The 44,568-nt window shown below is 54.7% G+C and carries 37 protein-coding genes (1 of these 37 cut by a window edge); 17 read left to right on the top strand and 20 right to left on the bottom strand.

Going from position 1 to position 44,568, the window contains the following annotated elements; translation table 11 throughout:
* The 9 genes from ACUHMQ_RS05145 to ACUHMQ_RS05105 all read right to left on the bottom strand — a co-directional run.
* Positions 1-432: IS66 family transposase zinc-finger binding domain-containing protein (locus tag ACUHMQ_RS05145; RefSeq protein ID WP_445294375.1), on the bottom strand; the 432-nt coding region annotated here is incomplete at its 3' end.
* A gap of 69 nt (positions 433-501) precedes the next feature.
* Positions 502-837 carry an IS66 family insertion sequence element accessory protein TnpB gene (tnpB, locus tag ACUHMQ_RS05140; RefSeq protein ID WP_445294374.1) on the bottom strand — a complete coding sequence of 112 codons (336 nt, stop codon included), beginning with the start codon at positions 835-837 and terminating at the stop codon, positions 502-504.
* A 77-nt stretch (positions 838-914) separates the two neighbouring features.
* Positions 915-1,967, bottom strand: coding sequence for an acyltransferase family protein (locus ACUHMQ_RS05135; protein ID WP_445294373.1), 1,053 nt, complete (start codon positions 1,965-1,967; stop codon positions 915-917).
* 228 nt (positions 1,968-2,195) lie between these two features.
* On the bottom strand, positions 2,196-2,774 hold the full coding sequence (locus ACUHMQ_RS05130; RefSeq protein ID WP_445294372.1) for a DUF922 domain-containing protein: 579 nt from the start codon (positions 2,772-2,774) through the stop codon (positions 2,196-2,198).
* Positions 2,747-5,614 carry an aminomethyl-transferring glycine dehydrogenase gene (gcvP, locus tag ACUHMQ_RS05125; RefSeq protein ID WP_445294371.1) on the bottom strand — a complete coding sequence of 956 codons (2,868 nt, stop codon included), beginning with the start codon at positions 5,612-5,614 and terminating at the stop codon, positions 2,747-2,749. The genes ACUHMQ_RS05130 and gcvP overlap by 28 nt, the downstream gene beginning before the upstream one ends.
* Positions 5,615-5,773: 159 nt before the next feature.
* Complete coding sequence (gcvH, locus tag ACUHMQ_RS05120) at positions 5,774-6,160, bottom strand: glycine cleavage system protein GcvH (RefSeq protein ID WP_445294370.1); 387 nt, start codon at positions 6,158-6,160, stop codon at positions 5,774-5,776.
* A gap of 263 nt (positions 6,161-6,423) precedes the next feature.
* Positions 6,424-7,521, bottom strand: a complete 1,098-nt coding sequence (gene gcvT, locus ACUHMQ_RS05115; protein ID WP_445294369.1) for a glycine cleavage system aminomethyltransferase GcvT — start codon at positions 7,519-7,521, stop codon at positions 6,424-6,426.
* Positions 7,522-7,629: 108 nt separating this feature from the next.
* Positions 7,630-8,184, bottom strand: coding sequence for a hypothetical protein (locus ACUHMQ_RS05110; protein WP_445294368.1), 555 nt, complete (start codon positions 8,182-8,184; stop codon positions 7,630-7,632).
* A 14-nt stretch (positions 8,185-8,198) separates the two neighbouring features.
* Positions 8,199-10,166, bottom strand: a complete 1,968-nt coding sequence (locus ACUHMQ_RS05105) for a ribonuclease catalytic domain-containing protein (protein WP_445294367.1) — start codon at positions 10,164-10,166, stop codon at positions 8,199-8,201.
* A gap of 256 nt (positions 10,167-10,422) precedes the next feature.
* Between ACUHMQ_RS05105 and ACUHMQ_RS05100 the strand changes: the two genes are divergently transcribed.
* Positions 10,423-12,597, top strand: a complete 2,175-nt coding sequence (locus ACUHMQ_RS05100) for a UvrD-helicase domain-containing protein (protein ID WP_445294366.1) — start codon at positions 10,423-10,425, stop codon at positions 12,595-12,597.
* Between the two features lie 233 nt (positions 12,598-12,830).
* Positions 12,831-14,555, top strand: coding sequence for a response regulator (locus tag ACUHMQ_RS05095; protein ID WP_445294365.1), 1,725 nt, complete (start codon positions 12,831-12,833; stop codon positions 14,553-14,555).
* Between the two features lie 190 nt (positions 14,556-14,745).
* On the opposite strand, the gene rng is transcribed toward ACUHMQ_RS05095, so the two are convergent.
* The 4 genes from rng to leuS form a co-directional block, all read right to left on the bottom strand.
* The gene (gene rng / locus ACUHMQ_RS05090) at positions 14,746-16,203 is read right to left on the bottom strand and encodes a ribonuclease G (protein ID WP_445294364.1); all 1,458 of its coding nucleotides are present in this window, start codon (positions 16,201-16,203) and stop codon (positions 14,746-14,748) included.
* 78 nt (positions 16,204-16,281) lie between these two features.
* Positions 16,282-17,289, bottom strand: a complete 1,008-nt coding sequence (holA, locus tag ACUHMQ_RS05085; protein WP_445294363.1) for a DNA polymerase III subunit delta — start codon at positions 17,287-17,289, stop codon at positions 16,282-16,284.
* Positions 17,290-17,805 carry an LPS-assembly lipoprotein LptE gene (locus ACUHMQ_RS05080; RefSeq protein WP_445294362.1) on the bottom strand — a complete coding sequence of 172 codons (516 nt, stop codon included), beginning with the start codon at positions 17,803-17,805 and terminating at the stop codon, positions 17,290-17,292.
* A gap of 98 nt (positions 17,806-17,903) precedes the next feature.
* A complete protein-coding gene (gene leuS / locus ACUHMQ_RS05075) occupies positions 17,904-20,522 on the bottom strand; it encodes a leucine--tRNA ligase (RefSeq protein ID WP_445294361.1) in 2,619 nt (872 codons plus the stop codon).
* Positions 20,523-20,629: 107 nt separating this feature from the next.
* Here leuS and ACUHMQ_RS05070 point away from each other — a divergent pair, with 107 nt between their 5' ends.
* Positions 20,630-21,505, top strand: coding sequence for a FecR domain-containing protein (locus ACUHMQ_RS05070; RefSeq protein WP_445294360.1), 876 nt, complete (start codon positions 20,630-20,632; stop codon positions 21,503-21,505).
* 121 nt (positions 21,506-21,626) lie between these two features.
* Here ACUHMQ_RS05070 and ACUHMQ_RS05065 read toward each other — a convergent pair whose 3' ends face one another.
* The 6 genes from ACUHMQ_RS05065 to ACUHMQ_RS05040 all read right to left on the bottom strand — a co-directional run bounded on the left by ACUHMQ_RS05065 (position 21,627) and on the right by ACUHMQ_RS05040 (position 28,192).
* Positions 21,627-22,424 carry a septal ring lytic transglycosylase RlpA family protein gene (locus ACUHMQ_RS05065; protein ID WP_445294376.1) on the bottom strand — a complete coding sequence of 266 codons (798 nt, stop codon included), beginning with the start codon at positions 22,422-22,424 and terminating at the stop codon, positions 21,627-21,629.
* 182 nt (positions 22,425-22,606) lie between these two features.
* Entirely contained in the window at positions 22,607-23,704 is a 1,098-nt protein-coding gene (rodA, locus tag ACUHMQ_RS05060) for a rod shape-determining protein RodA (RefSeq protein WP_445294359.1), read from the bottom strand.
* A complete protein-coding gene (mrdA, locus tag ACUHMQ_RS05055) occupies positions 23,694-25,655 on the bottom strand; it encodes a penicillin-binding protein 2 (protein WP_445294358.1) in 1,962 nt (653 codons plus the stop codon). Before mrdA ends, rodA begins: the two co-directional genes overlap by 11 nt.
* Positions 25,652-26,164 carry a rod shape-determining protein MreD gene (mreD, locus tag ACUHMQ_RS05050; protein ID WP_445294357.1) on the bottom strand — a complete coding sequence of 171 codons (513 nt, stop codon included), beginning with the start codon at positions 26,162-26,164 and terminating at the stop codon, positions 25,652-25,654. The genes mrdA and mreD overlap by 4 nt, the downstream gene beginning before the upstream one ends.
* Positions 26,164-27,057, bottom strand: a complete 894-nt coding sequence (gene mreC / locus ACUHMQ_RS05045) for a rod shape-determining protein MreC (protein ID WP_445294356.1) — start codon at positions 27,055-27,057, stop codon at positions 26,164-26,166. The genes mreD and mreC overlap by 1 nt, the downstream gene beginning before the upstream one ends.
* A gap of 91 nt (positions 27,058-27,148) precedes the next feature.
* Positions 27,149-28,192 carry a rod shape-determining protein gene (locus ACUHMQ_RS05040; RefSeq protein WP_099405014.1) on the bottom strand — a complete coding sequence of 348 codons (1,044 nt, stop codon included), beginning with the start codon at positions 28,190-28,192 and terminating at the stop codon, positions 27,149-27,151.
* Between the two features lie 347 nt (positions 28,193-28,539).
* Between ACUHMQ_RS05040 and gatC the strand changes: the two genes are divergently transcribed.
* The 11 genes from gatC (at position 28,540) to lpxO (ending at position 40,014) form a co-directional block, all read left to right on the top strand.
* Positions 28,540-28,827 carry an Asp-tRNA(Asn)/Glu-tRNA(Gln) amidotransferase subunit GatC gene (gatC, locus tag ACUHMQ_RS05035; RefSeq protein ID WP_445294355.1) on the top strand — a complete coding sequence of 96 codons (288 nt, stop codon included), beginning with the start codon at positions 28,540-28,542 and terminating at the stop codon, positions 28,825-28,827.
* On the top strand, positions 28,824-29,417 hold the full coding sequence (gene lpcA / locus ACUHMQ_RS05030) for a D-sedoheptulose 7-phosphate isomerase (protein WP_445294354.1): 594 nt from the start codon (positions 28,824-28,826) through the stop codon (positions 29,415-29,417). The genes gatC and lpcA overlap by 4 nt, the downstream gene beginning before the upstream one ends.
* Positions 29,414-30,862: an Asp-tRNA(Asn)/Glu-tRNA(Gln) amidotransferase subunit GatA gene (gatA, locus tag ACUHMQ_RS05025; protein ID WP_445294353.1), complete on the top strand. Its 1,449-nt coding sequence runs from the start codon at positions 29,414-29,416 to the stop codon at positions 30,860-30,862. Before lpcA ends, gatA begins: the two co-directional genes overlap by 4 nt.
* 49 nt (positions 30,863-30,911) lie before the next feature.
* Positions 30,912-32,339 carry an Asp-tRNA(Asn)/Glu-tRNA(Gln) amidotransferase subunit GatB gene (gene gatB / locus ACUHMQ_RS05020; protein WP_445294352.1) on the top strand — a complete coding sequence of 476 codons (1,428 nt, stop codon included), beginning with the start codon at positions 30,912-30,914 and terminating at the stop codon, positions 32,337-32,339.
* Between the two features lie 3 nt (positions 32,340-32,342).
* Positions 32,343-32,879 (top strand): GNAT family N-acetyltransferase, encoded by a 537-nt coding sequence (locus ACUHMQ_RS05015; RefSeq protein WP_445294351.1) that lies wholly within the window; start codon positions 32,343-32,345, stop codon positions 32,877-32,879.
* A 20-nt stretch (positions 32,880-32,899) separates the two neighbouring features.
* Complete coding sequence (locus tag ACUHMQ_RS05010; RefSeq protein WP_445294350.1) at positions 32,900-34,789, top strand: DUF4178 domain-containing protein; 1,890 nt, start codon at positions 32,900-32,902, stop codon at positions 34,787-34,789.
* Positions 34,790-34,977: 188 nt separating this feature from the next.
* Positions 34,978-35,190 carry a DUF350 domain-containing protein gene (locus tag ACUHMQ_RS05005; protein WP_445294349.1) on the top strand — a complete coding sequence of 71 codons (213 nt, stop codon included), beginning with the start codon at positions 34,978-34,980 and terminating at the stop codon, positions 35,188-35,190.
* Positions 35,191-35,269: 79 nt separating this feature from the next.
* Positions 35,270-36,769 carry a polyamine aminopropyltransferase gene (locus tag ACUHMQ_RS05000; RefSeq protein ID WP_445294348.1) on the top strand — a complete coding sequence of 500 codons (1,500 nt, stop codon included), beginning with the start codon at positions 35,270-35,272 and terminating at the stop codon, positions 36,767-36,769.
* Positions 36,748-38,376, top strand: a complete 1,629-nt coding sequence (locus tag ACUHMQ_RS04995) for an NAD(P)-binding protein (protein ID WP_445294347.1) — start codon at positions 36,748-36,750, stop codon at positions 38,374-38,376. The genes ACUHMQ_RS05000 and ACUHMQ_RS04995 overlap by 22 nt, the downstream gene beginning before the upstream one ends.
* Positions 38,373-38,747 carry an adenosylmethionine decarboxylase gene (speD, locus tag ACUHMQ_RS04990; RefSeq protein WP_445294346.1) on the top strand — a complete coding sequence of 125 codons (375 nt, stop codon included), beginning with the start codon at positions 38,373-38,375 and terminating at the stop codon, positions 38,745-38,747. Before ACUHMQ_RS04995 ends, speD begins: the two co-directional genes overlap by 4 nt.
* A 358-nt stretch (positions 38,748-39,105) precedes the next feature.
* Entirely contained in the window at positions 39,106-40,014 is a 909-nt protein-coding gene (gene lpxO, locus ACUHMQ_RS04985; protein WP_445294345.1) for a lipid A hydroxylase LpxO, read from the top strand.
* A 57-nt stretch (positions 40,015-40,071) separates the two neighbouring features.
* Here lpxO and ACUHMQ_RS04980 read toward each other — a convergent pair whose 3' ends face one another.
* The gene (locus ACUHMQ_RS04980) at positions 40,072-42,219 is read right to left on the bottom strand and encodes a prolyl oligopeptidase family serine peptidase (protein WP_445294344.1); all 2,148 of its coding nucleotides are present in this window, start codon (positions 42,217-42,219) and stop codon (positions 40,072-40,074) included.
* Between the two features lie 499 nt (positions 42,220-42,718).
* Here ACUHMQ_RS04980 and dusB point away from each other — a divergent pair, with 499 nt between their 5' ends.
* The 3 genes from dusB to purH all read left to right on the top strand — a co-directional run.
* The gene (gene dusB / locus ACUHMQ_RS04975; RefSeq protein WP_445294343.1) at positions 42,719-43,744 is read left to right on the top strand and encodes a tRNA dihydrouridine synthase DusB; all 1,026 of its coding nucleotides are present in this window, start codon (positions 42,719-42,721) and stop codon (positions 43,742-43,744) included.
* A 134-nt stretch (positions 43,745-43,878) separates the two neighbouring features.
* The gene (locus tag ACUHMQ_RS04970; protein WP_445294342.1) at positions 43,879-44,115 is read left to right on the top strand and encodes a helix-turn-helix domain-containing protein; all 237 of its coding nucleotides are present in this window, start codon (positions 43,879-43,881) and stop codon (positions 44,113-44,115) included.
* A 224-nt stretch (positions 44,116-44,339) separates the two neighbouring features.
* Positions 44,340-44,568: the 5' portion of a bifunctional phosphoribosylaminoimidazolecarboxamide formyltransferase/IMP cyclohydrolase gene (gene purH, locus ACUHMQ_RS04965; protein ID WP_445294341.1), read on the top strand. It continues 1,334 nt past the right edge of the window; only the first 229 of its 1,563 coding nucleotides appear in the window; the start codon lies at positions 44,340-44,342; its stop codon lies off the right edge, out of view.

Genomic DNA, 44,568 nt, shown 5'->3' with positions numbered 1-44,568 from the left:
ACAGGCAGAACAGGCGTATTTGGGCCGGCGGTATTGCAGTACGCTCAATTGTGCCGGCACATAGTCGAGCTTTTCGCTGACGGCATCGCCGATGTGGTGCCGCTCACCCCCACAGCAGGGACAGGCTTTCTCGGCCTGGGTTAAATCAAGTGTGACGATCTCGCGCGGCAGATGGCCGGGGATGGGCTTGCGCGTGGGCTTTTGTCGGACATGATGCGGGATAGTCGTCACATCCGGTGCAGCGGCAGGCGTTGACGCCAACTGATCGAACAACGGCAATGTCATCGCACCGGCTAGGGTGTCGATGCGCTCGGCGCGATGGCCGTAAATGAGACGCTTGAGCTGCTCCAACTGGAATTGGAGGTGTTCATTATTGGCCTTGAGCGCGTCGATCTCGACGCGCGCGTGAGCCAGCTCTTGGGTCAGCGTCATGCCGCCGATTATACCGGTAACCCATGCGTAGCCCTGGTTCCGCGAACCTTGACGTGCACAGGTTCGCTGTTATGCCACACGTCCTGCAGCGACAGCTTTAAAGCGTCGCGTCTTAGGGTCGATGCCTTCCAGGATCAACAGCAAATCGGCCCAATTCATCGCGTCGGCAGGAACGGGCACCTTGAACCGACCGCGTTCCAGCCGCTTGTATGCCATCCAGAAACCATGGCGATCGAACCACAGCAGCTTGGCCTTGTCGCGCGATTTATTGAAAAACACAAACATCTCGCCCGACAGCGGTGAGCGGTCGAGCACCGCTTCAACCAGCAGCGCCAGCCCATCGATAGAACGGCGCATGTCGACGGGCTGGTTGGCAACAAAAGCGCGCTGGGGGACTGCAAGCATGACTGAACTCCGATAATAAGGAGTCAATCAGCTTGGACACTGTCCAGCGACGGCGATAGATGCTGGCCTCCGGGCATTTACTTTTCATCGCTATTCACCGAACGGATAGGGCCTGGTACTCCATCTGCGTTGTAAACGACACGGCCCACTGCAGCCACACTGACAATGAGCGTAATCAAACACAAACCGGGCCGCTTTACCCTGGCCTGAAAAAGCTTCTGGCTAGGTACTTCAATCAATCGATAAGAACATTCGCCCAAAAACACAGTAAGAAGCAGCCCGCTAACCACCCAGGCGATTTCATCCTGTTTCCCCATGTAAGACAGCAAAACCACGATAGGCCAGTGCCACAGGTATACCGAGTAGGAAATCATTCCTAAACGCTGCGCAAGCAAATTACCCATCAGTACAGACTGTGATCGTGCGGACCAGATCACCAACGCAGTACCCACCACGGGTACCGTCGCCAGCCAACCTGGCCACACATTTTCGCCATTCAATAAGCCGACACTCAAACAGATCAGCGCCACCCCACTCCACTCGAGATAGCGCTGCGTACTGGACGTTAAAACCAGGGGAAACAAATAGACCAAGCCCCCCACAAGCATTTCCCATGACCGCATTGGTAACAGATAAAACGCCGAGCCCGGGGAGTAGAAATAAGACGCCCAAATGCAAAGGGCCAGTGAAACTAATGCAAGGGACAACAGAACCCAACGAATAGCACCGAAACAGCGCTTAAACAACAGTAATATCAATGGGTAAAGCAAATAGAACTGCCACTCCACAGAAAGTGACCATGTGTGCAATAGCCACTTCTCGTGCGAGCTCACATCAAAGTAACCCGATTCCTTAAAGAACACCGTATTGGAGAAAAAACCCATGGCGCTTGCCACATGTTTTCCCAATATCTTGTAATCAACACTCAACAGTAGAAACCAGCCCAGAAGCAATACGGCCAGGCAAAGCAATGCTAGTGCAGGAACAATTCGAATGGCTCGGGCAAGGTAAAATGCCCTCAGTGAAAATCGGCCTGCAGTCAGCTTACTGAATACAATTGCCGTCATCAGATAACCGGAAATGACAAAGAAAACGTCTACACCGGAAAAGCCGCCTTGGAACCCTGCCATGTTGAAGTGAAACAGACAGCTGAGACCGCTAGAGCACGCAGTCCATTGATATCAGGTCGAAAATTCACAACATATCCCAGCGTAATTCGATGCTTGCATAGCAGGCTTAAAAGCCGATGTTTCCAGCAAGTTGGTTGAACAAAAAGAAGCCCGGCTAATGCCGGGCTACCAAAACACTCTGTTTTGCCTGGATGGCTACGCGGAATATGTGTAGCCATCTATTCCGTATCAGGGGAGTACCACACCTTCAGCTTCACCATGGCGCGTTCGTTTATCGTATTCGTCCTGTTCACGCTGGTTATTGGATTGGTACTCAGCAGCTAAACGACGTGCTTCTGCATAAAGTGCCTCACAACTTGGGTTGGGCGATATCTTTCTCAGCCCTGGGATCAGTTTATCCACCCATGACTGAGCGATCTTGGCATGACCCGCCTCATGCTGTTTCAGCGCCTTCATAAAACCGTTCCAACGCTGTTGTAACGCAACGGGCGCCTTGGCTTCATCCTGCCAACGTGGCAGCGTAGTTGTCGCCTTGCTCATCACCGAAACACGCGTAATGCGGCAACTGCCATTTTGTTGCCACCAACTTATATCCCAATCCAACCAGGTTTTCATCTCCCCGCGGAATACACCGCTGGCGCTACGAATAGGCGTGTTCTTATCCATGCTATGCCTCACTGCATCAGCAGTAAGGCCGTAGACATCGTAATAAATCGCTCGCTGATTCTGTTTCACTTCCGTGGCAGCAAACAGACTACTCGCTGCCACAGCAAGCACACTTACTTGTACGCGTCGATGCTTGGACATGAACAAACCACGTTCCGGTCGCCATAGGCATCGTCGATACGACCTACGCTTGGCCAAAACTTGTTTTCGCGTACCCATGCAAGCGGATAGGCTGCAACGTCACGGCTATATGGGCGTTCCCATTGACCGATCACCGCGAACTGGGTATGTGGTGCATGGCGCAACGGATTGTTGTCAGCCGGCCAGTCTCCAGCGCCTACCTTGCGAATTTCGGCACGGATGGTTCGCATGGCTTCGATGAACCGATCAAGCTCCGCTTTCGATTCCGACTCGGTCGGCTCGATCATGAATGTGCCAGGTACAGGGAAGCTCATGGTCGGCGCATGGAAGCCAAAGTCCATCAGTCGCTTGGCGATGTCCACTTCGGTAACACCTGTCTCGGCCTTCAATGGGCGCAGATCGATAATGCACTCATGCGCCACGCGGCCATTCTTACCGGTGTACAGCACTGGGTAGTCACTGGAGAGCTGCTTCGCCATGTAGTTCGCATTCAACAAGGCAGTTTGGGTGGCCTTCCTCAAACCATTGCCGCCCATCATGCGAATGTACATCCAGGAAATAACGAGAATGGATGCCGACCCGAATGGCGCAGCCGACACAGCCGATTGGCCGCGGTGCGGCCCATCCACCGGCGTAACAACATGGTTGGCCATGTACGGAGCCAGATGGGCTTTCAAGCCGATGGGACCCATACCAGGGCCGCCGCCACCATGTGGAATACAGAAGGTCTTGTGCAGGTTCATGTGCGAAACATCTGCACCAATCTCGGCTGGCTTCACCAGTGCCACCAAGGCATTCAGGTTGGCACCGTCCATATAGACCTGACCACCGTGGCTATGTATCACATCGCAAATCTCGCGAATCGCCTCTTCGAACACACCGTGAGTGGAGGGGTAGGTGATCATCAGGCAGGCAAGATTGGCACTGTGCTGCTCAGCCTTGGCCTTCAGGTCTGCAACATTGACGTTTCCGTTTTCATCGCAGGCTACCACCACCACCTGCATCGACATCATCTGCGCTGTCGCAGGGTTGGTACCATGTGCGGATTGCGGAATCAGGCAGATATTACGATGCCCTTCGCCACGCGCCTCGTGATAGCGGCGGATCGCCAACAGCCCCGCATACTCACCCTGAGCACCCGAGTTTGGCTGCATGCAGATTTCATCAAAACCGGTGATCGCTCTGAGCTGCTCGCTCAAGCCTTCGATCAATTCCAGGTAACCGCGCGTCTGAGTAACCGGTGCAAACGGGTGGATGCTACCCAGCTCTGGCCAGGTCACCGGAATCATCTCGGCAGTCGCATTGAGCTTCATCGTGCAGGAACCCAGCGAGATCATCGAGTGATCAAGCGCCAAGTCCTTATTCTGCAACTTCTTCAAAAAGCGCAGCATCTCGGTCTCAGTATGATGGGCATTGAATACCGGATGGCTGAGAATGGCATCGGTACGCAGCATACTGGCCGGCAAAGCTGCCACGCGTTCTTGATCCAACAATTCCACATCCAGCGCCTTGGCAGCTTCACCAAGCAGCACGTTCCACAATGCCTTCACATCTTCACGTGAAGCGGTTTCGCCGAAGCTTATGCCCAGCTGGCTGCTGGAAACATGGCGCAGGTTGTAGCCCGCCGCCAATGCAGCCTCATAGGCAGCATGCGTCTTGGCACCCAGTTCGACCACCACCGTATCGAAGAAGTAACGTGTCTGTACGGTAACACCGACACGCTTCAGACCCTCGGCGAAGATGGCGGCCAGGCGGTGGATTCGGTCAGCAATACGCTTCAGGCCGTTCGGTCCGTGGTATACGGCATAGAAGCCCGCCATATTTGCCAATAGTGCCTGGCTCGTACAGATATTGGAGTTGGCTTTCTCCCGACGAATGTGCTGCTCGCGAGTCTGCAACGCCATGCGCAGGGCAGGGTTGCCTGCACTGTCAACCGATACCCCGATGATACGGCCCGGCACCGAGCGCTTGTACTCGTCCTTGGTCGCAAAATACGCCGCGTGCGGACCACCAAAGCCCATTGGCACACCAAAGCGCTGTGCTGAGCCAAATGCCACATCAGCGCCAAGCGCAGCAGGCGACTTGAGTAATACGAGGGCCATTGGGTCGGTAGCGAGCGCTGTTAATCCACCCATGGCTTTGATCGCAGCAATCGCACCTTCCAGATCGGCGATTTCACCATTTACGTTCGGGTACTGGAACATCGCACCGAACACTTCATGATCTTTGGCTTCAGCAGCTGTACCAAAGATCAATTCCCAACCAAACGCCTTGGCACGCGTCTTCATTACATCGATGGTCTGCGGCAATGCTTCACGATCCACAAAGAACCGGTTCGATTTTGACTTGGACACCCGACGAGCCATTGCCATCGCTTCAGCGGCGGCCGTCGCTTCATCAAGCAACGATGCATTTGCCAGCTCCAGCCCAGTCAGGTCCAGCACCACCTGCTGGAAATTCAGCAGTGCTTGCAATCGACCTTGCGAAATTTCAGCCTGATACGGGGTGTAGGCGGTATACCAGCCTGGGTTTTCCATCACATTGCGCAGGATTACCTTCGGCGTGATGGTTTCCGAATAGCCCATGCCAATAAAGGAACGGGCAATCACGTTCTTGCTGGCAATCGCATGGATTTCAGCCAGCGCCGCTTCCTCGGTTACCGCATCGGGCAAAGTACATGGCGAACCACCCAGGATGGCAGCCGGCAACGTATCTTTTACCAGCTCATCCAGCGACTGGACACCAACCGCAGCCAGCATGCTGGCGGTTTCAGCCTCATCCGGACCGATATGGCGATGAATGAATTCGTTGTGATTTTCAAGCGAGGACAGCGGCGTCATGGTATGACCCTTCAACAATTGCCACAGCGGTACTGAAGCCCGAGCGGCGTTCACGAAAATGGCAAACCGGCCGCAGATAGCGGCCGGTAGGTGTTTCTAAAAACTTCTATGTCCGCATGGGGACGTAGGTGGGAGGATGCACCCTCAGAATCTGGGGTCTCAGGCCCCGATTTCCTCGGCGTAAGCAGTAGCACTCATCAAGCCTTCCAGGTCACCGGCATTCTTGGGCTTGATCTTGAAGAACCAGCCTTCGCCGTAAGGATCGGAATTGACCGTATCCGGCTCATCAGCGAGAGTCTCGTTCACTGCAACAATCTCACCAGCAATCGGCGCATACACATCGGAAGCAGATTTTACTGACTCAACCACGCCAGCACCCTCGTCCTCAGTCAGTACGTTACCCACTTTAGGGAGTTCAACGTACACCACATCACCCAACAAACTCTGGGCGTGATCGGTAATACCCACGGTCACACTACCGTCGGCTTCAAGGCGCAACCATTCATGACTGGCAACGTACTTCAGATCGCTAGGAATATTGCTCATGGTTTTCTCGTCGAGTGACAGCCCAATCAGGCTAGATTATTCGGTTACGAAAGTACTTCTTGAATAGAAGCCGCAAGCCAAGAAGAATTGGCGCGGATTCTACCAAATCTGTAGGGGGGTCTGCTTCAGTTACATATTGAATAAAGCAGGAGATGTTTGGTGCTCCGACCCGACCCGGCTCATGCATTTACTGCACAACAGCGATTAAAGCCCATCGCTGCGTGTGGTAGATCAGGAACCGGTTTCCTACACCCAAAGGATTACTATTCAAAGACCTTCTTGCCATTACGCACAAACGGCATCTTCACAACACGGGCTGGCTGCAACGTACCACGTACATCCACCTGCACAGCGTCTCCCACTTTCACCGCCAACGGTACTCGCGCCATGGCAATCGAGACCTGCAAGGTGGGGGAAAAGGTACCGGATGTGATCTCTCCGTCACCAGCGGGAGTAACAACCTTCATATGGCCGCGTAACACACCCTTGCCTTCGTAAACCAAGCCAACCTGCTTGAGCAACGCTGCGCCTGCTGTACGTTCGGCCTTTTCCTTTTCCAGAACTGCCCGGCCAACGAATGCACGGTTTGCAGGCTCCCATGAAATTGTCCAACCCATACCAGCTGCCAATGGCGAAACGGCATCATCCATTTCGTTGCCATAGAGATTCATACCGGCTTCAAGTCGCAGCGTATCTCGCGCACCTAAACCCGCCGGCGCGACACCCGCAGCAACCAACTTGTTCCAGAACGGAATAGCTTCAGCGGCAGGCATAGAGACTTCCAGGCCATCTTCACCTGTGTACCCGGTACGCGCAAAGAACCACTCGCCATGCGAAAGACCCTGGAAAACCTGCAGGCCATCGATAAGCGCTGCGGCATCCGGCTTGGCAGCCTTGGTCTTTGCAATCGCATTCGGGCCCTGGATGGCAATCATCGCGAGGTCCCGACGCGGTGTCAGCTCCACGTGGAACAACGCGGCAAGCGGCCGCATCCAGGCCAAATCTTTGTCTGTCGTTCCTGCATTCACAACAACCCGGTATCCCTTGCCAGTCCGATAGACAATCAGGTCGTCGATCACCCCACCGGTTTTGTTATACATACCGGAATAAAGCGCCTTGCCTTCAAACCCCAGCTTGGCAACATCGTTACCAATCAACTTCTGGAAAAACTCGGTAGCCCGCTCACCACTCACGTCCACCGCTGTCATATGCGATACATCGAACATACCGGCATCAGTTCGAACTGTTTCGTGCTCCTTGATTTGCGATCCATAGTTGATCGGCATTTCCCAACCTGCGAAGTCAACGATTTTGCCGTTGGCGGCCAAGTGGGCATCGAACAGGGGAGTGCGTTGAGGCATGTGGCTTCCTTGTGAGAAACGTTTGGGTGGCGTGGTTTTACAACCGATTCACGATCTTACTGCGCTTCACCCTGCTGACAGCTGCGCAGCAAGATCGTAAACAGGTTCTTACAACTGCACAGGTTTGTAGACAAAACAGCCATCAAGCAGATATTCGCCGGTATCCACACGACCATCTGCATCGATGCGATCAAACGGTATTTCCCGACCATCCACGACGATATAGGCGGGGATAGGCTTATCGGCATAACGGCCAATAATCGCATCGGCACGTGGATAGTCCACAGATTCGGCTCTATTGGCAGATGCCTGTTCCTTGGCGATATCCGCCAATGCCTGCTCGTGCGCAGCCAGTTCATCCGGATGCATAGCGATCGTTCGCAGGTAGAGCTTGAATAAAAAGAGAGGCAGCACAACGCGCCGTACCCGCTTTTCGTTGTCGATGACACAAGCCACACCAAACTGAGTGTGGCAGGCAGGGCAATGCGCAGTGGCAGCCATGGCCAGATGGTCTTCCAGCAGCCTCGCAATACCGTGCATATGCCGAGCTTGCAACATCTGCCCGCACTTCACACAGGGCTTGGAGAACTGCTTAACCACCGCACCATTCTTAAAACGGACAGGCAGGAAATGATCAATACGATTGGTGGGGCGCATACTCATCTGAACACCTAAAATCAAGACGCCACAGGTGCCAGAGGCGCCGCGCCTTCAGCTACCGGCTCCTCCACTTCCGCCTCTGCAACCTCGGCAATCTCTTCTTCCTCTTCGACCACCGTCACAGGCTCACCCGCCTCCAGGAGGCGACATTCAAGCGCCAAATCAAGGTAATCAGTGCGTATCAACTGCAGCTTGACTGGGGTGCCCCGGGCCAGATCCGGCAAGCCGGCAATCTTCAGCATCAATGGCAAGCCGTCGAAACGAACCAGATTTTCCTTGATCACCGTGGCACCAATATCGTTGATACCTTCCTGCGCCAACCAACGCAGGCACCAATAACGTTCCATGCGGCCTTGGAATTCTGCGTAAGCGTTATAGGTCTGGTCGAAATCACGCAAAGCGGCAAACAACATGGGATCGCGCGGCGTATACCGTGGCGATTCACCACGCAACATAGCCACCAGCTGCTGCTGGTTGATAAAGTCCGCAGCGCGCCGCAATGGCGATGATGCCCAGCTGTATTGCGCCACGCCCAAGCCTGCATGTGGCAAAGGCTGCGTTGTCATCTTCACCCGGCCCATGGCCTGGGCACGGTAAATTGCCGGGATACGCGCATCAGCGAGCTGCTTACCCCAGGTGCTGTTGCACAGAATCATCAGCTCAGCCACCAGCTTGTCCATAGGGCTGCCACGCTTGCGCGGGTAAATGCGTATACGCTTCTCACCCTGGTCGTCTTTGTCGATAGCAAAGCTGTAGTCGGGGCGTTCAACACGATTCGGATCGTGCTTGCCGCGGGCTTTCTCCAAGGCAATGGCAAATCGGTACAAATAGAGCAGCTCGCTCTTCCAAGGGTAATCCGGGCCACCATCGGGCAGGGTGACGGTCTCTTCGTTGAAGACCGGGTCCAGATCATGATGGCGAAGATTGGCTGCAATGTGCACCCTATCCAGTCGGCTTTCTGCCGATACAATCCCAAACTCGGGTGTCACGGTGACATACAGGCTCACCGCTGGGCAATCCTTCCCTTCGGCCAGAGTAAAGCTGTCGACCACGGCATCGGGCAGCATGGTGATCTTGTCGCCCGGAAAGTAGACAGTACTCAACCGGGCCAATACCACGCTTTCCATGGTGGAACCCGCAACCACACCCAGACTTGGCGCAGCAATATGGATACCGACACGGGTATTGCCATCGGGCAACTGGGTTACCGAGATTGCATCGTCAATTTCAGTTGTCGCTGCATCGTCAATCGAGAATGCACGCACGCCAGCCACCGGTAAATCGTCTGGCGCTACGGGCAGGTCGATCTCGGGAAAGCCGATTCCCTTAGGGAAATATTCCGTCAAGAAGCCGTCCAACAACCAAGCTTCAACATCAGGAATCGCCCCGCAACTTTCCATCAACCGCAACGGTGATTTCTGAACTGCTTCCGCCGCCGCTGCCAAGGCTTTCCATTCAATTGTGTTCTTGTCCGGCCGGTGCAGTAAGGTCTTCACATGCGTACGCAACGCATCGGGCAGCTTGCCTGCCAACAACTCAGCCTGCCACTCGGCCATCAGCGCGGCTTCTCTGGCTTTCTTTTCCTGGCCCGCCTTGGCGGCACGCAGGTTATCTTCCGGCGCTGCTTTGTAGCGGCCACGGCCCTTACGGTAGAAATACATGGGGTTGCCATGCAGCCGTACACACATGGCGGCCAGCTCAAGCGCACTGGGCTTTGGGCTGAAATACTCCACGGCCAGGTCGGTAAAGCCGAACTCTTCCCCGCCTGCAACTTCCCATAGGAAATCCAGGTCAAGCTCATCAGCTTGAGCAATGGCTTGCGGAATAAAATCAGCCAGGGCGATTTTGTCGAAACGCAGCCGTACATCCTGCGCCTTGATCTTACTGCGTTTACCGCGCGCATCCTCAACCTGCAGGGTGGCATCGGTTTCGCTCATGATGGCAGCAACCTTGAAGTCGCCGCTTTCTTCGTAAAAAACGTTCATGTCGCACCGCCTACATCGGCGGATAAATAGGAGGAGGAGGCCACGATTATACCCGAGCAACCCACGCTCGCCCTGTATCTCGGCTTGGTGGATTACATCTGCGCATAACTTACTGCGTGTGCAAACCACTATCGGAGCACTACATCCAGGCAACGGTTATCGATAAGAACCACCGTTCATTCGCTCCCTTTAGCAGTGCTAACCGTCGGGATAACAAGCTCCGGTAAACTATGCATCCCGTCGCTGGAAAATCATCATGTCGTCCTCTTTGCTTAATGGTCTGAACCCCGAACAACTTGCTGCCGTCACTTTGCCAGCTTCGCCGGCACTGATATTGGCCGGGGCGGGCTCAGGCAAAACACGCGTGCTGACTACCCGCATTGCCTGGCTGTTATCCACAGGGCAAGCAAGCCAGCACGGCATTCTGGCTGTCACCTTCACCAATAAAGCCGCCAAGGAGATGCTGACACGGGTATCGGCGCAGCTGCCCGTTAATGCGCGCTCCTTATGGATTGGCACTTTCCATGGCTTGTGTAACCGCATGCTGCGCATGCACTGGCGTGATGCCGGCCTGCCTGAAGCCTTTCAGATCATGGATACGGCGGACCAGCTTTCCGCCATCAAGCGGCTCCTGAAAGCGCTGAATATTGATGACGAAAAGTACCCGCCACGCGAGTTGATGTACTACATCAACGCAAACAAGGAAGAGGGGCGGCGGCCAAGCGAAGTGGAAGCATGGGATACCCATTCCCAGCAGATGAAGCAGCTTTACGAAGAATACGAGCGCCAATGCCGCAGAGAAGGCGTGGTCGATTTTGCGGAACTACTGCTGCGCTGTTATGAGCTGTTACGCGACAACACCGCACTGCGCAGCCATTACAACGCACGGTTCCGCTACATCCTCGTTGACGAATTCCAGGATACAAACCGGCTGCAATACCGCTGGTTGAAGCTGCTGGCAGGCAATACTGACGCATTGGACCGCTTGCTGGGTAAGTTGACCAATAGCGATGCTGCAGGCGAACCAGCCGCTGTTTTCGCAGTCGGCGATGACGATCAATCCATCTACGCATTCCGTGGCGCCAATGTTGGCAATATGGCGGACTTCCAGCGCGATTTTTCGGTTAAGACCGTGATCAAACTGGAACAGAACTACCGTTCCCACGGCAATATTCTTGAAGCTGCCAATGCGTTGATTGCCTACAACCGTGGCCGGCTGGGTAAAAACCTATGGACGTCGGAATCCGCGGGTGACCCGATTCGGGTATTCGAAGCAGCGACTGATTTCGAAGAAGCCCAATTTATTGTGGAGGAAGCACGCCAGCTGCATCGGGACGGTACCTCTCTTGGTGATATGGCAGTGCTGTATCGTTCGAATGCACAGTCACGTGTACTGGAACATGCACTGTTCCAGGCAGGACTGCCCTACCGCGTCTACGGGGGTCTGCGCTTTTTTGAGCGGCAGGAAATCAAACATGCGCTCGCTTATCTGCGCCTTGTCGCCAACCCAGGCGATGACAATGCATTGCTACGAGTAATCAACTTCCCGGCGCGAGGTATCGGCAACCGTACCTTGGAAGTCCTCAGCGAAACTGCTCGGGTTACCGGCACCAGTATCTGGCAAGCAGCATGCTCTGGCGGAGCAGGCCGCAGTGCAGCAGCCGTTGCCAAGTTTGTTCAGTTAATCGAAGGCATGCGTGCCCAACAGGAAGGCCTGAACCTGCCGGAATTGGTACAGCTTGCTATCGAACAAAGCAGCTTGATCGAGTTTTACCGCAATGAGAAGGAAGGCCAGGAACGGCTGGAAAACCTGGACCAGCTGATTTCGGCCGCCGCGGTTTTTGTACAAGAGAACGAAAACGATATAAACGCCTTTCTGGCCCATGCTTCGCTGGAGGCTGGCGACCACGAGGCCGCTCCCGGGCAGGATGCCTTGCAACTGATGAGCGTACATGCATCCAAAGGGCTGGAGTTCCACGCGGTCTTTCTGTCTGGCATCGAAGAGGGCTTATTCCCGCACGACAACAGTCTGGCGAGCCCGGAAGGCTTGGAAGAAGAACGCCGGCTTGCTTACGTCGCTATCACACGAGCCCGTCGCAAGCTTTACCTGAGCCTGGCGCAAAGCCGCATGCTGCATGGCCAGACCCGATTCTCAATTGCCTCTCGCTTTCTGAGCGAGATTCCCGAAGACCTGCTCAAGTGGCTCAACCGCGGCTATGCGCCATCCGCCATGCCTACACGCAAACCCGAAAAAGCTACACCCGAGCATGGTCTGCGCGTTGGATGCACGGTTGAGCATGCCAAATTCGGCCAAGGAGTAGTTGTGGACTACGACGGCACAGGCAAGAACGCCAATGTGCAGGTGAACTTTGGCGCCGCAGGCCTGAAGTGGCTTGCATTGGAGTATGCCAAGCTTACACTGGTTAACTGATACCCGATCTGACCGCATAAGGTATTGCTGCAAGGTTTGATCACGTTACGGGTCTTATCTCGTACGCTTTATCGGGTTTCATAGGCCGTTCGATGACTCCGTCGGGGGAAGCTGAACGGCTATAGTGCTTTGTACTAAGAACCTAGTCGTCGTGGTTGGCCACCACCCAGATCATCCGGCCCAATGTAACCGCAAACCAAAATATACAAATTGTTGTTGAGGAGAGTGGAGTCATGGACCAGGCCAATTCACCGCTATTTTCTGCCCGCGCCGCGCGTGCCAGCGGTGATGATGAAGACACGGCAGAAGCCATCCAGCAAGCCTATGCCAGCAGACCCATCGATATTGACTACGCCAACAAGCGCTTTCTCGTCATCGATGCCGTGCAGGAAATGCGTTCAGCCATGAACGCCACCTTGTCGACCTTCGGTGTAACCAAAATCGAATACGCGCATCGCGCCATGGAAGCCATCGGTATCATCAAGCGTGGTAATCACGACGTGATCCTGTGTGATTTCGACCTGGGCAATGGCTACGACGGGATGCATTTGCTGGAAGAGCTGAAGCTGCGAAATCTGCTCCGGCCATCGGCAGTATTCATGATCGTCACCGGGGAGCGCCGGTCACGCATGGTGATTTCCGCTGCTGAGCTCGCGCCGGATGCCTATCTGCTTAAACCCTTTACCGGCGAGGAATTGAAACAGCGGCTTGATCGGGTCTACAGCAAGAAGTCAGCTTTTGAAGACCTCGATGCCGCCATGATGAACGAGGACTACTTCAAAGCGTTGGCCGACTGTAACGAGCGCATTAACAACAAAGATCCGTTCCTGCTCGACTTCCTCAAACTCAAGGGTCGTATCGCATTCACCATTGGCGACTATGCCATGGCGCGCGAAACCTACCAACTCGTGCTTGATGCCCGGGAAATACCCTGGGCAAAGATGGGGCTCGCAAAATCCCTGTTCCACCTGAAGGACTACGTAACAGCCAAACAGCTGTTTGAGGCGTTACTTGCAGAGAACAATCGCATCATGGAAGCCTACGATTGGCTGGCCAAAATTCACCAAGCCGAGCATGAGCTAGTTGAAGCGCAGCAGATGTTACAGCGGGCGGTCGATATGTCTGGCGCCAATGTCAGCCGGCAGAAAAAACTGGGCGAGGTTGCCATGCGCAATGGCGACTACGCCACGGCGGTCCAATCATTTCAAAAGACCATCACAGTAGCCAAGTACTCTTTCTGGCGTGACGCTGCCGACTATTCAGCCCTGGCTAAAGCACACTTGGGGAATGAAGAGATCAATGAGGCCGCCAAAGTAGCGGCCGATGTGCGACGCGAATTCCGCTACGACCCCAAGGCAGATATGTTGGCAACCGTCATGGAAACCCAGGTTGCGATCAAGCAGGGGAACGAGCACCGGGCCCAGCAGCTGTTGAATAAAGCCAAGGAACAGTTTGCCAGCGTGGCCAACGACTTACCCGACCACTTTGCTCTGGAACTCGCTGAAGCCTGCTACCGGCTTGATGAAGATGCCGCGGGTGGTGAAATCGTCAAGAAAGTGCTGCGCAACCATCACGAAGACCCTGCAATACTCGAAAAGGTGTCGACGCTCTATGAAGCAGTCGACCGGGCAGACCTGGGCCAGGAGATGATAGAAGAGACTGCACGCGCCATTGTCGGCATCAACAACGATGCTGTGCGCATGGCGCAATCGGGCGATATCCAGGGGGCTGTGCAGAAATTCATTGAGGCCGTCGAGGAGATGCCTGCCAATGTACAGGTGATGCTGAACGCCGTGAACGCCATGCTGGCCTACGTAAGCCGTAATGGATGGCACCAGGAATACATGGAAGTCGCGCAGCAGTATCTGGACAGGGTCAAGAGCCTGGAACCCGCCAGTGTGAAGTATTTGAAACTACGCGATGCGTACAACACTTCGCGCCGCCGCTTCAAGGTGTAGCCAACAAAACTCAATGAAGCCGTTTCTAGCCATCCTTGGAACCAACTCACGATCTGTAAGCGAGCAGCTGTCAGCAGGGTGAAGCGCAGCGCAGAAACCGGAATGTACTTTTGTACATGAGGCTTTCGAGCAGCACATGAACCCTGATCACAGCTGCGCAGTAAGATCATTGAAATGCTCTTAAGAGCCGCTAAACCAGGATCACATCATACTGTTCTTGGGAATAAGCACTCTCCACCTGCAAGGAAATCTGCTTGCCGATAAAGTCGGCCAGCATTGCAAGATTGGCGCTTTCCTCATCGAGGAACATATCGATCACCGTCTGGCTGGCCAAAATACGGTATTCCCTGGCATTGAACTGGCGTGCCTCCCGCAGAATCTCCCGCAGGATGTCGTAGCACACAGTCTGTGCAGTCTTGATCTCGCCACGACCCTGGCACACCGGGCAGGGCTCGCACAGCACATGCGCAAGGCTTTCACGCGTACGCTTTCGGGTAATCTCCACCAATCCCAGGCTGGTGAAACCGGACACCGTCACCTTGGTGCGGTCTTTACCCATCGCTTTGTGCAGTTCATGCAGGACCTGATCACGGTGCTCGTGGTTATCCATGTCGATGAAGTCGACGATGATAATCCCGCCCAAATTACGCAGGCGCAGTTGGCGAGCAATGACTTGTGTGGCTTCCAGATTGGTTTTGAAGATAGTGTCGTCAAACGAGCGTGTGCCAACAAAACCACCGGTATTCACATCAATCGTCGTCATCGCCTCGGTCTGGTCAATGATCAGATAACCGCCAAACTTCAGGTTCACCCTGCGGGCCAAAGCGCGTTCGATCTCGGCCTCTACACCATGCATTTCAAACACTGGCCGCTCGCCAAGATAGTGTTCGAGGCGGGGAGCGACATTCGTCACGAATGCCTCGGCGAACTCTGTCATCTTCACATAAGTTTCACGTGAATCGACCACCACCTTCTGCGTCTCATCGCGCACAATGTCGCGCAACACCCGCATTGCCAGGTTCAAGTCCTGATACAACACCGACTTGGGTGGCAAGGTCTTGGATTTTTGCTTGAGGTCCGCCCAGATCAGGCTCAGATATTCAACGTCCGCACGCAACTCCTCTTCACTGGCATGCTCTGCGGAAGTTCGGATAATGTAACCACCATGCTGGTCACCGGCAGGCAACATCTTGGTCAGGCGCTCACGCAGATGCTCACGCCCCTCACCATGCTCGATGCGCTGGCTGACGCCGATATGATGTTCTTGCGGTAGGAAGACAAGAAAACGGCCGGCAATGCTGATCTGCGTGGAAAGGCGGGCGCCCTTGGTGCCGATCGGGTCTTTGATCACCTGCACCATCACGCTTTGGCCTTCGTACATCAAGCGCTCTATCCGCTGAGGCTCTGTCGGGTGCTGACGCTGCTCGATCACATCAGCGATATGCAGGAACGCAGCGCGTTCGAGGCCTATCTCGATAAACGCCGACTGCATGCCGGGCAATACACGCTTAACCGTCCCTAAGTAAACATTCCCCACAATACCGCGCTGGGCGGTACGTTCGATATGAATCTCCTGTACTACGCCTTCTTCAGTCACCGCCACACGAGTCTCCTGTGGGGTAACGTTGATGAGGATATGCTCTTTCATAGTGGCCTACCCGAAATTGTGTACCGCAGCACACGTCCCAAAACATGTGCTGAGGTACATAAATTCAGCCCACCACCGTCACTTCGGCATCAAGCGCATACCCAGCTTTAGCAGCTCCTCCCAAACATCTCCAGTACCCACGCCCTTTGCGATTCTGTCGACTTCCGCTGCGTGCGCCAAGGCGGCCTTCAACTGGCTTGCCTTGAGTCTATCGATTGCTGCTGGATAGCGCTTCTGCTTATCGCCCCAGACGCGATTTTCACGGTACAACTGCTGCAAATTACCACCCTGGGAGCGACCCACCCCTACCTTGAGCAGCGCCCGCACCTCGTCCGCCATCGCCCATAAAACCAGTGTTGGCGCTTCACCTTCGCCTTTCAAGCCATCGAGCATTCGCGACAGCCTGGAAGCATCACCCGCTACCAATGCTTCGCCCAAACCCCAGACATCGTAACGGGCTACATCGGCCACCACCGCCTGCAAATCGTCGAGGCTCAATTCTCCAGCAGGATGCAACAACGCCAGCTTGTCGATTTCCTGTTTGGCAGCCAGCAGATTACCCTCCACTCTGGCAACCAGGTAGTCCATCGCCTCGGCGCTCAAGCGTTGCTGCTGACGGGCCAGCCGCTCAGCAATCCAAAGCGGCAACTCATTACGGCTTATCGTCGGGCATGCAACCGTAGCGCCAACTTCCTCCAATGCCTGAAACCACTTGCTCGAGAGCTGCGGTTTCTCCAGTTTGGGAAGTTGCAGCAGCAATACGTTATCGGCTGGCGCACTGGTCGCGTAAACCTGTAATGCCTCGCCGCCTTCTACACCGGGTTTGCCGTTGGGCACACGCAGCTCAATCAGCTTCTGCTCAGAAAACAGAGAAATCGCCTGACCCGAAGCTGTCAGCTCCATCCATTTGAAACCGGGTTCAACGGTCAGTACCTGCCGCTCGCCATAACCTTGCTGGTATGCAGCATCACGTATGGCCTGGGTCGCTTCCAAAACAACCAGCGCTTCTTCGCCATGCACTACATAAATAGGCAGTAAACGGCCCTTGGCCAGATGTGCGCTAAGTTCGCTAGGGCGCAGTTGCATTTACTTACCCGGTATCAATGTGGCAGGTGCCGGTTGAGGTTTAAGGGCAGCCAAACGGCGGATAATCTGCTGCACGGCATCGATATGCATATCCCGCAACAGTGCCTTTTCCTCGGCCGCCTTACCTAACAGATTACTTTCATCAAACGAATAATCACGCCGCAATATCAGCTCAGTTGGCTTGATCCATTCACTGCCACCTTGTTCAAGCTTGAAATTCGCCCGATAGACCAACTGGTATTCCACCACCCGGCCGGAGGTGTTCACCGTCAGAATCTGCTTTTGTATCGACTCATCCATCACCGTCAACACCGCCTCGGCACTGGTCGCCGGAACAAGCTGCAGATCCGGCCGCAATGACAGCTGCCGTTGCAATACCTCTCCCACCCCGGTTACCGGTGCTTGCACATACAAAGTGGCAAAGGGCAGCGGCCGGCTTTCGTCCAGCCCTCGCAAATGGAAACCGCAGGCGGACAGAAAACAGACAAGGCCGAGTAAAAGCAGGTGAGGACGCATTAATAAATCAGCTCAATGAATTAAATATGATCAAGAGTCGGCAACCACTGCTACACAACTGGCGAAAAACCTACAGCAAGCTCTTCGCCAAACAACCATCACACCACCAGATTCACCAATCTACCAGGAACCACGATCACCTTCTTCGGGGTCTGGCCTTCAAGAAACTTCTGCACATTAACATTGGCCAATGCAAAAGCTTCGATCGCTGCACGGTCAGCTGCTGCAGGCACTGCGATTTCACCACGCAGCTTACCGTTTACCTGAACCACCAGTGTGATCTCGTCCTGTTTCAGAGCATCTTCGGCTGGTACTGGCCATGCACAATCGATAATCTCACCCGCATACCCGCATTCATTCCACAGCACATGGGCGATGTGCGGACTGACCGGGTAAAGCGCACGCAACAGGATACCCAAACCTTCGCGCACTACGGCCGGCGCGTTGCCTTTGAAGCCTTCCAATGCATTCAGAAGCTTCATACAACCTGATACGACAGTGTTGTACTGCAAGCGTTCGTAATCAGTATTGATTTGTTTAAGCGTGCTATGCATCTCGAACCGCAGCACTTTGGCGTCCTTATCCAATTCGCCAATCTCACCAGCTGTGCGGATAACTTCGGCCTGCTTATGGCCAAATGCCCAGAGCCTACGCAGATAACGGTAAGCCCCCTCGACGCCGGTATCACTCCAGGCAGCACTTTGCTCAGGTGGTCCCGCGAACATAGTGAACAGTCTGGCAGTATCCGCACCAAAGCGGGCGATGATGTCCTTTGGCTCCACAACGTTGTTCTTGGACTTGGACATCTTCTCGATGCCACCCATCTCAACTGGTTGACCATCTGCCTTCAGGTTGGCAGCAATTGGTCGGCCCTTGTCGTCGTGCTGGACTTCGACTTCGTTCGGGTAGAACCAAATCTTCTTCTGGCCGGAAGGATCAGCCGGGTCCTTACGGTAGAACGACTCGTTCAACAACATACCCTGGGTAAACAACGCCTTGAATGGCTCGTCGATTTTGACAAGACCAAGATCACGCATCGCCTTGGTCCAGAAACGGGCATACAAGAGATGCAACACAGCATGCTCAATACCACCGATGTACTGGTCCATGCCGCCAGTCATCCAGTAATCATGGCGTTCGTCCACCATGGTGTTGGCATCCGGGCAGGTATACCGCATGAAATACCAGCTGGAATCCACGAAGGTATCCATCGTGTCTGTTTCACGCTGCGCAGGTTTGCCACACTTCGGGCAGTCCACATTCAGGAAATCGGCCCGGTGCTTAAGCGGGTTGCCTGATCCATCCGGCACACAATCGGTGGGTAACACCACCGGCAGATCTTCATACGGTACCGTTACATCGCCACAGCATTCGCAATGAATAATGGGGATAGGCGTACCCCAGTAACGTTGGCGCGAGATACCCCAATCACGCAGACGCCATGTAGTCTTCTTCTCACCAATCTGTTTGGCAACCAAGTCGCCCGCCACTGCATCGACAGCAGCCTTACAGGCCAAACCGTCGTACTTGCCTGAATTGACAGTAACGCCACGAGTCTTGTCGCTATACCACTCAGCCCATGCCTTGCTATCGAAGGACTCACCTTCCACGGCAACCACTTGCTTGATGGCTATACCGTACTGATTGGCAAAGGCGAAATCGCGCTCATCGTGTGCAGGCACGCCCATCACCGCACCGTCACCGTAACTCATCAACACATAGTTGCCGATCCAGACCTCGACCTGCGCCCCGGTTAACGGATGTGTGACGAACAGGCCGGTCGACTTACCTTTCTTTTCCTGCGTAGCAATTTCAGCTTCCGAAACGCCACCCTTCTTACATTCTTCGATGAAGTCGACCAACTCGGGCTTCAGTTCTGCAGCACGGGTCGCCAAAGGGTGTTCGGCCGCAACGGCGCAGAAAGTAACCCCCATGATGGTGTCCGCACGGGTAGTGAAGACCCACATCTGGCCATCGCCAATCAACTTGCCCTCAGCGTCTTTGACGTCGTGACCGAAAGCGAAGCGAACACCTTCGGACTTGCCGATCCAGTTACGTTGCATGGCACGCACCTGATCGGGCCATCCATCGAGCTTATCGATATCTGCCAGCAATTCCTCTGCGTACTGGGTGATGCCGAAGTAGTAACCAGGGATCTCACGCTTCTCGACAATCGCACCGGAACGCCAACCACGCCCATCTACCACTTGTTCATTGGCCAACACGGTCTGGTCGATCGGGTCCCAATTCACTACCTGGGTCTTCTTGTAGGCAATGCCTTTTTCCAGCATCTTGAGGAACAACCATTGATTCCACTTGTAATACGCCGGGTCACAGGTGGCGACTTCGCGCGACCAGTCGAACGCCAAACCCAAAGGCTGCATCTGCGACTTCATATCGTCGATATTGGCGTAGGTCCATGCAGCAGGTGGCTTACCATAGGCAATCGCGGCATTCTCTGCCGGCAAGCCGAAAGCATCCCAGCCCATCGGCATCAGCACATTGAAACCCTTCATGCGCAGATGGCGGGCCAACATGTCGTTGATGGTGTAGTTACGTACATGGCCCATGTGCAACTTGCCCGAAGGGTAGGGCAACATGGAACATGCGTAGAACTTGGGCTTGTTCTTGTCTTCGACAACTCGGTAAGCATCGCGCGCCTGCCAGTGTTGCTGGGCAGCCGCTTCAACCTCGGACGGGCGGTAGTGTTCTTGCATGTGAGCTATCCTGAAGCACTTGCCGCCGGCGGTGTCCGTGGCGGCCGAAAAAATAAAGCGTCGATTATAACCGAGCGATCTTACTCGCACTGCTTCAGGAACTGTCCATGCCTTCTCGCTTGTTGAGTGCTGTGCTTGCTGGTCTGCTTAGCCTTTCTGCTCTGGCAACGCCAACCTCGGTCAGCGCAGTCAATATGCCCGCATGGCTCGAACGTGATGGCCAAAAAAAGCCGTTACTCCCGGGCATGACGTTGCAAAGCGAAGACATCATCCATACCGGCCGTGGTGCACGCGTATTGCTCAAGCTGCCTGAAGGCAGCCAGGTGAAGCTCGGCGAGGAAGCCGTATTCCGGATGGATAACCTGAATCTATCCGATGGCCGTACCACACCCTTTACCGGCGTATTGAATGTACTCAAAGGCGCTTTCCGTTTTACCACCGGCCTTTTGGGCAAGCCACGCAAACGGGAAGTGGATGTTCGCATAGCCACCATCACGGCGGGTATTCGCGGTACCGATATCTGGGGTAAAGCTGATGCGGAAAAAGATGTTATCTGCCTGCTCGAAGGCAGTACCAGTGTGCGGCGCGACGGGGAGTCTGCGGTACACACACTCGACCAACCTTTGGATTTTTTTATCGCGCCTAAGGGCAAGCCTTCACTACCCGTTGCCAAAGTAGATGCCGTCAAACTGCAAAATGAATGGCAACCACAGACCGAACCACAACAGGGAAAGGGATTGGCCAGCGCTGAAGGCAAATGGCGGTTGGTCATCGCCAATGTCGCCAATCAGGATGAAGCACTGGATTGGTACGACACGCTACAGGACGCAGGCTTTGCTGCCAAGATTCGACCGCTGGCCGGAAACCGCTACAGAGTCAGCATCGAGCAACTCGCAACCGAGGCAGATGCCCACGCGCTGGGCGAGCAACTAAAAACGGAATTTAGCGCGCCGAGTATCAGTGTCATGCCGATGGGCAGTTAGAACCTGCTTAAGATCTTGCTGCGCAGCCGTGATCAGGGCTCATGTGCTGCTCGCTACAGATCGTAAACAGATTCTAAAAAACTCTTTGGCGTTATCGTGCGTAAACGCCTTAGCCAGTGGTCTACCTCACCACCACCGGGCGGAAATCGGCTTGCTGGGCGATACGGTCGACCATCGCCTGAGCTTCACCTTTATCCGGATAAGGCCCGACTCTCACCCGCCATACGCCGTTGCCTTGCTCCAGTACCGGCTCCTTTTCCAACCAGCTCAGTGTATCGACAACCTTGCTGCGGAAACTTTCTGCAGCGGTTTGGCTGCCGAATGCGCCAAGCTGTACCCAGCGTTGGAAACCGTTTTGCTCCACTGCTGCCTCACCGGGTGGTTGAATAGCCAATGTCTCCACACTGCTAGGGAACACTTCACTCGGCTTACCAGCCTCTGCCTCGACCGTACTGACCATCACCTGTTCCGGCACGGGTGGTTCGCTCGGCTCCCCAGGTTGCAGGCTTTGTACCCGTACTTTCGCATTACCCGAATTGTGGTAACCAATCCGATATGCCGCTGCGTAGGAAAGATCAATTACCCGTCCCTTGTGGAAAGGACCACGATCATTGATACGAACCACAACTGATTTGCCGTTTACGAGATTGGTAACGCGGGCATAACTGGGGATGGGAAGAACCGGGTGGGCTGCGGTGAGCTGGAACATATCGTAGGGCTCGCCACTGGAAGTACGCTTCCCATGGAATTTCCTGCCATACCAGGACGCACCTCCCTCCTGGCTGAAGTTGCCAAAACCCAGCAAAGGCGTATAGGTCTTGCCCAGCACTTTATAGGGGCGGTTAGCATACCGGTGCAACGGTTCCGCCTGGACCGTCGGTTCAGCCAGCAGGTCCAGATCGTAAGGCACCGCCAGAATCGGGCCATCATCCTTGTAATACCCACCGAATTCCTTGGGAATCTGTTCAGGTTTGGCTGGTGGCAGATTATGCGTATTTGCTGGCCTGGAACCCGTACCTGCCGGCACACTACCGGGCGGTAGCCGGCTGGCGCAACCTGCCAGCAGGACCAGCAGCAATAACAATAAATAACGGTAAGTACTCAATTCTTCATCAACTTTCGGTCACGCTGAATGGCCATCAGCATACCGAAACCGATCAGAATGGACAGCATCGCTGTCCCCCCATAACTGACCAACGGTAAAGGCACCCCCACGACGGGAAGAATGCCCGACACCATGCCCATATTCACCATGGCATAGGTAAAGAAGGACAACGTCAACGCCCCCGCCAACAAGCGCCCAAACACGCTGGATGCATTGTTGGCAATGATCAGACCCCGGCCAATGACACACAGAAACAAGATCAATAAAACGATATTGCCCAGCATGCCAAACTCTTCGCTGTAGACCGCGAAGATAAAGTCGGTAGTCCGCTCCGGAATGAAGTCGAGATGCGTCTGGGTACCGCTCAACCATCCCTTGCCCAACACACCGCCCGAGCCAATCGCAATCATGCCCTGGATGGTGTGGTAGCCCTTTCCAAGCGGGTCAGTCATCGGGTCGAGCAAGGTCATCACCCGCTGGCGCTGGTATTCATGCATATGCGACCAGATCACAGGGACGCTGCATAGAAAAGTAACCAGCATGCCTGCCATTACCCGCCAGGATAGCCCCGCGAAGAACAAGACATAAAAGCCCGCCGCCGCTATCAATAAAGCGGTACCAAGATCCGGCTGCTTAAGCACCAGCGCCATAGGGACTGCTATCAACAACGCCGCCACACCAAAGTGCTTGAAGCGCAGATTCGTCTCATGCCGCTCGAAGTACCAGGCCAGCATCATTGGCACCGCCAGCTTCATCAGCTCAGACGGCTGTATGCGCGCCACACCAATATCCAACCAACGACGTGCACCGTTGGTGATATCGCCAAAAACCGCTACCCCGACCAACAGCACCAGACCGAATATATAGATAGGTGGCGCGAGAGACATCAGCTTCTGGGGCTTCAGGTTTGCGACCAGCCACATTGCAAGCAACGCAACCCCTACCGAAACCAATTTGCTGGTGACTTTGGCAACGCTCTCATTTGAAGCCGAATAAATCGTCGCAAGGCTGACGCTGATCAACATCAACGAAAACAACATCAGCCACGGATCGATAGGCTGCACAATGCGTTGAGCAAGACGCTTAATCCACATGACGATGTCTCGCGATAGGAAAACCGGTTGCCGAATCTGTGCTGGACTCAACCTCTTCGCCCGGGCTTGATTCAAGTTTGGTTGCAGCTTGTGCCGGGCGCTTACCCTGCAGGTAATAATCGAATGCTGTCCGCGCAATCGGCGCCGCAGCTTTCCCCCCAAAACCGCCATTTTCCACAATCATCGCCAACGCGATCTTGGGCTTATCGGCGGGGGCAAAGGCAATAAACAAGGCATGGTCTCGCAGATCGGCCCGAATGCTATGGGCGTTATATTTTCCGCCCTTGAGGTTATAAACCTGTGCCGTACCAGTCTTACCACCCGATGTATATTGTGCTCCACTAAAGGCGGGAGCACCTGTACCCGCCCGGTTGGTATCCACCATGGCACGCTTGACCACTTCGATGTTGTCGGTCTTATAGGGCAAGCGTTGACGCGGCTGCGGCTCAACCTCACGCCGCTCTCCATTGACGCTGTTTTCGATGAAACGAACCAGGTGAGGGCGATACTGCACACCATCGTTCACCAATGTGGCAGTGGCTTGCGCCAGCTGCATGATGGTGTAGCTGTTGTAGCCCTGACCGATACCGATGGAAACAGTATCGCCAGCCAACCAACGCTTTTGTTCCTTGCGCTTGAAGTAACGCCGCTTCCATTCCTGCGAAGGCAGGATGCCATCTTTCTCGTTGGGTAGATCCACCCCGGTCTTATGGCCGAAACCCAGCGGCCCCATAAAGCCAGAGATCAGATCGATACCCATGTCATTGGCCAACCGGTAGTAATAGGTGTCGCAACTGACAATGATGGACTTCACCAAGTCCACATATCCGTGGCCGCCTACCTTGTCATCGCGCCAACGGTGGTTACCCAGCGTGAAAAAACCAGGGTCGAGAAACGCATCAGACGGCCGCCGTTTGCCGGTCTCCAACGCAGCCAATGCCATGAAGGGCTTGAAGGTCGAGCCCGGTGGATAGGTTCCCTGAATGGCCCGATTATTCAGCGGCCTCGAAGCCGATTCATTCAATTCGCGCCACGATAGCGGATCGATGCCATCCACAAACAAATTGGGATCGAACCCTGGGCGTGACACCATGGCCAGGATGCCGCCCGTTGTCGGCTCAATTGCCACCAGCGCGCCTTTATGATCACCAAAAGCCTGTTCGATTATCTGCTGCAGTTTGATATCAACCGTCAGGATCAGGTTATCTCCGGCGACCGGTGGACTGCGATGCAGGCTGCGAATCGCCCGGCTGCCTGAATCAACCTCCACCTGCTCATAACCCGTCTTGCCATGCAGTTCCGACTCGTAGCTCTGTTCGAGACCGAACTTGCCCATATGGTCGGTACCTTTGTATTCACCGGTACGCTCCTGCTCAGCCAGTGTCTTCAGGTCTTGATCATTGATCCGGCCGATATACCCAACCAAGTGTGATGCAGACTCGCCCATCGGATATTGGCGGAACAACCGCGCCTTGATTTCCACCCCCGGAAACCGATAGGCGTTGGCGGCAAAGCGCGCAACTTCTTCATCTGTCAGCCGGGTCTTGATCGGCAGCGATTCGAAATCCTTGCTTTCATCCAACAAGCGCTTGAAACGGCGTCGGTCTTTGGGGGTGATTTCCACCAAATTCGCGAGGGCATCCACAACATCATTCAAACCCCCATCTAACTTGGAAGGGGTGATTTCCAATGTGTAAGCGGAAAAGTTGTGGGCAAGCACAACGCCATTGCGGTCCGAAATAATGCCGCGCGAAGGCGGAATCGGCACCAAGGAAATCCGGTTGGACTCCGCCAGCGTGTGGTACTTGTCGTATTGCAGTACCTGTAGAAAAACAAAACGGCTCAGAAGGAGCCCGAAGCCGATCAGGACAAGGGTGATCGCCACCAGCAAACGCAGCTGAAAACTATAGCGTTCGCCATGGTGGTCTCGAAGAATGGTGCGACGGCTCATGACTGGATTTCGGCCCGCTTCTCAGTGCGCTGCTGCATCTGCAGCAACTGACTCAGCAAAGGCCAGCAAACTGCACCGGTCAACGCCCCAATAAAAATGAACCAGCCAGGGAATGCACTACCGGTCAGCATCCGCACCACCAGCATGATCAGCTGATTGGCAAACAGCAGCGGACCGATATACAGCGCCTGCTGCCAAAGCGGAAACATGCCCAGCTGCCGATGTCGGGCCAATACAAACCAGGCGGTCAGGCAGTAAGCAATGCCATGCTGGCCGAATACATTACCGTCTGCGATATCCAACACGATACCCAGCCAGAACGCCCACCCGATGCCAACCCGGCGGGATTGATACATACACCAGTAAAACAGCACCAGGGCGACCGCATCAGGCAAGATAGCCCGTACGGTCGGCCCCCAGGGAATCAGCGCCGTGGTCAACGCCACGACGATGGTGAACAAGATAAAGCCCAGCGATACCGGCTTGAGCAATTGACGCGAGACAGGCATCAGTCCGCCTTTCTTTTCTTGGCTGGCGTGGTAACCGGCTCTGGTCTTGCTGGTCGGGACCGGGTCTCATTCAAGATCAACATGAACCGATGCTTGTCGACGTCTGCCGCAGGCTCGCAGCTGATACGGGCAAATGCAGAACCCGCGTTACGGTCCACCCGCGTCACCTTTGCCACTGGCAAGCCAGCCGGGTAGGTGCCATCAATCCCGGACGTCACCAGCAGGTCGTCATTACGGATATCACCATTTACCGGCATGAAGCGGACTTCCAACGGGTTTTCGGGACCTGAGCCATACACGACTGCCCGAAGGCCATTACGCACCACCTGCACTGGTACTGGCTGATTCTTGTGGGTTATCAGGGTGATTTCGGCTGTCAACGGCTGAACCCGGGTGATCTGGCCAACTACACCCAAGGGGTCGATCACCACCTGGCCTGCCTTGACCTGATCTTGCTCACCACGGTCCACCACCAGCTTGGCAGTGTACGGGTCCCGATCGTTGTAGAGCACCTCGGCCAACACACCGCGCCCACCTTGCATGTCGCGGGTAATCAATAATTGGCGCAGCTGGATATTCTCCTGCTGCAACGCCTGCATGCGAAGCAGCTGGGCATTTGCCAATAAACGCTCATCCTGCAGACGCCGATTCTCCTGCTGCAGCGCCGTCTGGGTAACGAAGTAATTACTGACCTGATGCGCAACCGATACCGGCGCAGTCGCCAGCCATTGCAGCGGATAGAGCGCGACGGAGACTACCTCACGAGCAGGTTGCAGAATTTGCCATCGGACATCGACCAACAACAATGCCAGCGAAAGGCTGGCGTAAATCAGCAAACGACTGAATGGCTTGGGGCCTTGCTTAAAGAAGGCTGGCTGGATCGTAGATTGCATGGCGGCGGCAGTATGCGGCGCAAGGCATAAGGGGTGAGGGTGAAGCGCTGTACCGCCTCATGCCTCACCCCCCAAGTCTCACACAGTGAGATCAATCGTTTGTGAAGATGGAACCGACTTTGTCCATTTTCTCCAGCGCCCGGCCTGAACCACGCACCACACAGGTGAGGGGGTCATCAGCCACAATCACCGGCAGACCGGTTTCTTCCATCAAGAGGCGGTCCAGATCACGCAACAGCGCACCACCACCAGTCAGCACCATGCCTTTGTCGGCAATGTCCGCACCCAGTTCAGGCGGGGTTTGCTCCAGCGCCTGTTTTACGGCCGAGACGATCTGGTTCAAAGGTTCTGTCAACGCTTCGAGGATTTCGTTCGAGGAAATCGTGAACGAACGTGGAATACCCTCGGCCAGATTACGCCCCTTCACTTCCATCTCGCGCACTTCAGCGCCCGGAAAGGCGGAACCGATGCGCTTCTTGATTTCCTCGGCAGTTGTCTCCCCAATCAACATGCCGTAGTTACGACGGATGTAATTGATGATGGCTTCGTCGAACTTATCACCGCCCACACGCACACTGTTGGCATAAACGATACCGCCAAGCGAAATCACACCCACTTCTGTCGTACCGCCACCGATGTCGACCACCATGGAGCCCGTAGCTTCCTCAACCGGCAAACCAGCACCAATCGCTGCGGCCATAGGTTCTTCGATCAGTTCGACCTTGCGCGCACCCGCGCCCAAGGCTGACTCCTTGATAGCACGGCGCTCCACCTGGGTAGAACCGCAAGGCACACAGATGACGATACGCGGGGAAGGGGAGAACAGGCGGGAAGGATTTACCTTCTTGATGAACTGCTTGAGCATCTGCTCGGTGATTGTGAAGTCGGCAATCACACCATCCTTCATCGGGCGGATGGCGGTAATGCTGCCCGGTGTACGGCCAAGCATCTTTTTCGCTTCCGCGCCTACGGCAAGAATGGTCTTCTTGGCGGAGGGGCCGCCTTCCTGCTGAATGGCAACAACAGAAGGCTCATCGAGCACAATACCCTTACCTGACACAAAAATCAGCGTATTGGCTGTGCCCAGGTCGATGGCCAGGTCGTTGGAAAAATAGCCGCTCAGAGATCCGATCATTGGTAAACCTTGTCCTGTATTTTGATTGACGCAGCCGCGTAACCAGGGGTGTGGTGCGTACCCCTACGGCCGCCAGTTATTCGGAGATGCGCCGTCATGCATGGGTTTTCTAGTTTTACCTTGGGAGTCAACGCCTTGCGTTCCTGGCAAGCCAGTCGCGCGTTTCCCCAAGGCTTGGGCGCAATAAACGCGGTATGTTACCCTAAAGCACTGAAACGGAATAAGACTCCGCGTATTAAAAATCTGTCTCCACCAGTCCGTCCGGTATACACGCTTCCAAGTAATCCGACCTTGAAAGCGACCTGCTCAGACTAGCTCGTTAGAATTAAGTTTTGGAAGGGTTATTCATGTCCCTCAACGACGCCGATGTGCGCCGCATTGCCCGTTTGGCCCGCCTGCGGGTATCCGACGAGGAAGTCACCGAAGTGGGCCGCCAGCTGAATGGCATCCTTGGCCTGATCGAAAAACTGCAAGCGATCGACACAGAGGGCGTCGAGCCGATGAGCCACGCCCGCGATGTGGCGTTGCGTCTGCGCGACGATGAAGCAACAGCGCCGAATATCCGCGACAAGTTCCAAGCCATCGCGCCGGCAGTGGAAAACGGCCTCTACCTGGTCCCGAAGGTAATCGAATGAGCCGCGCCGCGCATATTCAGGCGACGCTACGCGAGAGTCATGCGCTGCTCGAGCGGGTATTGAATGATGCCGAGTTCATTAGCTCGGTGGAAAAAGCGGCCGACACTCTAGTCGCCGCGTTCAAAGCAGGCCGCAAGGTGATTTCGGCCGGCAACGGTGGTTCGCATTGCGATGCCATGCATTTTGCCGAAGAGCTGACCGGCCGCTACCGCGATAACCGCCCTGCCATGGGTGCCATTGCCGTATCCGACCCCTCGCACCTCAGTTGCGTCGGCAATGATTATGGTTTCGAGTTTGTCTTCTCCCGTTTTATCGAAGGCGTAGGGCAGGCAGGTGACGTATTTGTCGGGATCAGCACCAGTGGTAATTCAAAGAACATTCTGCGCGGCGTAGAAGCTGCGCGTGCCCGTGGCATGCAGGTCATTCTGTTGCTGGGCAAAGATGGTGGCCAGCTGAAAGGCCAAGGCGACGTGGAAATCACCGTGCCGCATTTTGGCTATGCCGACCGCATCCAGGAAATCCATATCAAGGTTATCCACATCCTGATCGACTTGGTCGAACGTGGGATGGAATACGTAGAAAAGCCATGACTCATACCCTGAAACAAGCTGCCGATTTGCTCGCAACAGGCAAGACCTCTGCCACCGAGCTGGCCACCGATTACCTGGGCAAGATTACAGCCGCCAATGGTGCATTGAATGCCTTCCTCACCATCGACCGCAGCAAGACACTGGCAATGGCCAAAGCGGCCGATGATGCACGCGCCAAAGGCCAGGCCGGCCCGTTGACTGGCGTCCCCATCGCACATAAAGACATTTTCTGTGCTGAAGGCTGGAAGACCACCTGTGGCTCGAAGATACTTGAGAATTTCGTCTCGCCTTACGATGCCCATGTCATCGCCCAATGCAGTGCTGCTGGCCTCGTTACCCTGGGCCGCACCAATATGGACGAATTCGCCATGGGCTCGAGTAACGAGAACTCAGCCTTTGGCCCGGTGAAAAACCCTTGGGACCTGAACGCTGTACCTGGTGGCAGCTCGGGTGGCTCCGCTGCTGCCGTGGCTGCACGTCTTACTCCCGCCGCTACTGCAACCGATACAGGCGGCTCTATTCGCCAACCGGCCGCCTTCTGTGGTGTAACGGGCCTCAAGCCTACCTACGGCATAGTCAGCCGTTACGGCATGGTGGCTTATGCCTCCAGCCTGGACCAGGGCGGCCCCATAGCTCAGACCGCTGAAGACTGCGCATTATTGCTCAACGTCATGGCTGGCCACGATGTACGCGACTCGACCAGTCTGGAACTGGCAAAGGAAGATTACACACGCGACTTGAACCAGCCGCTAAAAGGACTGCGCATCGGCCTGCCCAAGGAATATTTTGGCGCTGGCTTGGCTGGTGATGTTGCTGCCAGCATCGAAGCTGCAATTGCTGAGTACAAAAAGCTTGGCGCAGAAATCGTCGAGATCAGCCTGCCGCGAACCGAGTTGGCTATTCCGTCCTATTACGTCATCGCCCCAGCCGAAGCTTCAAGCAACCTGAGTCGGTTCGATGGCGTACGCTATGGCCACCGCGCTGCCGAATACAGCGACCTGAACGATATGTACGAGCGTTCACGCGCAGAAGGATTCGGTTGGGAAACCAAACGCCGCATACTGACTGGCACCTATGTGCTAAGCCATGGCTATTACGATGCCTACTACCTGAAGGCACAGAAGGTGCGCCGCCTGCTGACCGAGGATTTCCTCAAGGGCTTTGGCCAGTGCGACGTGATTGCCGCGCCAGCTGCCCCCACCGTTGCCTGGAATATCGGCGAGAAGAGCAACGACCCAGTCGCCAATTATCTGGCCGATATCTACACCTTGGGCGTCAACCTCGCGGGCTTGCCTGCATTGGCGCACCCCATCGGTTTTGGCAGCAATGGCCGGCCGGTTGGCCTGCAGCTGATTGGCAATTACTTTGCCGAGGCGAAACTGCTGAACGCAGCCCACCAGTTCCAGCAGGTTACCGACTGGCATACAAAAGCACCGACACTGTAAAAGCGGTTGAAACACCACGGTTCAACCGCTTTTAAAAAGGACAGACACAATGCAATGGGAAGTTGTCATCGGGCTGGAAGTGCATACCCAGCTCTCAACCCAATCGAAAATCTTCTCGTCCGCCAGCACAGCATTTGGCGCAGAACCCAATACTCAGACAGCAGTAGTCGATATCGCACTGCCTGGTGCGCTGCCAGTAATGAACAAGGCTGCGGTGGAGAAAGCCATCCAGTTCGGGCTGGCCATCGGCAGCAAGATCAACCGCAAGTCGGTATTCGCCCGTAAGAATTACTTCTACCCGGATTTACCCAAGGGCTACCAGATCAGCCAGTTCGAACTGCCTGTGGTTGAAGGGGGTGCCATAACCATACGTGTGGGCGACGAGGAAAAACGCGTCAACCTCACGCGGGCCCATTTGGAAGAAGACGCCGGTAAGTCGGTTCATGAAGATTTCCACGGTATGAGTGGCATCGACCTGAACCGGGCAGGGACGCCGTTACTGGAGATCGTGTCCGAACCCGAAATGCGTTCAGCCGCAGAAGCCGTGGCTTATGCCAAGGCATTGCACAGCATCGTCACCTGGATCGGTATCTGCGACGGCAATATGCAGGAGGGTTCCTTCCGCTGCGACGTCAACGTGTCGGTACGGCCAAAAGGCCAGAAGGAATTCGGTACCCGACGCGAAATCAAGAACCTGAACAGTTTCAAGTTCATAGAGCAGGCGATCAAGTACGAAATCCAGTGGCAAATCGAGCAGATTGAAGACGGTAAGAAAATTCAACAGGCCACCGTATTGTTCGACCCAGAGACTGGCGAAACCCGCATGATGCGCAGCAAGGAAGACGCGCACGACTATCGATATTTCCCCGACCCTGATCTGCCACCACTCGTCATTGGCGAGGACTGGATCGAACGCATCAAGTCCGAACTGCCGGAACTGCCAAAAGCCATGCAGGCACGTTTTCAGTCGCAATACGGTTTGTCGGTATACGACTCGGTAACGCTGACTGCCGGCAAAGATCTGGCCGCCTACTTCGAAGCCACTGTTGCAGCTGGTGCCGATGCGAAGCTGGCAAGCAACTGGATTACCGGTGAAGTCGCCGCCACGCTCAACCGTGAAGAAAAGGTCATCAGCGAGACCCCGGTTTCGGCCGAAGCTCTTGCCCAACTCATCAAGCGGGTGATGGACAGCACCATCAACAACAAGACTGCCAAGGATGTGCTGAAAAAGATGTGGGAATCGGGCGATGCCGCCGATACCATTATCGAGCGCGATGGCCTCAAGCAGGAAAGCGATGCCGGCGCAGTCGAAGCTATCATCGACGGTGTACTGGCCGCCAACCAGGCCATGGTGGATGAGTACAAGTCGGGCAAGGAGAAAGCCTTCAATGCACTCGTCGGCCAATGCATGAAAGCCAGCAAAGGTAAGGCCAACCCTGCCCAGGTCAACGAAATCCTGAAACGCAAACTCGGTTGAACCATGGGTGAAATCCAATTTCGCCCTGCCACACCGGAAGACGCCGATAATTTATCGGCGTTTTTCTTTTCCGTTTTCACCGAGCCCAATGCCTGGATTCCACTAACCGAGACCGAATGCCCTGATGGGGTGGTCGTGGCCAAACAATTAACCACCAGTGCCGCAGAGAACAATAGCTATTGGATACTGGCCTATGCCGGTGAACACATTGTGGGTAGCTGTAAGCTTCGAGGCGGGCAGCTCGAGGCAAATCGACATATCGTCACACTCGATCTGCATGTTGCAGCTAGTCTGCGTGGACAAGGGGTAGGTCGCCGACTTTTACAAACCGCCATGGATTGGGTACGAGCGCATCCCTTCGTGAACCGTATCGAACTAGAGTGCTTTGCCGCCAACGTTGCGGCCAACGCTCTCTATACTTCCTCAGGATTCTTCACCGAAGGGCATCGAAAAGCCCGATACCACCTGCGTGGAATGCTGCACGATACGTTGTATATGAGTTGGCTTGCCTCTCCAACTGCTTGTGATAGTCTGCCATGAATTATTGATATTCTATCGTCATGTACGCCGCTCCTTGCCCTTCTTGTGGTGCCCAGGTTGAATTCCATTCCGCCGCTTCTGTGATGGCGGTATGTGGCCATTGCCGCAGTACACTGATACGGCGTGATGTGGACCTGGATAACCTGGGCAAGATGGCCGTGCTGGCCGAGGACCGCAGCCCATTCAAAATGCGCTGGCGAGGTCGCTATGGCAATGTCAGGTTCGAATTGATTGGCCGCTTGCAGCTTCGCTATGCCGACGGCTTCTGGAATGAGTGGTATGCCCGATTCGACGATGGGCGGCTTGGGTGGCTTTCGGAAGGCTCCGGGCTTTGTTACGTCACCTTTGAGCAGGCACTAAAGACCACACTCCCCCCAGTCGATGACTTCAAAGTGGGGATGCAGGCAAAACTGGATGGTCAAGCTTTTACCGTCACCAATATCGAAAAAGCGGAATGTGTGGCTATCGAGGGTGAGCTGCCATTTCAGGCCAAGCCTGGTTACATAGCGCCCTCAGTAGACCTGCGTTCGGAAAAGGGCTTTGCCAGCCTTGATTACAGCGAGACACCCCCCAGAGCCTACATTGGGGAAGCGCTGGAGCTGGCTGATCTGCTCGACAAGGCAGCGCCCAATGAACTTGTTAAACCAAAGCGGGTTGCCGCTCGCAACTTCAAGTGCACCAGCTGCGGCGCACCACTTACTGCACGCAATGGCGAAATACATGCTGTGGGTTGCCATCACTGCGGTGCAGTCATCGACCCAGACAGCCCTGAGCTGAAGATTCTTAGTAAGGCCCGTGCAGCACTTGAAGCCCCGCTGATACCCATCGGCGCTACCGGCAAGTTGCGTGGCAAGACTTACGCGGTACTAGGTTTTCTGCGGCGCAGTACGCGCGTCGAAAACATCAACTATCCCTGGGATGAGTATCTGCTGCACAGCGATGAGGCCGGCTATGCCTGGCTCACGTGTAGCGATGGTCACTGGAACTTCGCCCGCCCAGTCACCCGCCAGCCCGAAATTGGCAGGGACAATGCACATTTGACATACATGCGGCGCACCTATAACCGCTTCCAAGGCTACGAAGCTGAAACCCTGCAGGTGGTGGGCGAATTCAACTGGAAGGTGAAGGTAGATGACAAAGTCGAAGTGTGTGACTTTATCGCGCCACCTTATCTGCTTTCCGCTGAACAGAATGAATCCGAACTAACCTGGACTTTTGCCGAATATATCCAGCCCGACGAGATCAGTACTGCATTCAAACCTTCCAAGCCATTGCCAGAACTCAACGGCATAGCACCCAACCAACCGTCACCTTATGGTGATAACCGCCTGTATTACATGGCGATGGCCGTATTCGTGATTATCGCCATCGTATTGCAGATGGGTTTTGCAATGGCCGCGCGCAGCAAAATCATCTGGCAGGATGAGTTCGCCATCAATACCGCAACCAATGACACTAACAAGGCGACTTACACCAGCCAGCCTTTCCAGATACCAGCAGGAAATAGTAACTTGGTCATTCGTCAATCCAGCAACCTGGACAATCGTTGGTTCTATGCCGACCTTGCACTCACCAACACGAAAACAGGTGAAACTATTCGGCTTGGCCGGGAGGTCAGCTACTACCATGGCGTGGACAGTGATGGCAGCTGGTCTGAAGGCAGCAACGGAGACGAAGCCTTGCTAAACGATGTGCCCGGTGGCGAGTATCTACTGGAAATGGAGATAGAAGCGGACCCTCAGCCACAGTCCTTGGTTAATCGCGTGCAGTTGGTACAGGACGTACCTGTCTGGTCCAATTTCTGGATATTGCTGATCTTTATTCTGGTCATTCCTCTTTTCTGCTGGCTACGGTCCCGCAACTTCGAAGTCAAACGCTGGGCTGACAGCGACCATCCAAGAGGCGAATGATGTTCAAGACCTATATAGTCAGCTGCGTGCTTGCCTCTCTACTGTTCAGCTGGAGCCAATTTCGCGGCCACTCTTTGTTTGCCGATGGCGGGGAACGGGAAGGCCGTAGCAGTAGTAACAGTGGTGTGAGCACCGGTAGCGGCCGTATCTATCACAAATAGCTTAATCCAATGCGGAGTCTGAAAAATATGGAAATGCTCAAACTCGATTTTCTCGTGGCCTCGTTGGTCTACTCCCTGCTAGGAGTAATCGTTTTCTGGGTGAGTTTCATCATCCTCGACAAACTGACCCCTTACGACCTTTGGAAGAACATCATCGAGGAACGCAACCAAGCCCTGGCTACGGTCGTCGCTGCCATGTGCCTTGGTATCGCACTTGTCGTCGCCTCTGCAATCCATTAGGCACGTTCAAGGTCAATCATCCTTCGGCGCGTATCGACTGCAGGCAGGCCTGCGGCGTTCTCCTGCTTGTATCGCCTACATGCCCCATATTCTTCTATTTTCGGTTTTTGTTGTTGCTGCCTGTGGCCTTGCTTACGAGTTGGTTGCTGCGGCCCTCTCAAGCTATCTGATCGGTGATTCGGTCACCCAGTTCTCCACAGTCATTGGCGTCTATCTGTTTGCCATGGGAGTAGGCTCATGGTTATCGCGCCATGTACACAATAATCTGGCTGCCACTTTTATCCGTGTGGAACTGGCTGTCGGTTTGATCGGCGGATTTTCAGCCGCCATGCTGTTCTGGGCGTTTGCCTGGATCAGCGGCCCGTTCCTTCTGGTGCTCTATCTGCTGGTATTCATCATCGGCACCATGGTCGGCTTGGAGATTCCGCTGGTCATGCGGCTTTTGGAACCCAAACTGCAATTCAAGGAATTGGTGAGTCAGGTACTTAGTGTGGATTACCTTGGCGCACTCGCGGTGTCACTGTTATTTCCACTGTGGCTAGCGCCTAAATTGGGCATGGTGCGTACAGCCTTGCTGTTCGGCCTCTTGAATGCTGGCGTTGCCTTGTGGACATTGTGGCTGTTCCGTACCAAACTCAACCAACGCAAGCTGCTCTGGGCGCAAGGTGGCATCGTGTTGTTACTTCTGGCTGGCGGCTTTGCCGGTGCAGAGCGGCTGAGCAGCATCGCAGAAAACGCCTTGTACGAAGACCATATCGTGCTGACCGAAAGCACTCCTTACCAACGTATTGTCCTCACCCGATGGAAAGACGACTGGCGACTGTTTCTGAACAACAACCTGCAGTTTTCCTCGCGCGATGAATACCGTTACCACGAAGCACTGGTTCACCCCGGCCTTGCCGCCATGCCCTGGGCGCGCCGTGTGCTGGTACTGGGTGGTGGCGATGGCATGGCGGTACGCGAGATTCTCAAGTACCCGCAAGTCCAGCAAATCACCCTGGTTGAACTCGATCCAGCCATGCCGCAGCTGTTCCAGACCCATCCAGCCCTGCGCAAGCTGAATGGGGATGCACTGAACTCCAAACGGCTGCGCATTGTCACCACCGATGCGTTCAAATGGTTGCAGGAAACGGAAGAGCGCTTCGATTTCGTGGTGGTTGATTTCCCAGACCCCAGCAATTACGCCGTTGGCAAGCTCTACACCAATACCTTCTACCGCCTGCTGGAGCGTAGCCTCAACGTTCGTGGCCGCGCTGTCATCCAGACCACATCACCACTTTACGCACGCCAATCTTATTGGACTGTGGTCAACACCGTAGAAAGCGTGGGACTACACACTCAGCCCTATCACACGTTGGTACCCAGCTTTGGCGAGTGGGGCTATGTACTGGTCGGACGCGAACCTTATACACCGCCCACCACGCTGCCTGCGGGCTTACGTTTTCTGACCCCCACCACAGTAAGCCATCTATTCGATTTCCCCGCCGATATGGCGAGAGTACCAACGGATATCAATCGCTTGAACAACCAAGTGTTGGTACGGACGTTCGAGCAGGAATGGAAGCGGGTACAACGTTGAAACGGCGTACTTTCCTCGCCGCAGCCGGCAGTCTGGGGCTCTTGGCTTGCAAGCAACAGCCAGCCGACCCCATTCCTCCGGGCCAGTTACTCGGCCCCAACTTGAAGCTTGGCCATCATCTGCGAGACCGAAAGCCACTACCTGCCGCCACAGAAACCCGCTGTGTCGGTGCGCTTGTTGTCGGCGCGGGTATGGCGGGTCTTAGTTGCGGCTGGTGGTTGCAGCGGCACGGCGAAGAAAACTTCACTGTATTGGAGCTGGAAGATGAAGCCGGCGGCAATGCCCGCTCCGGCCGAAACAGGGTGTCGGCCTATCCATGGGGAGCACACTACCTGCCTATTCCAGGCGAGGATGCTACCGAAATACGTTTGCTACTCGCCGAGTTGGGTGCACTGCGTGGCGACCCAGCAGCACCGAAACCCGAATACGAAGAACGCTACCTGTGTAACAGCCCACAGGAGCGACTGTATATCAATGGCCGCTGGCAGGAGGGGTTGCTACCCCAATTTGGTGTTTCCACCGCAGAGCAAACCCAACAGCAACGTTTCATCGCCCAAGTATCTGGCTTGAAAGCCGAACGGGGCATAAATGGTGCCCGTCGCTTCACCATACCTAGCGCACGTGGCTGCACCATCCCGACTGACGAAGCCCGCATCAGCATGCGTGACTGGCTGTTAGCCAACGCCTATACCGCCCCAAGCCTTCATTGGTGGGTGAACTATGGTTGCCGCGATGACTTCGGCACAGACTATACCCAGACTTCTGCTTGGGCAGGTTTGCACTATTTCGCCGGCCGACACGGAGAAGCCGCCAATGCCGAGCCCGATGAAGTGCTGACCTGGCCGGAAGGTAATGCGTGGATAACTCAGCGGATGGCGCAGCAGCTTGGTCCACATCTACAAACCGGTGCTCTGGTATGGCATATTGAAGAGCTGGCGAATGGACTGGCTGTGGATGCCTACCTTCCACAGGAACAACGCAGCGTGCGCTATCTGGCGGATAGATTAGTCTGGGCAGGGCAATTGGGCTTCTTACCGCACATCTGGCCAGAGCTACCTACTGATTGGCGCGGCGCAATCAGCCAGATCAGCTATGCCCCGTGGATCGTGGCCAACCTCACGCTGCCGCAACAACCCAGCGAGCCTAGCGGGCAACATGCGCCACTGAGTTGGGATAACGTGCTTTACCAAGCCCAAGGACTGGGTTATGTCCATGCCCGCCATCAGAATATCAGCCTGAATACGCACGCAACCGTCATCAGCTATTATCGGCCGCTATCGGAATACCGCCCAGCGACTGCCCGCTCGGCTTTACAGCAACAACCACGTGAATTCTGGGGGCGACAGATTCTGGCCGACCTGGGTCGCGTTCACCCTGAAATTGCCCGCGAGTGCCTGCAACTCGACGTTTGGCGTTGGGGGCATGCGATGGTCCGCCCGACACCTGCGTTAATGAGTGGAAATGCGTTGCCAGTACTACGCAAACCCAGTAAGCGAGTAATACTGGCGCACAGTGACCTTTCCGGTTTTTCATTAGCCGAGGAAGCGAACTACTGGGGTGTTTACGCAGCACGCTGGTTGCTGGGCAAACCAGGGGGAAAAACATGAATGGGTTGCATCTCACCGCAGACCTATACGACTGTGCCAACCATACGCTGCTGGTCGACGAGGCAGCGTTAGCGGGGTTGTGCCAAAACGAGGTTGCCAAAGCCGGTCTACAGACAGTGGGCGAGCGCTGGCATTGTTTTCCTTCCCATCCAGATGGCCCAGGCGGCATAACCGGCGTAGTGCTGCTGGCTGAAAGCCACTTGGCCATTCACACCTGGCCAGAGCGTACTGCCGTTACGTTGGACGTCTATGTATGCAACTTTGGCAGAGATAACAGCGAAGCCGCCAAAGCGTTATTGAATGCATTGACGACAGCGTTCGAGCCAGGGCATAAGCATTGCCAGCAGTTGCAGCGAGGGGAGTTAGGTTGAGGTAGAGTCAGGTGTGCGAGAGCGATACGACCTTGAAAACAATATCGCTCGCAAGACTTTGAACAGGTTCTTGGATTATCACACAGGGACATCCAGCACCCATCGTGAACTACACATACCTGCGCACCACTCATACCTAAAGATTGCGAACAACCGCAATGCGATTCATCATTGCGCACTGTCGTTACCTAATTAAGTCGGGCTGCTTGGTTTTCAAGCCACCCGATGAAATAACTTGGCGTAAACAGCCTTCGCATCCTCTCATCGCTGGTCTTCGCAGCTTTACCGCGCACTATCCAACTTTTCCAGCGTAGCGGGCTATTGCTCGGCAGAGGCTTTCGCCAAGCAAGGATTTCCCATGTTATTGCTTAAATTCGCCATTTTTCTGGCCTTTGTTGGCGCAACTGCCTACATCCATCTGCGCGGTAAAGTGCGGTTGGGATTTTGGCGTCAGCTCAGCGACCATTCGACATTCATGGCGCCTATAAACTGCTTCATGTATCTGTTCTCGCGGGTGCCAAGCACGCCATACATTCCCGTAGAACAGTTCACTGAGCTCAAGACCCTACAGGACAACTGGCAGGCTATTCGTGCCGAAGGCGAAAAGCTCTATGGCTCCGGTGATATCAAAGCATCCGATACCTATAACGATGCCGGCTTCAATTCATTCTTCAAAACGGGTTGGAAACGCTTTTACCTGAAGTGGTACGACGAAGCGCACCCTTCTGCCGCTTCGCTTTGCCCAGTCACCACCGCATTGCTGAAAGACATCCCCAGTGTAAAAGCGGCCATGTTCGCAGCCTTGCCACCGGGCGCCACTCTAGTACGCCATCGGGACCCATTTGCTGGTTCCTTACGTTACCACCTCGGCCTGACCACACCGAACGATGACCGTTGCTTTATCGACGTAGACGGCCAACCCTACAGCTGGCGGGATGGTGAAGCCGTGATGTTCGACGAGACCTACCTGCATTTCGCCGAGAACCGTACTGATCAAAACCGGATCATTCTGTTCTGTGATATCGAACGCCCCCTGCGTTTTGCTCCTGCACGTTGGATGAATCGCTTCATCAGCCGCAACCTGATTGCTGCAGCGGCAGCACCGAACCAGGAAGGGGACCGTACTGGCGGTATCAACAAGGCATTTGCCTATGTTCAGGAAGTCCGCCTCTGGGGTAAAAGGGTTAAAGCACGCAGCCGCTTTCAGTACTACGCGTTGAAATGGGCGCTTTTTGGCGGACTGTTTGTACTTTTCTGGTTGATCTGACACAGCCGCCCAAAAAAAACGCCACCAACGGTGGCGTTTTTCTTTTCTCGATACTGCTTAATTAACCGGCTGGAATCCTGGTACTCCCATACGCCAGAGAAAGAAACCCCAGACGTCGGCAGTTTCAGCCACCTGCTGGGCTTTGGTTGATCCCATGCCATGGCCACCGTCGTAATCCACTCTCAAAATCACCGGTTGTTCACTGCTGCTGGCTGCTTGTAACCTAGCTACCAGCTTGGCAGGCATCCAGGCATCGACACGCGGATCATTCGCGCCAGTGGTAACTATCATTGCCGGATACGCGACCCCATCCTTGATACGGTGATAGGGGCTGTTGGTCAGCATGGCGTGGAAATCGCCCTCACGGGTTACCGTGCCAAACTCCGCGATATTGGGTGGCCCATTGGGTGTGAATTCCATGCGTAGCATATCGCTGATACCGACTGCACTATTGGCCGCCACAAAGAGATCCGGCCTTGCCGTGATCGCGCCACCAATCGTGATCCCTCCCGCACTGCGACCCTTACCCGCCAGCTTGGCCGGAGAGGAATAGCCATGCTTTACCAAGTAGTCGGCACAGGCAATCAGGTCGAGCGCAGTATTGGCTTTGGTCTGGATATAACCCGCTCTATGCCAAGCCTCGCCATACTCCCCACCACCACGCACATGGCAAGTAGCCATCAAGCCACCTTGTTCCAACCAGGCTTTGTTCTGGGGGTTGAAACGCGCTTCCATCGTCATACCATAAGCGCCATAACCCCATACAATGGCCGGGTTATTGCCATTACGCTTCATGCCGCGCGGCATCAGGATAGTCATCGGTACCAGTACGCCATCGTGGCTCTTGACCATTACCCGCTCCGATACGGCATCGGAGAAACTCACTGTCGATGGTGACATCAACGATGTACCGGTCAGGACCTTGCCATCAAAGGAATAGTACTGAGGGGAAGTTGTCAGGTCTTCCAACTTGAACAACGCACTGTGTGATTCAACATCTGCACTCAATTCACGCAACGTACCTTTGACAGGCAATTTCAATACCTTGGTTTTGCCCACGTAGCCCACTTTGAGCAGCTCATCAACGCCACCCTCGCTGCGTTTGACATACAAACCATCTGCTACCGGTTGAACATGCCGGATCACCCCTCCTGCTTGCGGCAGCAGCACTTTAGCCTTAGCCACCGCGGTGCGATTGGGGTCCAACTCCAGCACTTTTCCACGCGGTGCATTCAATGTGGAAAGCAGGTACAGCTTCTCCCCATGCTGCACCACATCCGTCACCTGGTCGACTGGGCTGACAATGCGTCGCCAAGGCGTAGCGGGACCGCTTATCTGTTCTAGTGGTGCGATGTAATAAGATTTTGCAGTCGCATCGCCATGTAGAACTGTGGCCAATGCATAGCTGGCGCCTTTCGCGACCGAAACGTAAGGGATGTCGGCAATCTCAAAGGTTCGATCAGAGTCAACCTGCCAACCCAGTACAGTCACATCGTGTTCAATCGCGTTCCCAACCCGATGCAGATAGACTGCGCTTTTGTTGTAACGCTCTCGCTGGCCATCTGCCTCGGCCGACGGTAAACGGTTATAGAAGAATGCCTTTCCATCAGGCAGCCAACCAAGTTGGTGATTCAGACCAGCCCGGTCAATTTTTTCTTCCAGCCATTTACCCGTCTGCAAATCAAGTAATCGGAGTTCACTGTCTTCCGACCCACCCTGGGATACGCCAACAGCGATCAAGCGGCCATCTGGCGACGGGGAATACCAATCAATCGCATAATGCGCACCACCTGTGCCAAGACTATCCGGATCAAGTAATAGGCTCTCCACACCTTGGGCATTGCGCATATACAACCGCCGGCCATTTTTCCCAGGCTCACTTTTCAAATAGAAGCTACGCCCTGCAGCCTGTTCCACTCCCGCCACGCTGGTTGCTGCATCCACCAACTCCTGTAAACGAGCCTGCAACTTGGTTCGCCCGGGAATTCGCGCCAGAATGCCTTCAGCGTAGTCCGCCTGAAGCTTCAACCAGCTTTTCCACTCACTGCTCTGCATATCTTCCAACCAACGATATGGATCGCTGACCGTGGTGCCAAAATAGTTTTCCTGCACCGGTTTCATCGGTGTGGCAGGAGGTGCCGCCAGCGGGGCAGCATTCGCCACCAAGACCAGGCACAGTGAGAGCAGGGTAGGACGATAATGCATGATTCCCCTCAAATAATTATTGTTTTAGTGTTGTTCCAAAATCGTGTTCAACATCCGGTGAAGCAAGATAAAAGAACCCCTCCAGATCAGCTCTAACCAGTCGCAGAATACTTCTGATATTGATCAAAGTTGCTAACAAGCCCGCATTGTAATCTCGCTTTTATGGAAATCCCTGATGCAGCACAACAAGTGATGGCAAACGCAACAGATACGTAAAAAGTGAGGGTAGTTCGCTATATTTAGCTGCTTTTAACGACAGTGATTGCCAATAGGCTATCGAGATCTGCCCAAAAATTAAGCGAAATGGCTTCGCGGAAATTGTGGCTGCGGGTAGAATGCGCCTGACTCTTGCCGCTGGACACCGACACTGCTTCGTTCTCCAGCGGCTTTGCTTTCTGTAGGTCATGCGCCTTCCTTCAAAAGATGCCTGGCCATAAGTGAAGATCTGTTACACGGTATTGCCTATCTGCAGGACTTGGCAGCTCGCGAATCGGAACCTATGCATATCGGCCCCTATCAACTTAGAAACCGCCTGATCGCCGCCCCTATGGCAGGTGTTACTGATCGGCCTTTTCGCATGCTGTGCAAACGGCTGGGGGCAGGTCATGCGGTTAGCGAGATGATCACGTCGAATGCGATGTTGTACGGCAGTGAAAAAACCCGGCGGAGAGCTAATTTCGACGGAGAGCTGGCGCCGGTAGCAGTACAGATAGCCGGTAACGACCCTCAGCAAATGGCGGAGGCTGCGCGTCATAATGTGGCGGCCGGGGCGCAGATCATCGATATCAATATGGGTTGCCCAGCCAAGAAAGTGTGCAATGTACTGGCGGGTTCTGCACTGCTGCAGGATGAAGATCGAGTAGCGCGTATCCTGGACGCCGTCGTTCAATCCGTTGATGTGCCTGTAACGCTCAAAACTCGGTTGGGATTCAAAAACGGCGAGGAAAATATCCTTCGCGTAGCCAAACTTGCCGAAAATAGTGGCATTGCGGCGTTGGCGCTACATGGACGCACACGCGAAGATATGTACAAAGGCGCAGCGCGTTACGAACTTATCGCCGAAGTAAAACGTAGCTTAAAAATACCTGTGGTCGCGAATGGCGACATCGCCAGCCCTGAAAAAGCAAAGCAGGTACTTGATGCAACAGGTGCTGATGCCATCATGATCGGCCGCGCAGCCCAAGGCAGACCATGGATTTTTCGCGAAATTGACCATTTTCTGCAAACAGGCGAAAAACTGCCCGAACCAAAGGTCATGGAAATCCATGCGATCCTGATGGAACACCTACAGGATCATTACGCTTTTCACGGCGAATACTCGGGTTGCCGTATCGCCCGAAAGCATATCGCCTGGTACACCAACGGTCTCGCCGGCTCGAACACTTTCCGCCAAACCATGTACCAACTCGATAGTACGGCCGAGCAACTTGCCGCAGTAGATAGCTACTTCAAGCAACTGGCACAAGCCAATGAGCGCCTGGTGTATCAGGACGAGCCTGTTTTAGCAGAACAAAACGTAGCGTAGACATCGGAACGTACTTCGATATGCCGCAAGCGCGGAGCCACCGAATGTTCCAGTAAGAAGCTCGTAGTTAATAAACAGGTAACCGATTTCCACGACAGCCTGAGTTTTATATGTACCAAGAGGAAAACAAGAATATGTCGAGTAACGATCAGATTTGTTTTGCCGTTCGTGATGCACTGGAACAGTACTTCCGTGATCTCGATGGTGAAGCCCCGCAGGCGATCTACGACATGGTCTTAGCCAAAGTGGAAAAACCGATGTTGGAAGTAGTGCTTCATAAAGCGCAGGGCAATCAGACCCGCGCAGCTGAGTTATTGGGCATCAATCGCAATACCTTACGCAAGAAGATGCAAGATCACGATCTGATCTAAATCTGGCCTGCAAATGCTTGGTTTCCCACACGGTATGGTCACCCTAGTTAACCATCTCCCAGACTGGCCACGGTCCTTTTTGTTGGCTGTCGGGCAGACTCCTGCCGCTCTACCCGAAGCCGAGTATATCGGCTCCAACACAGTACCCAGTCTTGCTGCTCGGCAATCACTGGGCTGCCGACATTAATTTTGTTTCCCAACTTATAGCAATACGAGTACCCATCATGGTCAAAATCCAGCGCGCCCTAATCAGTGTTTCCGACAAAACCGGCGTACTTGAATTCGCCCAGGCTCTAGCCGGGTTCGGTGTCGAGATCCTTTCAACAGGCGGTACAGCCAAGTTATTGGCTGATGCTGGTCTGAAAGTTATCGAAGTAGCAGATTACACGGGCTTCCCTGAAATGCTGGATGGCCGGGTCAAAACGCTGCATCCCAAGATCCATGGCGGTATTC

This window comes from Chitinimonas violaceus, assembly GCF_052601015.1.
This window is presented reverse-complemented; position numbering and strand designations above follow the sequence as displayed.

Bases quoted from the DNA above. Each gene is read 5' to 3' on its own strand.
- tnpB (WP_445294374.1), bottom strand. From the start codon at position 837: ATGCTTGCAGTCCCCCAGCGCGCTTTTGTTGCCAACCAGCCCGTCGAC.
- ACUHMQ_RS04980 (WP_445294344.1), bottom strand. From the start codon at position 42,219: ATGCATTATCGTCCTACCCTGCTCTCACTGTGCCTGGTCTTGGTGGCG.
- ACUHMQ_RS05100 (WP_445294366.1), top strand. From the start codon at position 10,423: ATGTCGTCCTCTTTGCTTAATGGTCTGAACCCCGAACAACTTGCTGCC.
- gcvT (WP_445294369.1), bottom strand. From the start codon at position 7,521: ATGCCTCAACGCACTCCCCTGTTCGATGCCCACTTGGCCGCCAACGGC.
- mreD (WP_445294357.1), bottom strand. From the start codon at position 26,164: ATGCCTGTCTCGCGTCAATTGCTCAAGCCGGTATCGCTGGGCTTTATC.
- ACUHMQ_RS05135 (WP_445294373.1), bottom strand. From the start codon at position 1,967: ATGGCAGGGTTCCAAGGCGGCTTTTCCGGTGTAGACGTTTTCTTTGTC.
- lpxO (WP_445294345.1), top strand. From the start codon at position 39,106: ATGTTATTGCTTAAATTCGCCATTTTTCTGGCCTTTGTTGGCGCAACT.
- mrdA (WP_445294358.1), bottom strand. From the start codon at position 25,655: ATGAGCCGTCGCACCATTCTTCGAGACCACCATGGCGAACGCTATAGT.
- dusB (WP_445294343.1), top strand. From the start codon at position 42,719: ATGCATATCGGCCCCTATCAACTTAGAAACCGCCTGATCGCCGCCCCT.
- ACUHMQ_RS05000 (WP_445294348.1), top strand. From the start codon at position 35,270: ATGCCCCATATTCTTCTATTTTCGGTTTTTGTTGTTGCTGCCTGTGGC.
- gcvP (WP_445294371.1), bottom strand. From the start codon at position 5,614: ATGACGCCGCTGTCCTCGCTTGAAAATCACAACGAATTCATTCATCGC.
- ACUHMQ_RS05010 (WP_445294350.1), top strand. From the start codon at position 32,900: ATGTACGCCGCTCCTTGCCCTTCTTGTGGTGCCCAGGTTGAATTCCAT.
- ACUHMQ_RS04970 (WP_445294342.1), top strand. From the start codon at position 43,879: ATGTCGAGTAACGATCAGATTTGTTTTGCCGTTCGTGATGCACTGGAA.
- speD (WP_445294346.1), top strand. From the start codon at position 38,373: ATGAATGGGTTGCATCTCACCGCAGACCTATACGACTGTGCCAACCAT.
- rodA (WP_445294359.1), bottom strand. From the start codon at position 23,704: ATGTGGATTAAGCGTCTTGCTCAACGCATTGTGCAGCCTATCGATCCG.
- ACUHMQ_RS05015 (WP_445294351.1), top strand. From the start codon at position 32,343: ATGGGTGAAATCCAATTTCGCCCTGCCACACCGGAAGACGCCGATAAT.
- leuS (WP_445294361.1), bottom strand. From the start codon at position 20,522: ATGCAAGAACACTACCGCCCGTCCGAGGTTGAAGCGGCTGCCCAGCAA.
- ACUHMQ_RS05105 (WP_445294367.1), bottom strand. From the start codon at position 10,166: ATGAACGTTTTTTACGAAGAAAGCGGCGACTTCAAGGTTGCTGCCATC.
- gcvH (WP_445294370.1), bottom strand. From the start codon at position 6,160: ATGAGCAATATTCCTAGCGATCTGAAGTACGTTGCCAGTCATGAATGG.
- mreC (WP_445294356.1), bottom strand. From the start codon at position 27,057: ATGCAATCTACGATCCAGCCAGCCTTCTTTAAGCAAGGCCCCAAGCCA.
- holA (WP_445294363.1), bottom strand. From the start codon at position 17,289: ATGCAACTGCGCCCTAGCGAACTTAGCGCACATCTGGCCAAGGGCCGT.
- gatA (WP_445294353.1), top strand. From the start codon at position 29,414: ATGACTCATACCCTGAAACAAGCTGCCGATTTGCTCGCAACAGGCAAG.
- ACUHMQ_RS05130 (WP_445294372.1), bottom strand. From the start codon at position 2,774: ATGTCCAAGCATCGACGCGTACAAGTAAGTGTGCTTGCTGTGGCAGCG.
- ACUHMQ_RS05110 (WP_445294368.1), bottom strand. From the start codon at position 8,184: ATGAGTATGCGCCCCACCAATCGTATTGATCATTTCCTGCCTGTCCGT.
- lpcA (WP_445294354.1), top strand. From the start codon at position 28,824: ATGAGCCGCGCCGCGCATATTCAGGCGACGCTACGCGAGAGTCATGCG.
- ACUHMQ_RS05040 (WP_099405014.1), bottom strand. From the start codon at position 28,192: ATGATCGGATCTCTGAGCGGCTATTTTTCCAACGACCTGGCCATCGAC.
- ACUHMQ_RS05080 (WP_445294362.1), bottom strand. From the start codon at position 17,805: ATGCGTCCTCACCTGCTTTTACTCGGCCTTGTCTGTTTTCTGTCCGCC.
- gatC (WP_445294355.1), top strand. From the start codon at position 28,540: ATGTCCCTCAACGACGCCGATGTGCGCCGCATTGCCCGTTTGGCCCGC.
- rng (WP_445294364.1), bottom strand. From the start codon at position 16,203: ATGAAAGAGCATATCCTCATCAACGTTACCCCACAGGAGACTCGTGTG.
- ACUHMQ_RS05005 (WP_445294349.1), top strand. From the start codon at position 34,978: ATGGAAATGCTCAAACTCGATTTTCTCGTGGCCTCGTTGGTCTACTCC.
- ACUHMQ_RS05070 (WP_445294360.1), top strand. From the start codon at position 20,630: ATGCCTTCTCGCTTGTTGAGTGCTGTGCTTGCTGGTCTGCTTAGCCTT.
- gatB (WP_445294352.1), top strand. From the start codon at position 30,912: ATGCAATGGGAAGTTGTCATCGGGCTGGAAGTGCATACCCAGCTCTCA.
- ACUHMQ_RS04995 (WP_445294347.1), top strand. From the start codon at position 36,748: ATGGAAGCGGGTACAACGTTGAAACGGCGTACTTTCCTCGCCGCAGCC.
- ACUHMQ_RS05095 (WP_445294365.1), top strand. From the start codon at position 12,831: ATGGACCAGGCCAATTCACCGCTATTTTCTGCCCGCGCCGCGCGTGCC.